At 70.2% G+C, this 57,671-nt stretch carries 42 protein-coding genes (2 of these 42 cut by a window edge); 15 read left to right on the top strand and 27 right to left on the bottom strand.

Going from position 1 to position 57,671, the window contains the following annotated elements:
* The 4 genes from AW270_RS22340 to AW270_RS22355 all read left to right on the top strand — a co-directional run.
* Window positions 1-741, top strand: the 3' portion of a protein-coding gene (locus tag AW270_RS22340; RefSeq protein ID WP_061297077.1) for a hypothetical protein. 153 nt of this gene lie to the left of the window's left edge; 741 of the gene's 894 nt are visible here — the last part of the coding sequence; its start codon lies beyond the left edge, outside the window; it ends in the stop codon at window positions 739-741.
* Between the two features lie 44 nt (window positions 742-785).
* The gene (locus tag AW270_RS22345; RefSeq protein ID WP_061297078.1) at window positions 786-2,111 is read left to right on the top strand and encodes an MFS transporter; all 1,326 of its coding nucleotides are present in this window, start codon (window positions 786-788) and stop codon (window positions 2,109-2,111) included.
* A gap of 162 nt (window positions 2,112-2,273) precedes the next feature.
* A complete protein-coding gene (locus AW270_RS22350) occupies window positions 2,274-3,155 on the top strand; it encodes a CAP domain-containing protein (RefSeq protein WP_061297079.1) in 882 nt (293 codons plus the stop codon).
* Between the two features lie 50 nt (window positions 3,156-3,205).
* Window positions 3,206-3,742, top strand: coding sequence for an FHA domain-containing protein (locus AW270_RS22355; RefSeq protein ID WP_061297080.1), 537 nt, complete (start codon window positions 3,206-3,208; stop codon window positions 3,740-3,742).
* 210 nt (window positions 3,743-3,952) lie between these two features.
* On the opposite strand, the gene ilvC is transcribed toward AW270_RS22355, so the two are convergent.
* Genes ilvC through AW270_RS22370 form a run of 3 tightly spaced genes read right to left on the bottom strand, consistent with a single transcriptional unit; the run spans window position 3,953 to window position 7,292 of the window.
* Window positions 3,953-4,942, bottom strand: a complete 990-nt coding sequence (gene ilvC / locus AW270_RS22360; protein WP_061297207.1) for a ketol-acid reductoisomerase — start codon at window positions 4,940-4,942, stop codon at window positions 3,953-3,955.
* Between the two features lie 32 nt (window positions 4,943-4,974).
* A complete protein-coding gene (gene ilvN, locus AW270_RS22365) occupies window positions 4,975-5,502 on the bottom strand; it encodes an acetolactate synthase small subunit (RefSeq protein WP_061297081.1) in 528 nt (175 codons plus the stop codon).
* Window positions 5,502-7,292, bottom strand: a complete 1,791-nt coding sequence (locus AW270_RS22370) for an acetolactate synthase large subunit (RefSeq protein ID WP_082801751.1) — start codon at window positions 7,290-7,292, stop codon at window positions 5,502-5,504. Before AW270_RS22370 ends, ilvN begins: the two co-directional genes overlap by 1 nt.
* A gap of 275 nt (window positions 7,293-7,567) precedes the next feature.
* Here AW270_RS22370 and AW270_RS22375 point away from each other — a divergent pair, with 275 nt between their 5' ends.
* Window positions 7,568-8,062 (top strand): RICIN domain-containing protein, encoded by a 495-nt coding sequence (locus tag AW270_RS22375; protein ID WP_082801752.1) that lies wholly within the window; start codon window positions 7,568-7,570, stop codon window positions 8,060-8,062.
* Window positions 8,063-8,098: 36 nt separating this feature from the next.
* On the opposite strand, the gene AW270_RS41845 is transcribed toward AW270_RS22375, so the two are convergent.
* On the bottom strand, window positions 8,099-10,780 hold the full coding sequence (locus tag AW270_RS41845; protein WP_275477767.1) for a putative bifunctional diguanylate cyclase/phosphodiesterase: 2,682 nt from the start codon (window positions 10,778-10,780) through the stop codon (window positions 8,099-8,101).
* Window positions 10,781-10,939: 159 nt separating this feature from the next.
* The gene (locus AW270_RS22385) at window positions 10,940-11,851 is read right to left on the bottom strand and encodes a 2-hydroxyacid dehydrogenase (RefSeq protein ID WP_061297084.1); all 912 of its coding nucleotides are present in this window, start codon (window positions 11,849-11,851) and stop codon (window positions 10,940-10,942) included.
* A 40-nt stretch (window positions 11,852-11,891) separates the two neighbouring features.
* On the opposite strand from AW270_RS22385, the gene AW270_RS22390 reads away from it, so the two are divergent.
* Window positions 11,892-12,995, top strand: a complete 1,104-nt coding sequence (locus AW270_RS22390) for a PQQ-dependent sugar dehydrogenase (RefSeq protein ID WP_061297209.1) — start codon at window positions 11,892-11,894, stop codon at window positions 12,993-12,995.
* On the opposite strand, the gene AW270_RS22395 is transcribed toward AW270_RS22390, so the two are convergent.
* The 7 genes from AW270_RS22395 to AW270_RS22425 form a co-directional block, all read right to left on the bottom strand.
* On the bottom strand, window positions 12,992-14,827 hold the full coding sequence (locus AW270_RS22395; RefSeq protein WP_061297085.1) for a VanW family protein: 1,836 nt from the start codon (window positions 14,825-14,827) through the stop codon (window positions 12,992-12,994). The two genes, AW270_RS22390 and AW270_RS22395, sit on opposite strands and share 4 nt — an antisense overlap.
* Before the next feature lie 737 nt (window positions 14,828-15,564).
* Window positions 15,565-17,073 carry an Asp-tRNA(Asn)/Glu-tRNA(Gln) amidotransferase subunit GatB gene (gene gatB / locus AW270_RS22400; protein WP_061297086.1) on the bottom strand — a complete coding sequence of 503 codons (1,509 nt, stop codon included), beginning with the start codon at window positions 17,071-17,073 and terminating at the stop codon, window positions 15,565-15,567.
* Window positions 17,066-17,704, bottom strand: a complete 639-nt coding sequence (locus tag AW270_RS22405; RefSeq protein ID WP_061297087.1) for a DUF4276 family protein — start codon at window positions 17,702-17,704, stop codon at window positions 17,066-17,068. The genes gatB and AW270_RS22405 overlap by 8 nt, the downstream gene beginning before the upstream one ends.
* Window positions 17,701-18,828, bottom strand: coding sequence for an AAA family ATPase (locus tag AW270_RS22410; protein WP_061297088.1), 1,128 nt, complete (start codon window positions 18,826-18,828; stop codon window positions 17,701-17,703). The genes AW270_RS22405 and AW270_RS22410 overlap by 4 nt, the downstream gene beginning before the upstream one ends.
* Before the next feature lie 32 nt (window positions 18,829-18,860).
* Complete coding sequence (gene gatA, locus AW270_RS22415; protein WP_061297089.1) at window positions 18,861-20,354, bottom strand: Asp-tRNA(Asn)/Glu-tRNA(Gln) amidotransferase subunit GatA; 1,494 nt, start codon at window positions 20,352-20,354, stop codon at window positions 18,861-18,863.
* On the bottom strand, window positions 20,351-20,650 hold the full coding sequence (gene gatC / locus AW270_RS22420) for an Asp-tRNA(Asn)/Glu-tRNA(Gln) amidotransferase subunit GatC (RefSeq protein WP_030456557.1): 300 nt from the start codon (window positions 20,648-20,650) through the stop codon (window positions 20,351-20,353). Before gatC ends, gatA begins: the two co-directional genes overlap by 4 nt.
* Before the next feature lie 96 nt (window positions 20,651-20,746).
* Window positions 20,747-22,840, bottom strand: a complete 2,094-nt coding sequence (locus AW270_RS22425) for a putative bifunctional diguanylate cyclase/phosphodiesterase (protein ID WP_061297090.1) — start codon at window positions 22,838-22,840, stop codon at window positions 20,747-20,749.
* 312 nt (window positions 22,841-23,152) lie between these two features.
* Here AW270_RS22425 and AW270_RS22430 point away from each other — a divergent pair, with 312 nt between their 5' ends.
* Window positions 23,153-24,532: a glycoside hydrolase family 6 protein gene (locus tag AW270_RS22430; RefSeq protein ID WP_061297091.1), complete on the top strand. Its 1,380-nt coding sequence runs from the start codon at window positions 23,153-23,155 to the stop codon at window positions 24,530-24,532.
* Window positions 24,533-24,630: 98 nt separating this feature from the next.
* On the opposite strand, the gene ligA is transcribed toward AW270_RS22430, so the two are convergent.
* The 3 genes from ligA to AW270_RS22445 form a co-directional block, all read right to left on the bottom strand.
* Window positions 24,631-26,820 carry an NAD-dependent DNA ligase LigA gene (ligA, locus tag AW270_RS22435; protein ID WP_061297092.1) on the bottom strand — a complete coding sequence of 730 codons (2,190 nt, stop codon included), beginning with the start codon at window positions 26,818-26,820 and terminating at the stop codon, window positions 24,631-24,633.
* A gap of 38 nt (window positions 26,821-26,858) precedes the next feature.
* Window positions 26,859-27,260 carry a hypothetical protein gene (locus tag AW270_RS22440; protein ID WP_061297093.1) on the bottom strand — a complete coding sequence of 134 codons (402 nt, stop codon included), beginning with the start codon at window positions 27,258-27,260 and terminating at the stop codon, window positions 26,859-26,861.
* 148 nt (window positions 27,261-27,408) lie between these two features.
* Entirely contained in the window at window positions 27,409-28,410 is a 1,002-nt protein-coding gene (locus tag AW270_RS22445) for a methionine synthase (protein ID WP_061297094.1), read from the bottom strand.
* A gap of 19 nt (window positions 28,411-28,429) precedes the next feature.
* Between AW270_RS22445 and AW270_RS22450 the strand changes: the two genes are divergently transcribed.
* Window positions 28,430-29,062 carry an MBL fold metallo-hydrolase gene (locus AW270_RS22450; protein ID WP_061297095.1) on the top strand — a complete coding sequence of 211 codons (633 nt, stop codon included), beginning with the start codon at window positions 28,430-28,432 and terminating at the stop codon, window positions 29,060-29,062.
* A 189-nt stretch (window positions 29,063-29,251) separates the two neighbouring features.
* Here AW270_RS22450 and mnmA read toward each other — a convergent pair whose 3' ends face one another.
* A complete protein-coding gene (gene mnmA / locus AW270_RS22455; RefSeq protein ID WP_275477768.1) occupies window positions 29,252-30,334 on the bottom strand; it encodes a tRNA 2-thiouridine(34) synthase MnmA in 1,083 nt (360 codons plus the stop codon).
* Between the two features lie 59 nt (window positions 30,335-30,393).
* On the opposite strand from mnmA, the gene AW270_RS22460 reads away from it, so the two are divergent.
* Window positions 30,394-31,401: a DUF695 domain-containing protein gene (locus AW270_RS22460; protein ID WP_061297096.1), complete on the top strand. Its 1,008-nt coding sequence runs from the start codon at window positions 30,394-30,396 to the stop codon at window positions 31,399-31,401.
* A gap of 605 nt (window positions 31,402-32,006) precedes the next feature.
* On the opposite strand, the gene AW270_RS22465 is transcribed toward AW270_RS22460, so the two are convergent.
* The 11 genes from AW270_RS22465 to glgP form a co-directional block, all read right to left on the bottom strand.
* On the bottom strand, window positions 32,007-33,152 hold the full coding sequence (locus AW270_RS22465; RefSeq protein ID WP_082801755.1) for a cysteine desulfurase family protein: 1,146 nt from the start codon (window positions 33,150-33,152) through the stop codon (window positions 32,007-32,009).
* A 435-nt stretch (window positions 33,153-33,587) separates the two neighbouring features.
* Window positions 33,588-34,535, bottom strand: a complete 948-nt coding sequence (locus AW270_RS22470; RefSeq protein ID WP_061297098.1) for an electron transfer flavoprotein subunit alpha/FixB family protein — start codon at window positions 34,533-34,535, stop codon at window positions 33,588-33,590.
* A gap of 12 nt (window positions 34,536-34,547) precedes the next feature.
* Window positions 34,548-35,330: an electron transfer flavoprotein subunit beta/FixA family protein gene (locus AW270_RS22475; RefSeq protein WP_061297099.1), complete on the bottom strand. Its 783-nt coding sequence runs from the start codon at window positions 35,328-35,330 to the stop codon at window positions 34,548-34,550.
* A gap of 156 nt (window positions 35,331-35,486) precedes the next feature.
* Complete coding sequence (locus tag AW270_RS22480; RefSeq protein WP_061297100.1) at window positions 35,487-36,692, bottom strand: serine/threonine-protein kinase; 1,206 nt, start codon at window positions 36,690-36,692, stop codon at window positions 35,487-35,489.
* Window positions 36,693-36,745: 53 nt separating this feature from the next.
* Complete coding sequence (locus AW270_RS22485) at window positions 36,746-38,719, bottom strand: protein kinase domain-containing protein (RefSeq protein ID WP_061297101.1); 1,974 nt, start codon at window positions 38,717-38,719, stop codon at window positions 36,746-36,748.
* Window positions 38,720-41,077 (bottom strand): serine/threonine protein kinase, encoded by a 2,358-nt coding sequence (locus AW270_RS22490; RefSeq protein ID WP_082801757.1) that lies wholly within the window; start codon window positions 41,075-41,077, stop codon window positions 38,720-38,722.
* Window positions 41,078-41,183: 106 nt separating this feature from the next.
* The gene (locus tag AW270_RS22495; RefSeq protein WP_061297103.1) at window positions 41,184-41,696 is read right to left on the bottom strand and encodes a YbaK/EbsC family protein; all 513 of its coding nucleotides are present in this window, start codon (window positions 41,694-41,696) and stop codon (window positions 41,184-41,186) included.
* Entirely contained in the window at window positions 41,696-43,198 is a 1,503-nt protein-coding gene (locus AW270_RS22500; protein WP_061297104.1) for a flavin monoamine oxidase family protein, read from the bottom strand. The genes AW270_RS22495 and AW270_RS22500 overlap by 1 nt, the downstream gene beginning before the upstream one ends.
* Window positions 43,195-44,037 carry a M55 family metallopeptidase gene (locus tag AW270_RS22505; RefSeq protein WP_061297105.1) on the bottom strand — a complete coding sequence of 281 codons (843 nt, stop codon included), beginning with the start codon at window positions 44,035-44,037 and terminating at the stop codon, window positions 43,195-43,197. Before AW270_RS22505 ends, AW270_RS22500 begins: the two co-directional genes overlap by 4 nt.
* On the bottom strand, window positions 44,037-44,237 hold the full coding sequence (locus AW270_RS22510; RefSeq protein ID WP_061297106.1) for a hypothetical protein: 201 nt from the start codon (window positions 44,235-44,237) through the stop codon (window positions 44,037-44,039). The genes AW270_RS22505 and AW270_RS22510 overlap by 1 nt, the downstream gene beginning before the upstream one ends.
* A 107-nt stretch (window positions 44,238-44,344) precedes the next feature.
* A complete protein-coding gene (glgP, locus tag AW270_RS22515) occupies window positions 44,345-46,948 on the bottom strand; it encodes an alpha-glucan family phosphorylase (RefSeq protein ID WP_061297107.1) in 2,604 nt (867 codons plus the stop codon).
* 358 nt (window positions 46,949-47,306) lie between these two features.
* Between glgP and AW270_RS22520 the strand changes: the two genes are divergently transcribed.
* The 6 genes from AW270_RS22520 to sppA all read left to right on the top strand — a co-directional run.
* Complete coding sequence (locus AW270_RS22520; protein ID WP_061297108.1) at window positions 47,307-49,412, top strand: alpha-1,4-glucan--maltose-1-phosphate maltosyltransferase; 2,106 nt, start codon at window positions 47,307-47,309, stop codon at window positions 49,410-49,412.
* A gap of 33 nt (window positions 49,413-49,445) precedes the next feature.
* Window positions 49,446-51,179 (top strand): maltose alpha-D-glucosyltransferase, encoded by a 1,734-nt coding sequence (gene treS / locus AW270_RS22525; RefSeq protein ID WP_061297109.1) that lies wholly within the window; start codon window positions 49,446-49,448, stop codon window positions 51,177-51,179.
* A 3-nt stretch (window positions 51,180-51,182) separates the two neighbouring features.
* On the top strand, window positions 51,183-52,532 hold the full coding sequence (locus AW270_RS22530) for a maltokinase N-terminal cap-like domain-containing protein (RefSeq protein ID WP_061297110.1): 1,350 nt from the start codon (window positions 51,183-51,185) through the stop codon (window positions 52,530-52,532).
* 10 nt (window positions 52,533-52,542) lie between these two features.
* Window positions 52,543-54,687: a 1,4-alpha-glucan branching protein GlgB gene (gene glgB / locus AW270_RS22535; protein ID WP_061297111.1), complete on the top strand. Its 2,145-nt coding sequence runs from the start codon at window positions 52,543-52,545 to the stop codon at window positions 54,685-54,687.
* Window positions 54,688-54,835: 148 nt separating this feature from the next.
* Window positions 54,836-56,440, top strand: a complete 1,605-nt coding sequence (locus tag AW270_RS22540; RefSeq protein ID WP_245674803.1) for a glycosyl hydrolase family 18 protein — start codon at window positions 54,836-54,838, stop codon at window positions 56,438-56,440.
* Between the two features lie 66 nt (window positions 56,441-56,506).
* Window positions 56,507-57,671 carry the 5' portion of a signal peptide peptidase SppA gene (gene sppA, locus AW270_RS22545; protein WP_061297113.1) on the top strand. Its footprint extends 524 nt past the window's final position, so only the first 1,165 of its 1,689 coding nucleotides appear in the window; the start codon lies at window positions 56,507-56,509; its stop codon lies beyond the right edge, outside the window.

Consider the following 57,671-nt stretch of genomic DNA (forward strand, 5'->3'; position numbering starts at 1 on the left):
CTGCTCGGATACACGGGTCCGGCGACCTACGCGCGCCACCGGGGCAGCCACTCGCTGTCGGTCTGCGACGTGGACACCATCCTGGACATCCAGCGCGTGACCGGGGTCCGCGAGATCGTCATCGACGCCGCCGGGCCCGCCGCCGCGGCCGTGCCGATCGACGACCTCCAGCGGCACCTCCAGCAGACCCGCAGCGGTCCGCACCCCGTCCTGTCGGGCGCGACGCCGAACGCGTACGCGACCGGCAGCATGGGCAGGATCCCCAAGCCGCCGGTCCGCAGCGCCGCGCCGATGCCGCTGGGCGCGCCGGTCCCCCCGGCCCCACCGGTCCCACCGGCCCAGCAGCAGGCCCCCGCGCCGTGGATCCCCCAGCCGCGCCAGCACCTGTCGGGCGCGATGCAGGTGGTCGACCCCGGATACCAGCGGACGAACCATCCGATCCTGCCCGCCCTGCGGGTGGCGATCGCGGAATTACTGCGCGACTACTCGGTGATACACCATGTGTGGATCTCCGCCGCGCGGACCGTCTCCGGCTCCAGCGGGATCATGCTGCACGTCAAGGTGCACACCGCCAACGCCGAGGATCTCGTGCGCGACCTCCATCGGGGGGTCCGCGCCCGGCTGCCGCAACTGGCCGCCAGCGAGGCCCCGGTCCTGATGGCGCGGGTCGCCGACGCCTTCACCGAGCGCCGCATGATCGAGCTGGGGGCTCACGTCGTCTGTGCCGACGTAACAGACTGATCGATTCCCTACCCCATTTACCGTGATTGGGCTTGAATGTCGCCATGGTCACGGTCCCCACCCGAGTGCGCCTCGGCTATGCCGTCGGCTCCTTCTGCACGGCCAACTTCTCCACCATCCCCGGCCTGCTGCTGCTCATCTACATGACCAACGTGCTGGCCGTCGACCCCCTGCTGGCGGGGGTCGTGGTGTTCCTGCCGAAGGCGTGGGACCTGGTCGCCAACACCCTGGTCGGGCAGTGGTCCGACCGGACCGTCTCGCGGTGGGGGCCCCGGCGTCCCTGGCTGCTGGGCGGCGCGGCGATCCTGCCCGTCGCGTTCGTGCTGATGTTCGTCGGGCCGCCGCTCACCGGGGTCCCGGCCGCGCTCTACGTCGGCGTCGTCTTCCTGATCGCGGCCAGCGGGTACGCCCTCTACGAGGTCCCCTACAAGGCGATGCCCGCCGAGATGACCCACGACTACCACGAGCGCACCTCGCTGCTGCAGTGGCGCATGATCTTCATCGCGATCGGCATCGCGATGAGCGGCATTCTGGCGCCGATCCTCGCCGGTGACACCGTCGAGGGCTACCGCCTCATGGGCCTCGTGTTCGGGGTCGTGCTGCTGGTGTCGATGCTGGCGTCGTTCTTCGGCACCGCCGACGCCCCCTTCACCGGCCAGGCGGAGCCCGAGGGCACCCTGCGGGCCCAGCTCAGGGCGGCGCGCACCTCCAGGCCGTTCATGTGGCTGCTCGGCCTGAGCAGCGCGCAGACCCTCGGCGCGTACGTCATGCTCGCCGGCGCCCCCTACTTCGCGGCGTACACCCTGGACAGCACCGGCGCGACGACGACCCTGTTCGCGGCGCTGGTCGGCCCGATGCTCGTGACGATGCCGCTGTGGGTGTGGCTGGCCAGGAGGCTCGACAAGCGCGGCGCGATGATCCTCGCGGGCCTGCTGTTCCTGTCAGGTGCGGTCCTGGCCGTGGCGACCCCGGTCTTCGGGCCGGTCTACGCCCACATCGTGATCGTCGTCGTGGGCGTCGGGTACGCCGGCCTCCAGCTCCTGCAGTTCTCGATGCTGGCCGACGTGATCGCCTACGACGGCCTGGTGAGCGGCAAGCGGCGCGGCGGGGTCTTCACCGGCCTGTGGACCGCGGTCGAGAGCGCCGTGGCCGCCTTCGGCGCGACGATCTACGGCGCGACCCTGGCGATCGGCGGCTTCCGCGAGTCGGACCCCGGCAACCCGGTCGTCCAGCCGGAGAGCGCGGAGCTCGCGGTGCTCGTCGGGATCACGCTGATCCCCGCCGCGATCATCCTCGTCGGGGTCCTGATGACCTTCAAATACGACCTCACGAGTGCCAAGATGTCACAGGTTTCACAGGATGTGACGTAAATCACATGAACCTCGGTTGGAACGTGGCCATCAGGGATTCCGTAACGGGATGATCTCGGCCAGGTCACCGAATATGACGGTTTTCCTCACAGGCCATCTCCCACCAGGCCATACTTCACTTCCATTCCAGAGCTTCGGAACCCCACCCCTGGAAGGAAGTTCATGAAGACTTCACTCCGCGCGCTCTTCTGCGCCGGTGTGCTGCTGGCCGCCACGCTCCCGGCGATCGGCTCGGCCTCAGCGGCGTCGGCGCAGGCACAGGCCGCCCGCTGCCGCATCATCGCCTCGAAGCCGGCCGTGAACCAGCTCGGCCAGCTGTCCGCCGTCGGCTCCCGCAGCGGCAACTGCTTCGGCAAGACCCGGGTCCGGGTGCGCATCAAGGAGGCCGTCGCCGGCCCGGACACCACGCTCAAGAGCGGCTCGAAGGTGGTCCGCACCGCGAAGCTCCGCGTCCGCGCGGCCTGCGAGCCCGGCGTGTACTACACCCAGGTGACCGGCCGCTTCGGCCAGGTCGTCAACTCGCGCAAGGTGCGCATCACCACCTGCACGCCGGCCCCCGCGCCGACCCCCAGCCCGTCTCCCTCGCCCTCGGCCTCGCCCTCCACGTCGCCGAGCGCCACCCCGACGGCCACGCCGACGCCCGCCCCCGGCGGCACCACCGTCGGGACGGCCGTCGAGAACGAGGTCGTGCGGCTGACCAACGCCGAGCGCGCCAAGGCCGGCTGTGGCGCCCTGACGCACGACGCCAAGCTGCGCACCGCCGCCTTCAACCACTCGGCCGACATGTCGGCCAAGAACTACTTCAGCCACGACTCGGCTGACGGCCGCAAGTTCTCCGACCGCATCAAGCAGGCCGGGTTCAGCTTCCGCGCCGCGGGCGAGAACATCGCCAAGGGCTACCAGACGGCCGCCCAGGTCGTTCAGGGCTGGATGGACAGCCCCGGCCACAAGGCGAACATCCTGAATTGCACCTATACGCACATTGGCGTGGGCCACGTGGCAGCGGGTGGGCCATACTGGACGCAAGACTTCGCCAAGCCCTGATCACAGGGGCTATCTGGACACCGGCCTGACCGAAAGCGGATACTCCAGACATGAGCTCCGAGCCTCACGTGCGCGCCTCAGACGAGGACCGCGAGCGTGCGCTCAACGAGCTCCGTGAGAGGGCGGCCGAAGGCCATCTCTCGATGGAGACGTTCGTCGGCAGGGTCGACCAGGCACTCAGGGCACGCAGTGCCGCAGAACTCGAACAGCTCGTCGCCGACCTGCCCCAACGGGGCAGGTTCCGGCGCCGGGCCACCGACATCGTCGGTTCGGTGTCCGACTTCAGCACCCGCATCCGGGCGGCCTGGCGCCGCCCCAAACTCCCCCGCCTCGCACTGCCGGCAGACACGCGGATCCGGTACGTCGTGGGGCGAGGCTCGGCCTGCGACCTGGTCCTGGCCGACCTGACCGTGTCGCGGATCCACGCGGAACTGCGACGAGAGGAAGACCACTGGCTGCTGGTCGACCTGGGCTCACTGAACGGCACCCGCCTGAACGGGTGGCGGCTGGTGGGCCCGGCCCGAGTCCGCAGCGGTGATGAGATCAGCTTCGGCGACTGCGCCTTCCTGGTGTCGGTCCCGCTCTGACCGAACGACGAAGCCCGGCTCCCCTGATCAAGGAGCCGGGCTTCTCGTCTTCCCGGCTCCGACTCCGCAGCATCGTGGCGGGGCACGATGATCGCGCCGTGGACAAACGACGAACCCGGCCCCTTGGTGAAAGGGACCGGGTTCGGTCGTCAGGCCCGTTCGTCCGGCTGAAAGCGGACGAACCCGCGCGTGCGGAGCACGCGCCATCGACTAAGCCTGGTTCTGGAGCCAGCTCATCATCGGGCGGAGCTTGGCGCCCGTCTTCTCGATGGGGTGCTCGGCCAGTTCGTCGCGGTACTGCTGGAAGCGCTTCTGGCCGCCGTCGAACTCGGCGACGAGCTCACGCGCGAACTCGCCCGACTGGACCTCGTCGAGGATGCGGCGCATCTCCTTCTTGGTCTCGTCGTTGATGAGGCGCGGGCCGCGCGAGTAGCCGCCGTACTCGGCGGTGTCGGAGACCGACCAGTACATCTTGTGGATGCCGCCCTCGTACATGAGGTCGACGATGAGCTTCATCTCGTGGAGGCACTCGAAGTAGGCGACCTCGGGCTGGTAGCCGGCCTCGATCAGGGTCTCGAAGCCCGCCTTGATGAGCTCGGACACGCCGCCGCAGAGCACGGCCTGCTCGCCGAACAGGTCGGTCTCGGTCTCCTCGGTGAAGGTGGTCTTCAGCGCGCCGGCGCGGGTGCCGCCGATGCCCTTGGCGTACGAGAGCGCGAGCGGCCAGGCGTTGCCCGTCGCGTCCTTCTCCACCGCCACGAGGCACGGCACGCCGCGGCCGGCGGCGTACTGGCGGCGGACCAGGTGGCCCGGGCCCTTCGGGGCGACCATGGCGACGTCGACGCCCGCGGGGGCCTCGATGAGGCCGTAGCGGATGTTGAGGCCGTGGCCGAAGAAGAGGGCGTCGCCCTCGACCAGGTTCGGCGCGACGTGCTCGGCGTAGAGGTGACGCTGGATGTGGTCGGGCGCCAGGATCATCGTCAGGTCGGCCTCTTCGACCGCCTGCGACGGGTTGAGCACCCGCAGGCCGTCGGCCTCGGCCTTCTCCCGGCTCTTGGAGCCCTCGGGGAGCCCGACGCGGACGTCGACGCCGGAGTCGCGCAGGCTGAGCGCGTGCGCGTGGCCCTGGCTGCCGTAGCCCAGGACGGCGACGTGGCGGCCCTGGATGATCGACAGGTCGGCGTCGTTGTCGTAGTAGATCTCAGTCACTTCGATAGACCTTTCAGGGTTTCTTAAGCGGTCCGGTCCAGGGCCCGGAGCGAGCGGTCGGTGATCGACCGGGCACCGCGGCCGATGGCCACCATGCCCGACTGCACGAGTTCCTTGATGCCAAACGGCTCAAGGACGCGCACGAACGCCTCCAGCTTGTCGACCGTACCGGTGACCTCGATGGTGACCGCGTCGGGGGCGACGTCAACACAGCGCGCCCGGAACAGGTTGACCAGTTCCAGGACGTGGCTGCGCGAGTCGGCGTCCGCCCGCACCTTGATCAGCATGAGTTCGCGCTGCACGGACTGGTTCGTGTCCAGCTCGACGATCTTGAGGACGTTCACCAGCTTGTTGAGCTGCTTGGTGACCTGCTCGAGCGGCAGTTCCTCGACGTTGACGACGATCGTCATGCGCGAGACGTCGGCGTGTTCCGTCGGGCCGACCGCGAGCGAGTCGATGTTGAACCCGCGGCGGCTGAACAGGGCCGAGACCCGGGCCAGCACGCCGGGCTTGTTCTCGACCAAGACGGAGAGGGTGTGCCTGGTGCTCATCAGTCCTCGTGCTCCCACTTCGGCGCCATGTCACGGGCGTACTTGATGTCGTCGTTGCTGGTGCCGGCGGCGACCATCGGCCAGACCATGGCGTCCTGGTGCACCACGAAGTCGATCACGACGGGCATGTCGGTGATCTCCCTCGCCTTCCGGATGGTGTCGTCGACGTCTTCGGGCCGCTCGCAGCGCAGGCCGACGCAGCCGTAGGCCTCGGCCAGTTTGACGAAGTCGGGGATGCGGCGGGCGGACTGGAGGTCGGTGTTGCTGTAGCGCTCCCCGTAGAAGAGGGTCTGCCACTGCCGGACCATGCCGAGGTTGCCGTTGTTGATGACCGCGATCTTGACCGGCACGCCTTCGAGCGCGCAGGTCGCGAGCTCCTGGTTGGTCATCTGGAAGCAGCCGTCGCCGTCGATGGCCCAGACTTCCTTGTCGGGACGGCCCATCTTGGCGCCCATCGCCGCCGGGACCGCGAAGCCCATCGTGCCGGCGCCGCCGGAGTTGATGAACGAGCCGGGGTTCTCGTAGCCGATGAACTGGGAGGCCCACATCTGGTGCTGGCCGACGCCCGCGACGTAGATCGCGTCGGGGCCGACCAGTTCGCTGATGCGCTCCATGATGTACTGCGGGGCCAGCGAGCCGTCCTCATAGGTGTCGTAGCCGAGGGCGTAGGTCTCGCGGTAGGCGTCGAGGTGGCGCCACCACTCGGCGTAGTCGCCCTTGCGGCCGTCGGCCTTGATCGCCGCGACCAGGTCGGAGATGACCTCCTTGCAGTCGCCCACGATCGGGACGTCGGCATGGCGGTTCTTGGAGATCTCGGCCGGGTCGATGTCGGCGTGGACGACCTTGGCGTGCGGCGCGAAGGTGTCGAGCCGGCCGGTGACGCGGTCGTCGAAGCGGGCGCCGAGCACGACCATCAGGTCGCTGCGCTGGAGCGCGCCGACCGCCGCGACCGTGCCGTGCATGCCGGGCATGCCGAGGTGCTGGCGGTGGCTGTCGGGGAAGGTGCCCCGGGCCATCAGGGTCGTGATGACCGGGATGCCGGTCAGCTCGGCCAGTTCGAGGAGCTCGGGCGACGCGGTCGCCTTGTGGACGCCGCCGCCGACGTACAGGACCGGGCGCTTGGCCTCGGCGATGAGCCGGGCCGCCTCCCTGATCTGCTTGGAGTGGGGACGGGTGACCGGACGGTAGCCCGGCAGCTGCATCTGGACCGGCCAGGTGAAGGTGGTGGTCGCCTGGAGCGCATCCTTGGCGATGTCGACGAGCACGGGGCCGGGACGGCCGCTCGCCGCGATGTGGAACGCCTCGACGATCGTGCGGGGGATGTCCGCAGGGTCGGTGACGAGGAAGTTGTGCTTGGTGATCGGCATGGTGATGCCGGAGATGTCCGCCTCCTGGAAGGCGTCGGTGCCGATGGCGGCCGAGGCGACCTGCCCAGTGATCGCGACGATCGGCACCGAGTCCATGTAGGCGTCGGCGATGGGGGTGACGAGGTTGGTGGCGCCCGGCCCGCTCGTGGCCATGCACACACCGACCCTGCCGGTGGCCTGCGCGTAGCCCTCGGCGGCGTGCCCGGCGCCCTGCTCGTGACGCACGAGCACGTGCCGGACCTTCTTGGAGTCGTAGAGGGGATCGTAGGCGGGGAGGATCGCACCGCCGGGGATCCCGAACACGGTGTCGACCCCGACCTGCTCCAGTGCCCGCACCAGGGCCTGAGCACCTGTCATCTGTTCGGTCATCGGCTCGTTCCTTGTGACTGAGCTGGGCGTGTTCCGGCATAAAAAATGCCCCATCCGCAGAGGCGGGACTGGGGCGGCGCGCGCAGGACTCTGGACTTCGTCAGGCGCGCCTGCGAAGTACTACGAGAAGGATCCCACCGCGATGCATGGACCCACCTTGTCCGATGAAACGGGCACTCGTCAAATCCGGTGGGACGGCCATCTCGCAGTGTGAGATCGCGGCTCGAATTGAGTAAAGGGCTACTCACGCGGAGCGAGCGGCGGCGGGGGACGCTGGTGGCCGTTCGTCAGACCACCAGCGAGAAGAAAGAGGAACCGTGAGATCAATCATGAGAGGTCGCCTCGCCGGCGCTCTCGCGGCGGGGACGTTGCTCCTCGGGCTCGGCGCCACCGCGGCGAACGCCGCCTCCCCCACCCTCGTCGTCAACTACAACAGCGGCCAGTGTCTCGAGGTCAACAACGCCAGCCTCGCGGCCGGCGCCGGGGTGCTCCAGTGGACGTGCCACGGCGGCAACCACCAGCGCTGGCGGGTGATCGACCTGGGGAACGGATACGTCCGGCTCCAGGTGGAGCACAGCGCACAGTGCCTGGAGGTCAACAACGCCAGCCTCGCCGCCGGCGCGGGGGTCCTGCAGTGGCCCTGCCACGGCGGCACCCACCAGCAGTGGCAGCGGATCAACACGGGCGGCGGCTACTACCTCTACAAGGCCCGGCACAGCAGCCAGTGCCTCGAGGTCAGCAACGGCAGCTTCTGGCTCGGCGCCGGCGTCCTGCAGTGGCCCTGCCACGGCGGCAACCACCAGCGCTGGACCCTGGTGCCCTGACCGCGTCAAGCCGGGGGGTGCGTGACTCCCGGCGTCTCAGGCGGAGGCGGTGAGGGTCGTCCGCATCAGGGTGTCGACGCCCTGGGCGGCCATCGGGCGGCCGACCAGGTAGCCCTGACCCCGGCTGCAGCCCATCTCCCTGAGCAGGTCGAGCTGCTCGGGACGCTCAATCCCCTCCGCCACCACGATCAGCCCCAGGTCGTGCCCGAGACGCACGATGGTGCGGGTGAGGAGGCTGAGCGTCTCGTCGCGGCCGAGGCCGCTGACGAAGGAGGGGTCGATCTTGATGATGTCGACCGGGAGCTGGCGGAGCAGGGCGAGGGACGCGTAACCCGTGCCGAAGTCGTCGATCGCCAGCCGGACGCCGAGCGCGCGCAGGTCCGACAGCTTGCCGATGGTGTCCTCGGCGTCCTCGACGAGCATCTCCTCGATCACCTCAAGGGTGAGGGCGCTCGGCGGCAGGCCGCTGTCGGACAGGGCCTCCGAGACGGTCTCGACGAAACCGGCGGCCATGATCTGGCGCTTGGACAGGTTGACCGACAGGCCGATGTCCCAGCTCGCCGCGCGCCACTCGGCGACCTCGCGGCAGGCCTCGCGCAGTATCCACTCGCTCAGCGGCACGATCAGGCCGGTGTCCTCGGCGGTGCCGAGGAACTGCTCGGGCGGGGTGAACACGCCGCTCCCCCGGCACCAGCGCACCAGCGCCTCGACGGCGGTGACGCGGGAGGTGGCCAGATCGACCACGGGCTGGTATTCGATCGCGAACTGCTGGTCGAGCAGGGCCCGCTGGAGGTCGGCGGCGGTCTCCAGGCGGCGTACGGCCTCGGCGTGCATGTGGGCCGCGAAGACCTCGACCCGGCGCCCGCCCAGGCCCTTGGCCCGCGCCATCGCCACGTCGGCGTTGCGCAGCAGGTCGGCGGCGGAGGTGCCGGGCTCGGTGAAGGCCACCCCGACCGAGGCGGTCAGCGCGATGTCGCGGTCGGCCACCCGGAACGGCTCCTGCGAGACGGCCCGGACCAGGCGCTCGGCCAGGTCGACGACCATCTGCGCGTCGGCCCCTGCCTCCAGCAGCACGGCGAACTCGTCGCCGCCCCACCGGGCCAGCGTGTCGTCGGCGCGCAGCGCCTGGCGCAGCCGCCGGGCGGCCTGCCCGAGGAGGTAGTCGCCGGAGGCGTGGCCCACGGAGTCGTTGACGCCGGTGAAGCCGTCGAGGTCGAGGAAGATCACGGCGGTGCCGGCCGAGCGGGCGAGCACCTCGCGGGTGCGCTCCTCGAAGTAGGCCCGGTTGGGCAGCCCGGTCACGCCGTCGTGGAAGGTCAGGTGGGTGACCTGGTTGCGGAGCGCCACCTGGTCGGAGACGTCGCGGGTGGTCACCAGGATCAGTTCTTCGCGGCGCACGTCGCGGGTGGCCACCGACTCGGTCGGCCGCCAGGTGCCGTCGGCGGCGCGGACCCGGCAGGCCAGCCGGCAGGTGCCGTAGCGCTCGATGTTGCCGTCGTCCTCGGCGACCTGGCGGAGCAGCCCCTGGATGGCGGGCACGTCCTCGGGGTGGACGTAGTCGACGATCGGCTTGCCGAGCAGGTGGGCGGGCGCGTAGCCGTAGGTGGTCTCGACGCCGTCGCTGATCTCCTGGACGACCCCTTCGAGGTCGACCATCAGCACGACGTCGCCGGTGTTCTCGGCGAGCTGGCGCAGCTGCCGCTCGCTCACGACCGCCTGCCGCCGCATGCCGTCGGCCGACAGCATCACCACGAGCAGCCGGGCCAGCAGCACGGCCACGGCCGAGACCGCGACGATCGGCATGAGCACGTCACCGGTGGCGGCGGCCGCCTTCACGGCCACCACGATCACGGCCGTGAGCACCAGAGCGTAGGGGGTGGCGGTGATCACCACGGGCGGGGTCGCGGCGCCCCGCTGGTCCGAGGGCACCCGGCGGCGTCCGGGCTCCTCGATCCACGGCGCCACGGCCAGCGCGACGAAACCCAGGGGCGCGACCACTCCGGCCGGGACCATGGGGTCGACGCCGTTGAGCCGGGCCACGGCCGTGGCCAGCTCGGCCACGGTGACCGCGAACAGCACCCCGAGCCCGGCCAGCCCGACCGACCGGTTGGCCGCCCGGGAGACCGCCACGAACGGCGCGGCCGCGCAGGTCGCCAGCAGGCACAGCACCGGCAGCGCGAGGGTGGTGTAGAAGGCGCCCGGCTCCTCGGCCTTGGCGAACATCGGCGCGAGCAGCAGCGCCCAGGTGATCGCGAACAGCGCGGCGGCCGACAGGTAGCCGTCGCTGATCTGCCGGAACAGCCCGCGGCTCTGCGGCGGGGGCAGCGAGGTCAGCCAGCAGCCGATCATCATCAGCAGCGCCCCGACCAGCAGCATGAGGTCGGCGAAGGTGAGCACGAAGGCGGTGCCCTCGGCGACCGGCCGCACGCCGATGCCGGCCAGCCAGGTCAGCGCGCCACCGGCCAGCCACCGCCAGCCGACGGCCTCTCTGCGGTCGCTCGCCGTGTCGCTCACCGTGTCGCCCGCGCCCCGGTCGCCCGAGATGATCCGGCCCGAGGCCACCACCAGGGAGGCAGCCGCGAGCAGACCCGTCACCAGGCCCGCCACCGCCGTCACCGCGGAGGCGGATCCCCCCGCTATCAGGGCAGCGGCGATGATCACCGCGCCGAGCCCGGCCGCGGCGATGAGCGAGACCCTGGGGTCACGCGTGCCGTTCACGCTCGTCGCCCTTTACTTCCGGTCACATCGTCAGTTTGCGCGCCGGTGCCGCCCCTGATGGGGACATCGGCCCAGTCGTCACCGATCTGATAAACAGGAATTCACGGTACGGACCCGAGGTCACGGCCTCGCTACGGTCCGGAACCAGATTGCGAAGGTTCAGTAGCCCGCGCTGATGATATTGGTCAGCGGCCGGCCGGCGTGCAGCCTCCGCAACTGCGCCTCGACATAGACAAGCGCGCGCCGGGTCGAGGCGGGGGTGCTGCCCGCGACGTGGGGGGTGATGAACAGGTGGGGCGCCTTCCAGAGGGGATGACCGTCGGGGAGCGGCTCGGGGTCGGTGACGTCGAGCGCCGCCCGCAGACGCCCCGACTCCAGCTCGGCCAGCAGCGCCCCGGTGTCGACGACGGGCCCCCGGGCGGCGTTGACGAGCAGCGCGCCGTCCTTCATCCGGGCCAGGAACGCCTTGTCGACCATGCCCTTGGTGGCGGGAGTGGCCGGGACCAGCAGCACCACGACGTCGGCCCGGGGCAGCAGGTCCGGCAGTTCCGTCTCGGCGTGGACGCCGTCACGGGCGCTGCGGGCCACCCTGACGACGTCGACCTCGAAACCGGCGAGGCGGCGTTCGAGGGCGGCGCCGATGGAGCCGTACCCGATGATCAGGACCGTGGAGTCGGCCAGGACGCCGGTGTGCTGGTAGGCCCAGCGGCCCTGCTCCTGGGAGCGGACGAAGGCGGGGAACTCGCGCTGCATCGCGATCATCGCGCCGACCGCCCATTCGGCGGTTCCCGCGTCGTGGACGCCCCTGGCGTTGCACAGCATCACACCATCGGGGACGTGGGGCAGGTAGGGTTCGACCCCGGCGGTAACCGTCTGGATGAGGCGCAAACGTGTCATCCGCGACAGCAGCCCCGAGATGTCCGGCACCGGGATGAGCGGGGGGACCCACACCTCGACGTCCTGCGCCCCGGGCGGTTCGGGGTGGTCTCGCCCGTCGAAAACGGTGTATTCGACGTCGGCCAGGTCAGTCGGGATCGCGGACTCGGCCTGCGGGGCCACCCAGATCTTCACAGAGACCAACCCTAATGACTGGCACAGAAGGGTGTTAATGATGGGCGTAGGCCGGACCGGGCTGCTCACGCTGGCGGCCGCACTGACGGTGAGCTGCACGGCCGCCTGCACGTCGGAGGTCGGGGTGGGCACGGGCGTGACCCCGACCCCCCTCGCGGCGACGGCGGCGACCTCCGCTCCCCCGTCGGACGGCCCGCGCACCCTGGTCGAGGGCCTCGAAGTGCCCTGGGCCATCGCGTTCCTGCCCAGCGGCGACGCCCTCGTGACCGAGCGCAACTCTGGGCAGATCGTCCAGGTGGCCGCGTCGGGCCGCAAGACCGAGATCGGCGCCGTCGACGGGGTGTCCGCGGCGGGCGAGGGCGGCCTCATGGGCATCGCGGTCTCTCCCTCGTACGAGGAGGACAAGCAGATCTTCGTCTATCTCACGTCGTCGTCGGACAACCGGATCGTCCGCTACACCTTCGACGGCGCGCTGTCCGACCCGAAGCCGATCGTGACCGGCATCCCGAAGGGCGGCATCCACAACGGCGGCCGCCTGGCCTTCGGCCCCGACGGTTTCCTGTACGCCTCCACCGGCGAGATCGGCGACCGGGGCCTGTCCCAGGACCGCGACTCCCTGGCCGGGAAGATCCTCCGCATGACGGCCGACGGCAAGCCCGCCCCCGAGAACCCCTTCGGCAGCCTGGTCTGGAGCATGGGCCACCGCAACGTCCAGGGCCTGGCCTGGGACGAGAGCGGCAACATGTACGCCACCGAGTTCGGCCAGAACACCTTCGACGAGGTCAACCTGATCCGTGCGGGCGGCAACTACGGCTGGCCCGAGGTCGAGGGCGTCGCCGCCGACGACCGCTACGTGAACCCGCTGGTGACCTGGTCGACCGACGAGGCGTCGCCCTCCGGCCTGGCCTACGCCGGTCACGCGGTGTGGGCGGCGGCCCTGCGCGGCGAGCGGCTGTGGAAGGTCCCGGTCACCCAGGACGGCGTGGCGGGCCGCCCCGAGGCGCTCTACGAGGGCGAGTTCGGCCGGCTGCGCTCGATCGCGACGGCCCCCGACGGCTCGCTGTGGGTGGGCACCAGCAACCGCGACGGGCGCGGCGACCCGAAGGACGGCGACGACCGCATCCTGGTGATCCCGGTGCGCTAGTCGGCCGAGGGGCAGGTGACCTCGGGGCGGGGCTTGTAGACCGTCTTGATGGACTCGGGCCGCTCGGCCGTGCCGTCGGGGCGGATCCGCTCGCGGAGGGTCACGATGGTGAAGCCGGTGACGCCCGGCACGGGCACGCAGCCCGCCGGGCGGACGTCCGCCGGGGCGGTGGTGAACTGGGTGCGGTCGCTCTGGGTGAGCTTCACCGTGTACGTCTTGGTGCCCCACAGCGACACCACCATGACGGTGTCGGAGGCCGAGGCCTGGATGAGCACGCCGTGGTCGGTGTTGTTGCGCCAGACCAGGTCGGGCCCCGGGTAGGAGACGACGACCTCGCGCCCGGCCGGGTAGGGCGGCAGGAACGACTCGTGCGGCGTCGCCTCGACGATGTCCAGGCCGCTTTCGAGGGCGGCGTTGTAGAGGACCGTCCCGGCGACCGAGACCCCCGGCACGTCCTGGGTGCGCCGGCCGTCGGTCTCGATCGGCTCGCCGAGGCCGACGTAGCCGGGCTGGCCCACGCGGCGACCGGTGGCCTGGTTGAGGGAGAAGGTCTCGCCGGGCCGGACGATCAGGCCGTTGATCCGCCGCGCGGTCTCCTTGATGTTCTCCACGCGCGGCTGGCAGCAGGTGTAGCTCATGTCGACCCGGACCAGCTGGGTCTCGATGCCGAGCCCGGCGGCCTCCTTGTCGTCGAGGCCGGGTCTGAGCGGGGTCATCGGCACGGCCACCGTCCGGGCGCTCGCCCGGCCCAGGACGGCGATGATCTGCGCGCCCAGCTTGGAGGTGTCGATGTCGATCCCGGCCCGTCCGGGCACGAGTTGGGGCCGTCCGCCGCTGATGACGAAGGTCGCGTCGCGGGGGGCGTCTCCGGCGGGCACGAATCGCATGCCCCGGGTCGCGGCGGCCGCGTCGAACCGGGGTTGCAGCCCGCCGCCCTGACCCGGCACGAAGGTCAGTGCTGCCGCGATGTCGGGCTGGGTGAGCTGCAGCGAGATGCCTCCGTGGGTCAGCGTGACCGGCGCCGCGACCGCCTTGCGCGCCCACGCGACCGCCCGGTTGACGCCGTCGCGCGTGACGCGGGGAACGGCTCTGGCCGGTTTGACGTCGACGATGATGTCGGGGTTCAGGAAGGCGCCGCGCACCTCCGCCGCCACTCTCGGCACGTCGAGCGCGGTCCCCTCCTTCGGGTAGACCGGCACGGGCCGCAGCCCGTCGAAGGTGACCCCGCCCTCCACCACCGGCCGCTCCAGCGCCCGCACCACCTGGGTGGAGATGACCTCGCCCAGCCGGTTGCTGTCGACCTGGACGACCGGCGCGACCTCCCGCCCGCCGGTGACCGACCGCCAGACGTCGACCGGGCTGGGGAACCCCCTGGGCAGCGCCCGGACGGTGGCCGGGATGTCGATGGTCAGGCCGCTCTGCTCCGGCGCGATCCGCTCGCTCTTGGTCCCGTCGCGCACCACGATGGCGTTGGCGGCCGGCCCGACCAGCCCCGTGGTCAGCCGGGCGGCGGCCTCGGTCGCGGTCATCCCGCCCACGTCGACGCCGAGCACGCTGGTCCCGGCGTAGACGGTCCCGGCCATCAGGAAGGCGGGGACGGCGTACAGGACCGCCAGCACGATCCCCACCGAGAGAAGACAGGGCCGCACCCAGCGGGTCTTCGGCTCGTCGTCGGGCAGATCGTCGAGCGGGAGCGGCTGGGGCGGCGGGGACTTCCTGGCCTTGCGCGGCGTCGCGACCGGCCAGACCTCGACCTTGGCGGGCGGCGGTAACGACGTCTCGGGCGGAGCGGTCTTGACGAGGGGCGCGCTGCCGAAGATGTCCGATGTCACGCCCGGGGGCAGCGAGCCGTTGGCTCGAACGGGGTGCTTACGTGCGGAAACCGCCTCGGAAGCCGCTGCGAACGGATCCGTCGGCGGGTCGATGGACGCTTCGGCGTTCCGCACGCCTCGCTCTCCTCCGGCTCAGGGGAAACTCCCTTCAGTTAACCCTAAAGCACCCTCTTCTGGATATGTCGCGAAAACATGAGGTTCAGCCAGTCAGGGGTCATGTCAAGGGACTGTAGCCGACTGATTCCCGGCCAGACATCGGACTTCTCATAGCGAAGCCAGCAACGGGAGGGCCACGTCTGTCAGGGAACTGTCATGTCTCATTCGCCTCAGTCATGACAGCGGATGAAACAGATCTTCGATTAGCGACAGCACCATTCCGGCGCCATATGACATGCCGGGGTTGGGATCCATGTCAAAGGCAAGCATTACGGTGCGAGACGGGCACGGACGGATGACACCGGACGCCCGGAAAGCCCCAGGATGTCAAAGGCGGCGGATGCCTCGTGGACCAGCGACAGCCGCTCGACCGCTGGAGAACCTGACCGTCGCGGCGGACACGGCCAAGCGCGGCCCTCCGCCAAACCTCGTCCGTTGCGGCGTGGAGCCGGAGCGGGTGGTTGGCGCCGGACACGGCGGAGAGCCGGGGCGGCGGGCGGGGCCGGCCCGGCGGAGCCGTAACGGAGAAGAAGGCTTGTGAATGGGTGGCCGGGGTCAAAGGGCCGGCCACCCATTTGGGGCTATTCGCTCGCGCCGAGCTTTTCGAGGATGAGGGCGCGGGCGCGGCCGGCGTCGGCCTTGCCGCGGCTGGCCTTCATGACACCGCCGACCAGGGCGCCGACGGCGGCGATCTTGCCGCCGCGGATCTTGTCGGCCGCGTCGGCGTTGTCGGCGATGACCTGGTCGATGATGGCCGAGAGCTCGCCCTCGTCGTTGACGATCTTCAGGCCGCGGGCCTCGACGACCTCGTCGGGCGAGCCCTCACCGGCGAGCACGCCTTCGAGGACCTGGCGGGCCAGCTTGTCGTTGAGCGCGCCCGACTTCACCAGCTCGGTCACCCGCGCGATCTGCGCCGGGCTGATCGGCAGCTCGGCCAGGGAGACGCCGTTCTCGTTGGCGCGGCGGGCCAGCTCGCCCATCCACCACTTGCGCGCGTCGGCCGCCGGGGCCCCGGCCTCGACCGTGGCCTCGACCAGGCCGAACGCGTCGGCGTTGTGCATGGCGGCCATGTCGAGGTCGCTGACCCCCCACTCGGCCTGCAGCCGCGCGCGGCGGACCGACGGCAGCTCGGGCAGCTCGGCCTTGAGCTGCGCGACCCACGCCGGGTCGGGCGCGATCGGGACCAGGTCGGGCTCGGGGAAGTAGCGGTAGTCCTGCGCCTCCTCCTTCGAGCGGCCGGAGGTGGTCAGGCCGGTGTCCTCGTGGAAGTGGCGGGTCTCCTGGATGATCCGGCCGCCCCCGGCCAGGATCGCGGCCTGCCGCTCGATCTCCCCGCGCACCGACCGCTCGACGCTGCGGAAGGAGTTGACGTTCTTGGTCTCGGTACGGGTGCCCCACTCGGTGGAGCCGCGCGGCATCAGCGAGACGTTGACGTCGCAGCGCATCGAACCCTGGTCCATCCGGACATCCGAGACACCGAGGGCGCGCATGACCTCGCGCAGCTCGGTCGCGTAGGCGCGGGCGACCTCGGGGGCCAGCCGGTCGGTGCCCTCGATGGGCTTGGTGACGATCTCGACGAGCGGGATGCCGGCCCGGTTGTAGTCGACGATCGAGTGGTCGGCGCCCTGGATGCGCCCGGTCGCGCCACCGACGTGGGTCGACTTGCCGGTGTCCTCCTCCAGGTGGACGCGCTCGATCTCGATCCGCACGGTCTTGCCCTCGACGGTGATGTCGAGGTAGCCGTCGAAGCAGAGAGGCTCGTCGTACTGGCTGATCTGGTAGTTCTTCGGCATGTCCGGATAGAAGTAGTTCTTCCGGGCGAACCTGCACCACTCGGCGATCGAGCAGTTGAGCGCGAGACCGATGCGGATGGTCGACTCGATCGCCGCCGCGTTGGCGACGGGGAGCGCGCCGGGGAAGGCCAGGCAGGTCGGGCAGACGTGGGTGTTCGGCGGAGCGCCGAAGGTCGTCGGGCAGCCGCAGAACATCTTCGAGTGGGTGCCGAGTTCGACGTGGGTCTCCAGGCCGAGCACCGGCTCGAACCTCTCCAACGCCTCGTCGTACGGCATGAGTGTCGGCGTGTCAGCCATGCTGGTAACCCAGTCCTTCCAGAGCTTTGATCATGTCGGCCCACCACTGCCGGAAGGACGGCACCTTCTTCAGCACGGCGATATCAGCCGCTTCGGCCATATTGATGTAGAAATCCCGCATAACGCCGGTCTTGCCAGGGTTCATCCCAGCGTCGTTCTTGAGCAGAGCCGCCAGGAGAGCCTTGGGGTCGGCACACCGCTCCACACCCTCCCCCACCGGGATGTCGGTCTTCGGTCTGCGCAGGCACAGGACCGTCGACAGCGCGGCGACATCGGCGAGAATCCACGCCTCCGTCTCCCGGATCGGGACCACCGTGACCATCGGCTCGGGTGTGCCGATCGCCTCCCAGGCCTCCCGCATTCGCCGGATCACCTCGTCGGACTTCGACGCCGGGGCGCCGTCGTGGTGATAGAGGACCACGTCGTAGGTGCCGCGCTCAGCCTCGAGTGCCTTGATCACACTGTCGGGGTGCTGGTTGCCCGCCCGGGTCAGGCTGCGGATGTCCTGGACCTCTCGGCACGCCGGGAAGTTCTCGATGACCAGGATCTCCAGAGCCCGGCGCAGCAGGATCGGGAGAAACCAATCATCGGTGGGACCCTCACGGACGGGGACACAACTGACGCTTCTCACCCGACCGGCTCCTCGATTCCGGCCCGGAACCGATCGAGCTCGGAGTCGGTGACACGAGCCCATCGCTCGTTTTCGACAGCGGCCGGACCGCCCTCGTCACGTAGTCGCCGCACCCTGGTGACCCTGCTCGGAACACCGTTTTCGATGATCGTGGTCATGTCGAAATAGGCGATGTTCCGAGGCGGCACGACGTCGAGGACCACTGGCGAATGACTGGTGAAGATCACCTGCCGGTCCCCGTCGAGTTCCTGCGCGATGCCGAGCAGTTGGCGCAGCCGGTCGGGAAACACCCCGTTCTCCGGCTCCTCGATGGCCACCAGGCCGGTGTCGTGCAGAGCGGCGAGTACCGCGAGCATGCGGAGAGTGCCGTCTGAGGCCAGTTCAGCGCCAATCCGGGCGTGGTATTGGCTGGAGAACTCGATGCGCACGTCACGCCGGGCTTCATCGACGACGACGTCGAAACCGGTCACCTCACGGACCAGCCCCACGAGCCGCATGCTGATCTCTTGGAGCCCAGCCCCCCGGGGGAACTTGACGCCCGACTCGATCGCCAATCTTCGGAGGAAGTTGGGGAGGTTCCGGCCGCTCTGTTCGAGTAGCGACCCGCCCCCGACCTGGCTCGGCAGACGCAAGGCGCCAGCTTCGAGATGCAAGATGGTGATATTGCGAAGTTCGCGCCAGATCATCCGCGCGAAAGCGAAGCGCGTCTTGGGTTCCCTGGGACCGAACATCGTGAAATCCATCTCGATGTCCGCCCAACGTCCTCCGTGGTCGGAGCCTTCGACTCGTTCGCTCTCGACGACGATGCCTTCCAGCCCGTCGTCCTGCAGACCCCACGCGAACACGACTTCATAGCGGGCGCTCTGGTGGAACCTGACCGAGAACCTCATTCGGTCGACGACTCCGCCGTCACCGGTCTGCCGGAACAGACCACGCGCGTCACCACGTGTGAGTGCGACCGCGCTTTCCATGCCCCTGGTCACCGCAGCGGAGAGAAACGACAGAGCGTCCAGAAGATTGGATTTGCCGCTCGCGTTGGTGCCGATGAGGACGAGGAAGGGCGGCACGTCGAGCGCGAAGTTCTCGAACGACTTGAAGCCGTCGATCTCGATGCGAGTGATCATGCCGCCCTCCTTCCCTGTTTCTCCAGGGTCGCCTACAGGGCCGGGGCCTTGGACAGCAGCGGCCCGCCCCACCGGGACTCGAACGCGCGCTCCACCGCGGCGCCGACGCGGTAACACCGGTCGTCACCAAGAACGGGCGCCATGATCTGCAGACCGACCGGCAGCCCGTCTTCGTCAGCCAGACCACACGGCACCGACAGCGCCGCGTTCCCCGCCAGGTTCGACGGAATGGTGCACAGGTCGGCCAGGTACATGGCCATCGGGTCGTCGGCCCGCTCTCCGATCGGGAACGCCGTCGTCGGCGTCGTCGGCGAGATCAGCACGTCCACGTGCTGGAACGCGGCGTCGAAGTCACGGGAGATCAGCGTGCGGACCTTCTGCGCCGACCCGTAGTAGGCGTCGTAGTAGCCGGAGGAGAGCGCGTAGGTCCCGAGCATGATGCGCCGCTTGACCTCGGGCCCGAACCCGGCCGCCCGGGTCAGCGCCATGACCTCTTCGGCCGAGCGCGTGCCGTCGTCGCCCACCCGCAGCCCGTAGCGCATCGCGTCGAACCGGGCGAGGTTCGACGAGCACTCCGACGGGGCGATCAGGTAGTAGGCGGGCAGCGCGTAGGTGAACGAGGGACACGACACCTCGACGACCTTGGCCCCCAGCGATTCGAGCAGCTCGACGGCCTCCTGGAACCGGGCGAGAACGCCGGGCTGGTAGCCGTCGCCGCCGAACTCCTTGACCACGCCGACGGTCAGCCCGGCGACGTCGCCCTGCCGGGCCGCCTCGACCACAGACGGAACCGGCTGGTCGATCGAGGTCGAGTCCATCGGGTCGTGGCCGGAGAAGGCCTCGTGGAGAAGGGCCGCGTCCATGACGTTGCGGGCGAAGGGCCCGGGGGTGTCGAGCGAGGACGCGAACGCGATCAGCCCGTAGCGGGACGAACCGCCATAGGTCGGCTTCATGCCGACGATGCCGGTCACCGCGGCGGGCTGGCGGATGGATCCGCCGGTGTCCGTGCCGGTGGAGAGGGGTGCCTCGTAGGCGGCCACGGAAGCCGAGGCGCCGCCCGAGGAGCCGCCGGGGATCCGGGTCAGGTCCCAGGGGTTGTGGGTGGGGCCGTAGGCCGAGTTCTCGGTGGACGAGCCCATCGCGAACTCGTCGAGGTTGGTCTTGCCCAGGATGACCAGCCCGGCCTCGCGCAGCCGGCGCGTCACCGTCGCGTCGTAGGGCGGACGCCAGCCTTCGAGGATCTTCGACCCGGCCGTGGTCGGCATGTCCTTCGTGGTGAAGACGTCCTTGTGGGCGATCGGCACTCCGGCCAGCGGGCCCAGCTCCTCGCCGGCGGCCCGGCGGGCGTCGACAGCGGCGGCCTGGGCGAGCGCGGCTTCGGCCCCGACGTGCAGGAACGCGTGGACCCGGTCCTCCACGGCGGCGATCCGGTCGAGGTGGGCCTGCGCCACCTCGACGGCGGAGACCTCGCCGGAGGCGATCAGGGAACCCAGCTCGGCGGCGGTCTTCTTGATCAGCTCGCTCACGCCTCCTCCCCGAGGATGCGGGGCACCCGGAAGCGGTCGTCCTCGACGGCGGGAGCGCCGGAAAGGGCCTGCTCCGGAGTGAGGCTGGGGGCGACGACGTCAGGCCGGAACACGTTGGTCAGCGGCAGCGCGTGGGAGGACGGCGGGATGTCGGCGGTGGCGACCTCCGCGACGCGGGCGACCGCGCCGACGATCTGGTCGAGCTGGGCGGCGAAGTGGTCGAGTTCCTCGTCGGCCAGCGCCAGCCGGGACAGCCGGGCCAGGTGAGCGACCTCTTCGCGGGTTATGGCAGACATAAGTCGTTTAACCCGATTCCTGGGTGGAGTGTGGACACCTCATCCTAGGGCGCTGCGCCCACCCTCCTCGACGCGATCAGATGCGATCAGACGTGATCAGTCGACGGTGGAGGTGGCCATCGGCAACCGCATCCGCGACCGCAGCCACACGACGGCCTCCTCGGCCGGCATGGGCTCGGCGAGCCACCAGCCTTGCCCGGCGTGGCAGCCCATGCCGCGCAATTGCGCGGCGATGTCGGCCGATTCGACCCCTTCGGCCACGGCCCGCAATCCGAGCGAGCGCACCAGGTCGATGATCGAGCGCACGATCCGCTCGTCGTCGGCAGACTCGCCCAGTTTCCGGACGAACGAGGCGTCGATCTTGACCTCGTCGACCTGCAGGCGCTGCAGCCGTACGAGGGTCGAGTAACCGGTGCCGAAATCGTCCAGCGCAAGGGGGACGCCCAGTTCCGCCAGCGTGCGGATGGTGTCGGCCGAGTAGGCCTGGTCGGTCATCAGGATGCGCTCGGTGACCTCCAGGTGGATGGCCTTGGCGGGCAGCGAATACCGGGCCAGACCGGCCGAGAGCTGATCGGGGAGACCGGAGTCGAGCAGGTCGCGGGCCGAGACGTTGACCGAGATCGGGACCTCCAGGCCGGCGTGCCACCAGCGGGCGGCCTGGGCGAGCGCCTTGGCGATCACGTACTGGGTGAGCTCGCGCATCAGATACGACTGCTCGGCCAGCGGGATGAACTCGGCGGGCGAGACGGGGCCGCGTACCGGATGCCACCAGCGCAGGAGCGCCTCGACGCCCTCGACGCGGCCGTCCAGGAGGGCCACCTTGGGCTGGTAGTGCAGGTCGAGTTCGGCGCCGTCGATGGCCCGGCGCAGGTCGCCGAGGAGGCTGAGGCGTTCCGGGGAGTTGCGGTCGCGTTCGGCGACGTAGAACTCGACGCCGGAGCGGGCCTCCTTGGCCATGTACATCGCCACGTCGGAGCGCTGGAGCAGCAGCTCGAAGTCGGGCGCGTGGTCGGGGTAGAGGGCGATGCCGATGGAGGCGTCGAGGTCGAAGGTCATCCCTTCGAGCCGCACCGGTTCGGTCAGCGCCACCCGCAGCCGCGAGGCCACCTCCTTGGCCGCCTGGGCGTCCCTGATCTGCGGCAGCAGCACGGCGAACTCGTCGCCGCCCAGCCGCGCCACGACGTCACCGGGCCGCACGGAATGGGTCAGCCGGTGGGCCACGATCTGGAGCAGCAGGTCGCCGACCGGGTGTCCCAGGGTGTCGTTGACCTCTTTGAACCGGTCGAGGTCGAGCAGGAACAGGCCCACCCGTTCATCTTCACGGGCCTCGGCAAGCGCTTCCTCCGTACGGAGAATGAGCAGTTTCCTGTTCGGGAGCCCGGTCAGGCCGTCGTGCATGGCCTGGTGGTCGCGCCGCATCGACAGCGTGGCGGTGAAGTAGACGGCCGCGAGCGGCGCGACGAACAGCGGGACCAGCCCGGCGGAGTGCTCCATGACCACCACGACCAGCGGCGCGAGCCCGAGCAGCGCGCCGTAGACGAGCCCCTGGGGCAGCAGCGAGGTCTTCAGCACCCGGATGACGCTCTTGCGCTCGTGCAGCGCCACCGCGCCACACACCAGCAGGCCTCTGACCAGGAAGTACGCCAGCCCGGCGAGCAGGATGGCCGGGATGTCGGCGCCGCTGGGCGTCCAGGTGCTCATGGGCCGGGGGTGCACGCCGAACATGCCGAACGTCACGGCGGCGGCCAGGCAGGCGAGCGTCACCTGGGCGATGTTGAACGCGATCCGGTGCCAGGCCCGCTTGTGCACCAGCCCGCTGACCAGCATCGCGACGGCCTGCATGATCGCGGCGGCGGACAGCCCGTAATGCATCAGCACGGCGAACGTGAACATCGTCGAGGTGGGGGTGCCTCCGACGAGCGCGGACGAACTCACCATCACCGGCCGCAGCTCGCCCAGGAAGACGAGCGCGACCAGCACCCAGAAGAGCGGTTCGCCGGCGAGGAGCGCCAGCTCCGGGCCGCCGAGCCGGACACTGGCGACCATGAGGGCGGTCAGCCCGATCGTGATGATCGCCGCGAAGTAGGTCCACAGGGGCGAACCGAGCCTTGGTCCGGCGTCCCGTGTGTCGGGCGGCGCGGAGGCACGGCCGGTCGGCCCGGTCGAATCGCCAATCTCAGGACATGGCATGAGATGGCGCGCAATTGCAGTCATCGTTGAGAAACCCCCCAAGAGGTCACTATGGGAGGGTACGGCCTACGGGCCACTTCGCGAAACCGCTTGGGCACGTTCCGTTACGGGATATTTCATGCGATGAGTTGATCTAGCGCCTTCGCATTGAAAGTTTCAGATGCCCGGATAGCCGTTTCTGCCGTGTTGCCTGGGTGTTTCGTGTTGGACACCCGGCCTAATCGGGTCTGGGCCTTCAAGTGGCCCCCACATCGATGGTTAGATCGCCGCAACCTGGTGGGAGCGCTCCCACATTCTGGGACGGAGTATCTCATGTTACGAAGAAGATCCTGGACGGCCGCAATCACCGCCGCCGTCGCCGCCCTGGGAATGGGCGCCGCGATGCTCACCACGTCAGCCGCCAACGCGGCCGACTCGGTGTTCTACGTCGACCCGGACACGAGCGCCGCCCGGTGGGTGGCCGCCAACCCGAACGACTCCAAGACGGCCGTCATCCGCGACCGCATCGCCGCCGTCCCCCAGGGGCGCTGGTTCACCACCACGAACACCTCGACGGTCCGCTCGCAGGTGAGCACCTACGTGGGCGCCGCCGCGGCCCAGGGCAAGATCCCGATCATGGTCGTGTACAACATCCCCAACCGTGACTGCTCCGGCGCCTCGACGGGCGGCGCCCCCAACCACACGGCCTACCGCGCCTGGGTCGACGAGGTCGCGGCCGGCCTCCAGGGCCGCCCGGCCTACATCATCCTCGAGCCCGACGTCCTGCCGATCATGACCAGCTGCATGAGCAGCCAGCAGCAGAGCGACGTGCGCGCGTCGATGGCCTACGCCGGCAAGAAGCTCAAGTCGGGATCGTCGCAGGCCAAGGTCTACTTCGACATCGGCCACTCGGCGTGGCTGGGCGCCCAGGAGGCGGCCAACCGGCTCCTCCAGTCGGACATCGCCAACTCGGCCGACGGCATCTCCCTGAACGTGTCCAACTACCGGACCACGTCGGAGTCGGTCGCGTACGCCAAGAACGTCATCGCCGCGACGGGCATCTCCCGCCTGAAGGCCGTCATCGACACCAGCCGCAACGGCAACGGCCCGCAGGGCAGCGAGTGGTGCGACCCGCCCGGCCGCGCGACCGGGACCTGGAGCACGACCGCCACCAACGACTCGGCGATCGCCGCCTTCCTGTGGATCAAGCTCCCCGGCGAGGCCGACGGCTGCATCGCGGCCGCGGGCCAGTTCGTCCCGCAGCGCGCCTACGACCTGGCGATCGCGGCTCCCTACACCCCGCAGCCGACCCCGACCCCGACTCCGACGCCCACTCCCACCCCGACGCCGACCCCCACGCCGACACCGACCCCGACTCCGACGCCCACCCCGACCCCCAACCCTGGTGGCAAGGCGTGCACGGCGACCTACACGCTGATCAACCCGTGGGGCGGCGGCTTCCAGGCTGAGGTCACGGTCCGCAACAGCGGCAGCGTCGGCCTCACCGGCTGGCGCGTGAACTGGACGTTCGCCAACGGCCAGACCATCACCCAACTGTGGAGCGGCTCCCACACCCAGTCGGGCGGCAACGTCCAGGTGACCAACCTCAACTGGAACGGCAACCTCGCCCCGAACGCCAGCACCAACTTCGGCTTCACCGCCAACACCGGCAGCACCAACACCAACCCGTCGGTGACCTGCACGGCGCTCTAACCCAAGAACGCTGCGGGCCGCACCGAACCACACCGAGGCCCCCGCAGACCGAGGCCACCCTTCCCGGCCCAGAAGCCCGGGACGGGTGGCCTCTTCCATTAGCCCTCGACGACCGCCATCCCGCGCGCCGCCTCGACCCCCTGCGTCAGCAGCACCCGGAACCCCTCCTCCGTCAGGATCGGCACCTTCAGCGTCACCGCCTTGTCGTACTTCGACCCCGCGTTCTCCCCCACCACCACGAAATCAGTCTTCTTCGACACCGAGGACGTCACCTTCCCGCCCCGGGACGTGATCGCCTGCGAGGCCTCGTCCCGGCTGAACTCGGCCAGGGTCCCCGTCACCACGAAGGTCAGCCCGGCCAGGGTCTGCGGCGCCCGGTCGACCGGTTCGGGGTCCTCCATCACGACCCCGGCCGCCTTCCACCTGTCCACGATCTCGCGGTGCCAGTCGACCTCGAACCACTCCTTGATCGTCTCGGCCACCCGCCCGCCGATCCCCTCGACGGCGGCCAGTTCCTCGAGAGAGGCGTCGGCCACCGCCTGCACCGAGCGGAACTCCCCGGCCAGCGCCCGCGCGGTCGGCGGCCCGATGTGCCGGATCGAGAGCGCCACCAGGACCCGCCACACCGGCGCGGCCTTGGCCTTCTCCAGGTTCTCCAGCATGGTCAGCGCGTTCTTGCTCGGCGCGCCCGACTTGGTGGCGAAGAAGGTCACCACCTTCTCCTCGCCGGTGGCGGGGTCGATCTTGGCCAGGCCGGAGTCCTGGTCGCGGACGTAGGACTCGATCGGCAGCAGCTGCTCGATGGTCAGATTGAAGAGGTCGGCCTCGGTGCGGACGACCGGCTCCTGTGGCGGCAGCGGCTGCGTGAGGGCGGTGGCCGCGACGTATCCGAGCCCCTCGACGTCGAAGGCGTCACGACCGGCCGCGAAGAAGATCCGCTCACGGAGCTGCGCGGGGCACGCGCGGGCGTTGGGGCAGCGCAGATCGGCGTCGCCCTCACGCTCGTAGGCCAGCTCGGTGCCGCACTCGGGACAGTGGGTCGGCATCACGAACGCCCGCTCGCCGCCGTCGCGGAGATCGGCCACCGGCGCCACGATCTCGGGGATCACGTCGCCGGCCTTGCGCAGCACGACGGTGTCCCCGATCAGCACGCCCTTGCGCACCACCTCGGAGGCGTTGTGGAGGGTCGCCCGCTCGACCGTGGACCCGGCCACGACGACGGGCTTCATCAGCCCGAACGGCGTCACCCGGCCCGTGCGGCCGATGTTGACCTTGATGTCGAGCAGCTTGGTCGTGACCTCTTCCGGCGGGTATTTGTAGGCGATCGCCCACCGGGGCGCCTTGCTCGTCGAACCGAGCTGCCGCTGCACGTCGACGCGGTCGAGCTTCACCACCACGCCGTCGATCTCGTATTCGGTGTCGTGGCGGTGTTCGGCGTAGTGGTCGACGAACTCCTGCACCTCCTCCATCGTCGCGACGACCCGGTAGCGGTCGCTGACCGGCAGGCCGAACGACTTCAGCCGGTCGTACATCTCCGACTGGGCCTTGGGCGCCGCGGCGCCCTCCCACTTGCCGACCCCGTGGACGATCATCCGCAGCGCCCGCTGCGCGGTGATCCGCGGGTCTTTCTGCCGCAGCGACCCGGCGGCGGAGTTGCGCGGATTGGCGAAGGGGGGCTTGCCCGCCTCCATGAGCTGCTCGTTGAGCTTCTCGAAGCCCCAGACGGGCAGGTAGACCTCGCCCCGGACCTCCATCAGGTCGGGCACGTCGTCGCCGGTGAGCCGTTGGGGCACGTCGGAGATGGTCCGGACGTTGGGGGTCACGTCTTCGCCGACCGTGCCGTCGCCACGGGTGGCGGCCCGGATCAGCCGCCCCTTCTCGTAGACCAGCGCGACCGCCAGCCCGTCGATCTTCAGCTCGCACAGGTAGGGCGCGGGATCGCGCTCGGCGAGCCGGGCCGCCCGCGCCTGCCAGTCGGCCAGATCGGTCGCGTTGAAGGCGTTGTCGAGGCTCTCCAGCTTCTGGAGGTGCTCCACGGCGGTGAAATCGGTGGAGATCGGCGCGCCGACCCGCTGCGTCGGCGAGTCGGGCGTGCGCAGCTCGGGCCGCCGCTCCTCGATCGCGAGGATCTCGCGCATCCAGGAGTCGTATTCGGCGTCGCTGACCGTCGGGGAATCGCGCACGTAGTAGCGGAAGCTCGCCTGTTCGATCAGCTCCGCGAGCTCCGAGTGCCGCCTGCTGAGCTCGGCCTCTTCCGGAGTCGGCTCCGGCGCGATTCCCTCGGTCATGGACAGCAATCTAGCGCCGCCCACCGACTTTTCCGTGCTCAGCCGCCCTGTGCCCAGACCCCCTCATAGGCGGAGCAATGTCCGCCAACCCCCTTGGAGGTCCCCCGGCAGACCTGCGCCTCGACGCTGAGGACATGTCCGGTTCTGAGGGCGACCGTGCGCCATCCGGCCTTGCAGTTCTTGTATGACTTCCGCACCGTCTTGCCCTGATCCGTCAGGTACCGGAATCGCACCCATGAGCACGAACCGCCCGCCGTGGCGTCGTACAGCCGGCCCGTGATCTTCAATCCGGCCGACGTGCCGACGATTTTGCCGTTCGTGACCTTGCCCTTGCCGTCGGCCGACTTCACCGGCCCCCAGTGCCACGTGTCCGCGGCGGCCGGGGAAGCGGTGAGGAGGAGGGCGGCGACGACCGCGCCCGTGGTGAGAAATATCCGCATAGAGGAAGAGATATCGGTTCGCACTTGCAATCGAATGGAAGAACTTCTTCTCCGTTACGGCTCCGCCTGCCCCGGCCCCGACCGCCGCCGTGACCACGGCCCGCACCCGGCGCCGACCGGCCGCGCACTCGTCCCGCCGCGACGGCGATCACTCCTCCTCCGGGTCCTCCCGCAGCACCCGGGCCGCCTCGCGGCACTTGGCCAGCGCCGCCCGCGCGTAGGAGGGCGAGCCCCCCGCCAGCCCGCAGGCGGGCGTCAGCACGACCTGGTGCGCCAGCCCTTCGGGCCCGAAGCCCAGCCGCCGCCACAGCTCCAGCGCCGGTTTGGCCACCACCCCGACATCGGGCAGCCGGCTGTCGGTCCCGGGGACGACGCCGAGGAAGAACGCGATCCCGGCCTCGATGGCCGTCCCGATGAGGTCCTCGTCGCGCCGCCGCATGAGCCCGGCGTCGATCGAGATCCCCTTGGCCCCGGCCGTCTGGATCACCTTGAACGGCACCGAGGGCGCGCAGCAGTGCACGATGGGGAACTCGGCGACAGAGAGCACCTGCCCGAGCCCGGCGGCGGCGATCGACCCGTCGACCGCCGCGAGACGCCCGAACCCCGACGCGGTCGGCACCGTCCCGGTCAGCACGCCGGGCAGCCCCGGCTCGTCGACCTGCACCACGAGAGTGGCCCCCGGAACCCGTTTCCGCACGTCGGCGATGTGCTCCGTCAGCCCCTCGGCCAGCGACTCGGTCACATCCCTGACCGCCCCGGAGTCGGCGAGGATCTTGTCGCCGTAGCGCAGCTCGACGGCCCCGGCGAGCGTCCACGGCCCGCAGACCTGGATCTTCAGCGGCCCGCTGTACCCCTGGGCGACCTCCTCCAGCGCGTCGAGATCCCGGAGCAGATGATCACGCGCCCGCTTGTGGTCGCGGCCCGGCCGGTCGGCCATCCGCCAGCCCGAGGGCTGGACCTCGGCGGGAAGGTCGACCAGCAGCGCGGCGGTACGCCCGATCATGTCCGCCCCCACCCCGCGCGCCGGCAACTCGGGCAGATAGGGCATCGGCAGCTCACCGAACACGGTCCGGAGCGCCTCGAAATGATCTTCGCCGGGATGGGAGCCGACCCCGGTCGCGGCGGCCTGGTCCCATGGGTACGCATGCACGGGGTCTAGCTTAGGAACTATGAAGCTCACCAAACTCGGCCATGCCTGCTGGCGCTTCGAGAAGGACGGCCGCACGTTCGTCCTCGACCCGGGCAGCTTCAGCGGGACCGGCCTCCTCGACGACGCCGAAGCCGTCCTCATCACCCACGAGCACGCCGACCACGTCGACCAGAACCTGATCAAGTCGGCAGGCGCCGACCTGGAGGTCTGGACCTGCAACGGCGTCACGACCGCCCTGGGCGAGGTCCCCGTCAAGATCCAGACCGTCCGCGAGGGCGACGTCTTCGACGTGGCCGGCTTCTCGGTCCGCGTCATCGGCGAATGGCACGCCCCGACGGTCCCCGACGCCCCGATCATCCAGAACATCGGCTTCCTGATCGACGACCGCGTCTTCTACCCGGGCGACGCCCTGACCGTGCCGAACGTGGCCGTGGAGACTCTCCTGGTCCCGTCGAACGCGCCGTGGCTCCGGGTGTGGGACTTCGTCGAATACCTGCGGGCGGTCCATCCGGACCACGCGTTCTCCACCCACGACGGCCTGGTCAACGAGATCGGCTCAGGCATGATCGACAACTTCCTGGCCATGGAGGGCAAGAGCCAGAAGTCCGACATGCGCCGCCTCAAGCCCGGCGAGTCGATCGAGTTCGCCTGACCTGCCCCTGATCAGACGTCGCGGCGCGCGGCGGAAGCGGCTGCCCGGCGCCGGACGCGGTGCGCTCCGGGGCCGGCGGGCGGGGCCGGGGTAGGCGGAGCCGTAACGGAGAAGGCTTTGAAACCGGGCGCGACCCCGCCCCAGCCCGAAGAGAACACCCCAGCCCGGCGCGAGCAGAGAAACCGCAGATCAGGCTGCCGAGGCGATCGTCGCCGAGCCGATCACCGTGTCGCCGTGGTAGAGCACCGCGCCCTGACCAGGCGCGACGCCGCTCGCGGGGGCGTCGAGGGTGATGCGGACGTCGCCGTCACCCACCCGGACCCGGGCAGGGTAGACCTCGCCGTGGGCCCGCAGCTGCACCAGGCACCCCAGCTCGCCGTCGGGCGCGTCGATCGGGCCGTTCCAGACGGGCTTGGTCCCGACGATCGAGGTCACCTCGAGCGCCGCGCGGGGCCCCACGGTCACCGTGTTGGACACCGGCTCGATCGACAGCACGTAACGCGGCCGCCCGTCGGCGGCCGGCCGGTCGATGCTCAGGCCCTTGCGCTGCCCGATCGTGTAACCGAACGCGCCGCCGTGGGTCCCGACGACCTGGCCCGACAGCGCGTCGACGATCGGCCCCTCGGAGGCTCCGAGCCGGTCGGCGAGGAACGCGCGGGTGTCGCCGTCGGCGATGAAGCAGATGTCGTGGGAGTCGGGCTTGTCGGCCACGGTCAGCCCCCGGCGGGCGGCCTCGTCGCGCACCTGGGCCTTGGTCGAGTCGCCGAGCGGGAAGATCGCGTGGGAGAGCTGCTCGCGGGTCAGCACCCCGAGCACATAGGACTGGTCCTTGCCCTCGTCGGGCGAGCGCCGTAGCACCCCGCCCTCCAGCCGGGCGTGGTGCCCCGTCGCGACGGCGTCGAAGCCGAGCGCCAGCGCCCGGTCGAGCACCGCCTCGAACTTGATCTTCTCGTTGCAGCGCAGGCACGGGTTGGGCGTCCGCCCGGCGGCGTATTCGGCCACGAAGTCCTCCACCACGTCGCGGTGGAAGCGCTCGGCCATGTCCCAGATGTAGAAGGGGATGCCGATCACGTCGGCGGCGCGGCGGGCGTCGCGGGAGTCCTCGACCGTGCAGCAGCCCCGCGCGCCGGTGCGGTAGGACTGCGGGTTGGACGACAGCGCGAGGTGCACACCCGTCACGTCGTGGCCCGCCTCGGCGATGCGGGCGGCGGCCACGGCCGAGTCGACGCCGCCGGACATCGCGGCGAGCACGCGCAGAGGCTTGAATTCCATAACCCTTCGAGCGTACCCGCGTTGGCGTCCTGCCCGTCCTGCTGGTTGGATTGCGGGCCATGCGGTTGTTCGGGCGCAAGAGCGAGCCGGTTGACCCGGCGGTGGCGATCTCCGAGTTCTGGGCGTGGTGGGCCGAGGCCCGCCCGCGGGTGGAGGCAGCCGACGACAAGGCGGAACTCATGGCCCCCGCCGTGGCGGCCGTCGACCCCGGCCTCGTCTGGGAGATCGGCAACGGCCGCGGCAGCCTCTTCTCCCTCGTGGTGAGCTCGGCCGCCAACCCGGAACTGCGCTCCCTGGCCCACCGCTGGGCCAAGGCCGCCCCCGAACCCGACGCGATGTGGGAATACCACCCCTCCCGCCAGGCCGCGTCCATCCCGGCGGACGTACGCTTCCCCGCCGGCCCCCACGAGTTCGACATGGCCAGATTCGTCGTGGCGCTGCGCGTGCCCCCGGGCAGCCCCCGGGTCGACATCTCCGCCTACCACCCGATCTTCGAGGACATCGACGACGACACCCGCATGGAGACCGCCATGCTGGCCCTCGACCGCCTCCTCGGCGAAGACGACGTCGCCCGCTGGGTCGGCGACATCACCGCCGCCCAGATCGAGCCCATCGACGCCCTCCCCGCCATCCACCTCCCCGCCGTCGTGGCCGACGTGGCCGAAGGCTTCCAGGACGAACAGTGGGCCCTCCTCGAAGGCACCACGGCCCGCGGCAAGAAACTCACCGCCACCGCCAGATATCCGCTGCGCCCCGTCGACTATCCCCTCTACGACCACCACATCGCCATCACCCTCCCCTACCGCAAGAGCGACCCCGACGGCCTCCCCGCGGGCGACTCCCTCGACGCCCTCAACGCCTTCCACCAGACCCTCACCGCGGCGCTCGGCCCGGGAGTGGTGGCCGCCCACGTCAGCTCGGAGGGCGTCCGAACCTTCCACGTGTACGCCGACCCGACGGGCACCACGGAACGCGCGGTCCGCGACCTGGTCTGGAAAGAGGGCCGTCCGGCGATCGTGGCCTCCATGGACCCGGAATGGTCGGCTGTGGCGCATTTCCTCACGTAGTTGGATGGCGCGTGGTGTGACGCGCGTGCTCCGCACGCGCGGCTTTCGCGTGGTTGACAGCGCGTGCTTCGCACGCGCGGCCTGAGCGCTTGGATCCGGTGTCTTCCCTCGTCGCTCCGGTTCGCTTCGCTCTCCTGCGCTCCTCAGTCCAGACACCGGCGCGCTCAGGCAGAGCATGTCTAGACCTGGATATTTCGCGTCCAGCCCAAACGGGGCAGACTGCCCGGCTGGCTTCCCTGAAATCCGGCTCGTCAGAGTGGCCAGCTTGGATACTTGAAGGTGGCTCACCGGTGGGCCGGCCTGGCCTACGAAAGGCCTGGCTCGGGGGCGGGCTGACGTGGATTCACGACAGGCTCAGGTCGTCGGCGGCCAGGCCTGGCTTACGAGGACCTGGCTCGTCAGACGGGCTGGCTTGGCCAACGAAAGCCTGGCTCGGCGGGCAGGCTGGATTGAATTTACGAGAGGCTTAGTTCGTCGGCGGGCCGGCTTGGCCTTCGTAAGTCTGGCTCGGTGGGCGGGCTGGATTGAATTCACGAACGGCTTAGTTCGTCGGTAGGCCGGCTTTGCTGAGGAAGGCTTGGCTTGTCGGGCGGGTCGGCGTGGATTCACGAGAGGCCGGCTCGGCGGGCGCGTTCTACCACTCCGCCGATCACTTCGCCGACTCGTTCGACGTCTTCGAGGGTTGAGGTGTGGCCGAGGGAGAAGCGCAGTGAGCCTCGGGCCCTTGCGCCGTCCTGGCCCATGGCCAGGAGCACGTGGGAGGGCTGGGCGACGCCCGCTGAGCAGGCCGAGCCGGTTGAGCACTCCACGCCCTTGGCGTCGAGGAGCATCAGGAGCGCGTCGCCCTCGCAGCCGGGGAAGGTGAAGTGGGCGTTGCCGGGGAGGCGGTCGTTCAGGTCGCCGTTGACGACCACGTCGGGGACCGCCGCGCGGACCTTGGAGATCAGCAGGTCCCGTAGTTCGGTGAGGCGGGTGGCCAGGGCGGCGCGCCGTTCGACGGCGAGCCGCACCGCCGTGGCGAATCCGGCGATGGCGGGGGCGTCGAGGGTGCCGGACCGCACGTCTCGCTCCTGTCCTCCGCCGTGGAGGACGGGCACCGGGTCGACGCCGCGCGCCAGCAGCAGCGCGCCGACGCCCATCGGGCCGCCGACCTTGTGGCCGGAGATGGTCATCGCGTCGACCCCGGAGGCGGTGAAGTCGACGTCGAGCTGCGCGACCGCCTGGACGGCGTCGGTGTGGAAGGGGACTCCGGCCTCGTGGGCGATCGCCGCCAGTTCGTGGATCGGCTGGACGGTCCCGACCTCGTTGTTGGCCCACATGACGCTCACCAGCGCCACGTCGTCGCCGATCGCGGCCCGCAGCGTCTCGGGGCGCACCCGGCCGTCGCCGTCGACGGGCAGCAGTTCGACCTGCGCCGACTGGTGGTCGGCCAGCCAGTGGGCCGGGTCGAGCGCGGCGTGGTGTTCGACCGCGCTCAGCAGCACGCGGGGACGCTGCCTCGCCCAGAACAGCCCCTTGATCGCCAGATTGTCGGCCTCGGTGCCCCCGGCCGTGAAGACGACCTCGCTCGGCCGGGCGCCGAGAGCGCAGGCGATGGTCTCGCGCGACTCCTCGACTATGCGGCGGGTGCGGCGACCGGCGGCATGCAGTGACGAGGCGTTTCCGACCCGGGAGAGTTCCGCCACCATCGCCTCAACCGCCTCGGGCACCATCGGCGTGGTCGCGGCGTGATCCAGGTAGGCAGTTCGCACCGAACAAGCGTATCCGCAGTGAAAGCCGACTCCATCGCGGGGAATTGGTGGTCGCCCACTACGGCCCGGGCCGTAAGGGCGACCTGAATCGGTCTGCCCGCCCGACAGCGGGCGGAAACCCTCCGTTCACGTAGCGGACAGTGACCAAAGGGCCAGGATCGACTCCCACCACCCCGCGACCTGCACCACCACCGATGCCGCCGACATGAACGACACAATCCCCATCCCGCCCGACGACCACCGCCAGTGACACTCCCACCGCCCCCGACCATCACCGCGCAGGCCGCGCGGCCTCCACCGCCGATGAGGCCAACTCACCCCTCAGGCCACCGGTTTGCACCGCTCCCGCCACTACGAGCCCGCCCTCGGGACATCCACTCACGTCAGAAAGGGCGTCGGGCCCTTGGCCCGACGCCCTTTCTCCAAACACCTGTTCTACTTGCGCTTGGTGATCTCGTCGATCAGTTGCGGCAGGACCTTGTGAAGGTCGCCCACCACGCCGAAGTCGGCGATCTCCCAGATCGGGGCCTGGCCGTCCTTGTTGATGACCACGATGGTCTTGGCCGTCTGCATGCCCGCCCGGTGCTGGATCGCTCCGGAGATGCCCGCCGCGATGTACAGCTGCGGGGCCACGGTCTTGCCGGTCTGCCCGACCTGGAACTCGTGCGGATACCAGCCCGAGTCGGTCACCGCACGGGACGCGCCGACGGCCGCGCCCAGCGAGTCGGCCAGCTGCTCGATGATCGAGAAGTCGGCGCCGACGCCGCGTCCGCCGGAGACCACGATGGCGGCCTCGGTGAGTTCGGGGCGGGAGCTCGACTTCTCCTTGACACGTTCGACCACGCGCGCCGCGCGGGCGGCGTCGGTGAGGGCGACGTCGACCTTCTCCTCGGTCCCGGCCCCGGCGGTGGCCACCGGCTGGGTCGAGTTGGGGCGCAGGGCGATGATCGGGGTGCCCTTGGCGACCTTGCTGTGGACGACCACGCCGCCGCCGAAGACGGGCTGCTCGGCCACGAAGCCCTCGGCCACGCCGACCGCGTCGGTGATGACGCCGCTGTCGGTCTTGATGGCCAGGCGGCCCGCGACCTCCTTGCCCTCGGTCGTCGAGGCGACCAGGACGGCCGCCGGCGACCGGCTGCCGACCAGCGAAGCGAGCAGTTCGGCCTTGGGGGCCACCAGGTAGTCGGCGATGTCGGCCGAGTCGGCGACGTAGATCTTCTCCGCGCCGTATTCCGACAGGCGGGCCTTGGCGACGTCGGTGTAGCCGGGACCGGCCCACACGGCCGACGGCTCGCCGAGCGTGCGGGCCAGGGTGAGGAGTTCGAGGGTGACCTTCTTGATCTCGCCGTCGATCTGTTCGACGAGCACCAGGATCTCTGCCATGTCAGCCCTCCCTTAGATGAATTTCTTCGACACGAGGAACTCGGCCGCCTGGGTGCCGCCGTCGCCCTCGTCGTTGACCACGACGCCCTTGCCGCGCGGGGGCGCGGCGGTGAAGTCGGACACCACGCTCCAGGCGGCGGCGAGGCCGATCTGGGCGGGGTCGATCTCCGCGTCGGCGATGCCGATCTTCTCGATCGGCTTCTTCTTCGCCGCCATGATGCCCTTGAACGACGGGTAGCGCGGCTTGAAGGGGTCGGGCTTCTCGACCACGGACACGACGGCGGGCAGCGTGGCCTCGACCTTGTCGTAGCCGTAGTCGGTCTGCCGGTGGATGGAGATCGCGGAGCCGTCGACCTCGATCTTGCTGGCGAGCGTCAGCTGGGGCACGCCCAGGCGCTCGGCGAGCATCGCGGCCAGCATGCCGGTCCGGGCGTCGGTCGACTCGGAGCCCAGGATGACGACGTCGAACCCGATCTTCTTCAGCGCCTGGGACAGCGCGTAGGAGGTCGAGAGGGCGTCGGAGCCGTGGAGCGCCTCGTCGGAGAGGTGGACGGCCTTGTCGGCGCCCATGGCGAGGGCCTTGCGGATGGCGTCGGTGGCCTGGTCGGGCCCCATGGTGAGGACCGTCACCTCGCCGCCGTAGGCCTCTTTCAGCTTCAGCGCATCCTCGACCGCGTATTCGCAGAGCTCGTTGATGACCCCGTTGGCGCTGCGGTCGAGCGTGCTGTCATCGGACCTGAGCTTGCGCTCGGTCGCGGTGTCGGGAACCTGCTTCACGCAGACGACGATGTTCATGGCCGGTGGCCGACCTCCCGTACTCAGACGGCTCGCGCCGCAAGCGGACGACTACTCAATTTGTTACCCGCGAGTAGCTTACCTGCAAACCCCGCGTACGGGGCACTTGCCATCACCATACCGAATTATGTTCTGGAGGTGTCGGGCGGGGGTGGGTCAGCCGGCCAGGGCGAGCAGGCCCAGCGCGAAGAACAGCGCGCCCACGGCCAGCAGCAGGATGAACGTGCTGAAGAAGGTGCTCAGCACCCACCAGAGCACGATCGAGCCCGCGATCGCCGACAGGTCGAGGACGACCCTGCCCCTGGCCTTCGCGGCCAGGCCGAACATGGCGTCGATGAGGAGCGCCAGACCGTACACGACGAGAAGGAGGAGGGAGGCCTCGGGAAGGTGTTCGCGGCCGGTGGCGGCGAGCAGGCCGACGACGGCGCAGGTGCCGATCACCCAGCGGCGGCGGACCACGTCGGCGCGGCGGGCGCGGGCGATCTCCGACGGGGAGCGGGTCTCGGGCGGTGGCGGGGCCGCCTTCAGTTCGACCGTCTCCTCCTCCCGGTGGACGCTCCGGGCCGGGACCGGACGCTGGGCGCCCAGGCGGGTGAGGAGCTGGGCGGCCGTCGGGCGGGCCGCCGGGTCGGTCGCGAGGGCGTCGCGCAGGATCGGGACCAGCCACGACGGCACCCCCGACAGGTCGGGCTCATGGTGGACCACCCGGTAGGCGACCGCGGGGGCCGGGCCGAGACCGTAGATCGGACGGCCGGTCGCGGCGTAGGCGACCGTCGCGGCGAAGGCGAACACGTCGGCGGGCGGGCCCGCGTCCTTGCCTTCGAGGACCTCGGGGGCCAGGTAGCCGGGGGTGCCGACGACCGCGCCGGTGTCGGTCACCGAGACCAGGTCGAGCGCGGAGGCGATGCCGAAGTCGATGAGGAACGGCTCGCCATCGGCCAGCATCACGTTGGCCGGTTTCAGGTCGCGGTGGACGATGCCCGCGTCGTGGATCGCGACCAGCGCCTCGGCCAGGCCGCGGGCCAGCCGCAGCAGGTCGGCGTCGTCGTCGACAGGGCCCTCGGCGACGATCGTCGACAGGGCCCGGCCGGGGACGTAGCGGGTGACGATGTAGGGCCGCTCGCCCTCCAGCGACGCGTCGAGGACCTCGGCGATGTGCGGCCCGCGGACCCGCAGCATCGTCTCGACCTCGCGCGCCAGCCGCGTGATGGCCGAGCCGTCGGCGGCTATGTGGGGGTGGAGCACCTTCACCGCGACGGTACGGCCCTCGGCGTCGAGCGCCAGGTGGACCTCGCCGAAGCCGCCCTTGCCCAGAGGGGACAGCAGCCGATAGGGACCGGCGTTTGAGACGCTCGACTCCACCAGCTGCTCCCTTCAGGATTCACGAGTGATCGTGCCCCGTGGCGGGCTGTGGCTCACTTCCCGACGAGGAATCCCAGTCCGATCTGGCTCATCAGGTCTTCGAACAGGCCGGTGATCAGGTTGACCGCCGTGTCCTGTCCCTTGCCGAGACCGGCGACGAGGTCGTCGATCACGGCCGACGGGGGCCGCCAGGGCGTCCAGACCGCTTCGGCCGACAGCGCGGTCATCACGATGAAGAACGCCAGCGTGCCGAAGACCAGGGTGACCACCATGCCCGCGCCGGGGCTGCGGATGACGCCCGCGAGGGCCCGCTGCACCGCCTGGCGCGGCTTGCGCCCGCCCGGCAGCAGGAACAGCCCGCCGACGAACGCCGCCGCCGCGTAGGCCGCCGCGCCGTCGGTCGTCAGGCCACCCCCGTAGCGGAGCACGCCCCACACGCAGATGCCGAACAGGATGCCCAGCGGCACGTGGATCACGGTCGCGAGCACCGCCTTGACCAGCGCCCACGGGGTGCCCAGGACGGCGCGCATCGGGTCGGAGCCACTGGCGCCCCGGATCGAGCGGCGCTCACTCATGTCGCCGACCAGCGAGTTGCCCACCCGCAGGCAGAGCACCAGCACGATCGCGAACAGGCTCACCATCACCGGCAGCAGGCACGCCGCGCCGACCAGCACCGCCAGCATCAGCGCCGCCATCACGGGGTGGCTGGTCTTGTAGCGCGGCCGGTCGGGCTGGGCCTGCGGTTCCGGGTAGGGCGGCCTGGCCTGCGGCGGAGGCGCGGACCGCTGCTGGGGCGCCGGGAATCCGGCCACCCGCTGGTCGGGGTAGGGCGGCGGCGCGAACTGCGGCGGCGGCTGGTAGGGCGGCACGGACGCCGGGACGTAGGGCGGCGGCTGCGAGGAGGAACCCGACCGGCGCTGCTTCGGCGGCCGGGGGTCCCGCTCGGGCGCGACGTAGTTGACCGGCGGCAGCAGGTCGGAGAACGTCTCGCCGCCGCGGGGCCGGGGCGCGTCGTCGAGCACGCGCGTGCCGTCGCTCAGCACGTGAGTGCCGTCACCCAGGACGCGGGTACCGTCGGTGAGCACCCTGGTTCCGTCGTTGAGGACCCGGGTGCCGTCGGCCAGCACCCGCGTCCCGTCGGAGAGCACGCGGGTGCCGTCGGGCTGCTGGTTGCGCTGGACGGCGGTGCCGCCCTCCTTGAAGATCGTCACCGACGGGTCGAGGGCGCGCGAGAGCTTCAGCAGCGACCCGGCCGTGGGCCGGGCGGCCGAGTCGGTCGCCAGCGCCAGGCGCAGCCAGCCGCGCAGGAACGCGGGCGCGGCCTCGACCTGGGCCTTGCCCTCCAGGATGTTGTAACAGACCGCTTCGAACGTTCCCTGGCCGAACGGCGGCTTGCCCGTCGCGGCGAAGAACACGGTCGCGGCCAGCGCGTGGACGTCGGCCGCCTGGGTGATCTCGCTGTCGCGGATGATCTCCGGGGCGAGGTAGCCGGGCGTGCCGACGAACATGCCCGTCTGGGTCAGCCGGGTGGCGTTGACCAGGTGGGCGATGCCGAAGTCGATGACCAGCGGCTCGAACGTGCCCGAGCCGTCGTCGACGAGCATCACGTTGGCCGGCTTGAGGTCGCGGTGGATGACGTCGGCGTGGTGGATCGCCACCAGCGCCTCGCAGAGCCCCCGCGCCAGCCGGCACAGGTCGTCGCCCTTCAGCGGGCCGTCTTCGAGCACCCGCTGCTCCAGCGTGCGCCCCGGGGCGAAGCGGGTGACGATGTAGGGCGTCGCGCCCGTCAGGTCGGCGTCGAGCACCGCGGCGACGCGGTTGCTGCGCACCCGGCGCATCGTCTCGACCTCGCGGGTGAGACGGTCGCGCGCCTTCAGGTCGGAGGCGACGTGTGGGTGGAGGACTTTGACGGCTACCTGGCGGTCATCGGAGTCGAGTCCCAGATGGACGACGCCCATCCCGCCCTCGCCCAGTCGCCGGAGCAATCGGTATGGACCGATCCGCTCCGGGGCTTCCGTTGCGGCCACCTATGACCCCCCTGGTCCTGATTTCCTTAACTCCGTCAGCCGGTCCACCAGCGTGGGCAGATCGAAACCCCAGATCAGGCCTGCCGTGTGGTTGTCGGGACTGAGTGACAACAGCGCCACTCCCCCGAGGACGACCGCCACCACCCCCACTATGGCGGCGATCCCGATCGCCATCCCCCTGGTCGGGAACAGCGATGCCAGCGTACGTCGTACCTGGCGGGTGGGCGCCTCGACGGCGGGACCGGCGCAGATCGTCCAGAGGGCGACCGCGACGCCCCAGCCGAGCGTGGCGTTGATGTCCATCTTGGTGAGCACCGTCAGCAGGAGCGTGACGGGAATGCCGAGGATGAGCCCGTAGAAGATGAGCCCGATCGTCGCGCCGGCCGACTTGACGAGCGCGGCGGGCTCGCTGAGCACCCGGAACACGTCGCCCGCCGCCGCGCTCACCTGCCGCTTGCCGTTGAGCTGCGGCTGCGCGATGTCGGCGGCCCGGAAGAGGATGACGCTCGGGATGATCAGCAGCGCCGCCAGCGTCGGCGCGATGGCCGCGCCCCCCAGGAGCGCGATCTGCATGAGCACGCCGGCCACGCCGTAGGCCCTGGACCGCTGGAGCATCGCGCCCGGACGCGCGCCCGGGTTGTGCAGCGGCGGGGGCGGCGGGACGCGCAGCGTCTCCAGGAACGGGGCCGGCTTGGGCTGGTGGACCTGGGGCGTGCGCTCGTAGTGCTCCGCGGCCTGGTTGAAGAACGCCTGCTGCGCGTTCGGGTGGGACTGGCGCAGTTCCTCGGGCGAGACCCGCCGGGTCGGCAGGTCGCCGTCGCGTGGCTGGTTCCAGCCGCCCTCGCCCGCGCGGCGGGTCGGCAGGTCGCCGTCGTTCCAGCCGCTCTGCCCGCCCGGCAGCCGGGTCGGGATGTCGCTCTCCCCGGACAGACCGGCCCGGCGCAGGTCCTCACCGGTGACCCGGACCGTCGGGAACGGATCGCCGCCGCCCCGGCCGGGCACGTGCCCGGGGCCGGAGGGGTTGACGGCCTGCCGCGGCGCGGTCGGCTCGGCGACGCCGGGGTTCTGGCCCAGGTTCTGACCGGTGTTCGGAGGCGGGTTCTGGCCTGGACGAGGCTGTCCGGCATATCCGGAGGGCCCGGTGCCGGGACCCGGCTGGTTCGACGGGCCGGTGCGAGGGCCCTGCTGGTGAGCGGGGCCCGTGCCGGGGCCGGGCTGGTGCATGCCCGTGCTCGGGTAGGACGGGTTGTTCGGCCGGTTCGGGGGGCCGGGCATGGTCGGCCGGACGTCGCTCGTCGGGAGCGGCTCGGCCGGGCCCGGGTGGCCCGCGAACGGGGTGTCGTTGAGGAGGGAGACGTACTCCTCCTGGGACGGCTGGCGCCGTACGACCGGGGTGATCAGCGGGTTGGCCTTCTGACCGGCCACCGGCTGGTTGACCTGGTCGGTCGACGGGGGCCGCGGCGCGGGCGGCGGGCCGTCGAGGCCGAGCACCGCGATCGGCTGCCCGGTCTGGTCGTCGATGTTGGGCACCGTCGTGATCTCGTCGGGCACCCGGGGCCGGCGGGCCTGCGGCATCAGCCGGGCCACCTGCTCCCGCAGCTCGACGGCGCGGGGCCGCCGGGAGGGGTCGCGGTGGAAGGCCGCGCGCAGCACCGGCTGGACCACGGCGGGGGCGGCGTCGATGTTCGCCTTGCCCGACGTGATGTTGAAGAAGATCATCTCCAGGGTGCCCTTGCCGAACGGCGGCAGGCCGGTGGCGGCGTAGAGCAGGGTCCCGGCCCAGGCGTGCACGTCGACCTCGGGACCCGCCTCGTGGCCCTCGATGATCTCGGGGGCCAGGTAGCCGGGCGTGCCGATGAACATGCCGGTCTGGGTGAGCCGCGTGGAGTCGACGGCCTGGGCGATGCCGAAGTCGATCAGCACCGGCTCGCCGTCGAGCATCAGCACGTTGCCCGGCTTGAGGTCGCGGTGGATGACCCCGGCCGCGTGGACGGCGGCCAGCGCGTCGGCCACGCCGTAGGCGACCTTGAGGATCCCTTCGACGGTCAGCGGACCGTCGTGCTTGATGAGGTCGTCGAGGGGCTTGCCGGGGACGTAACGCGTCACGATGTAGGGCCGGTGGCCCGTCACGTCGGCGTCGAGGACCTCCGCGATGTACGGGTTGCGCACCCGCCGCATCGTCTCGACCTCACGGGAGAGCCGGCGCCGCGCGGTGTCGTCACCGGCGACCTCCGGGCGCAGCACCTTGACGGCCACCTGCCTGCCGTGAGGATCGAGGGCCAGGTGGACCACGCCCATGCCGCCTTCACCGAGCCGCCGGAGCAGCCGGTAGGGGCCAAGTCGGTCGTCCTGATTCATGCCTTAAGCACCATACCGACTAAAACACCGCCCATGAGTGAACCATCAGGCCACATTCCTGCCCTGTACAACGGCAGGATTGGTCCAACGGTTTCCCACCCTACGGTCACAAAGTGAGCAACAGCACCTCGCCACGAGTGGCGGTGACGAGATCACTACCGGAAAGCGCCAGCTTGGACCGGCGAAGCCCGCTGCCGATGACGACGAAGTCGCGGCGGGTCACGTTTTCGTCAACGAGCACCGGCCAGCCCTCCGGAAGGCCGATCGGGGTGATCCCGCCGTATTCCATCCCGGTCCGTGAGACGGCGTCGTCCATCGGGGCGAAGGAGATCTTCCGGGCGTCGAGGTGGCGGCGGACGATCCCGTTGATGTCGGCCCGGTGGGTGGCCAGGACCATGACGGCGGCGTAGCGGGTCTCGCCGCCGCGCTTGGCCGCCACGACGACGCAGTTGGCCGAGTCGTCGAGGGAGACGCCGTACTTCTCGCAGAAGGCGGCGGTGTCGGCCAGGTCCGGGTCGATGGGCGCGACCTTCAGGTCGACCTTCAGGCCGGGCACGGCCTCGGCGACCGGCCCGGCCAGCAGATCGAGGTGGTCGGCGGCGGGGACCCAGCTCAGCATCAGTTCTCCTTCAGCGCCCTTTCGTGGATCAAGAGCACTGCCTTGCGTGCGGACTCGAAGGCCCCAGCCTGCCAGGCCGCCAGGTCGGTGAGCCAGTCGCCGGCCAGGTAGACGCGCCCGTGGGCCGGTTCGACGAGGCCGCCCTGGAGCCCGGCCGTGAACATGCCCTCGATGTGCGGCCTCTTCCGCCACGACATCGAGACGCTCGACAGCAGGTCCTTGCGGTAGGCCGGGCCGTGCACCTTCTCGCCCTCGCGCAGCGCGCGCTCCAGGCGGGCGGCGGGCGGCAGGGCGTCGTAGGAGTCGGCGTTCTCGAGCAGGTGGTAGTAGCCGACGACCAGGCCGCGGCGTTCGTGGAAGCCGTGGGAGGGATACCAGATGGTGCGGATGTCGAGGTCGGTCTCGGTGGTGCCGCCGTAGATGTTCTCGTCCAGCTCCCACCAGCGGCGGCCGTACTCCAGGCCGAGTTTGGAGCCGGAGAAGTTGAAGCCCGAGGTCAGCTTCCGGACGAGGTCGGGCGGGAGGGTGCCGGGGATGCGGGCCAGCAGGTGCGGGGGCAGGGTGGCGACGCAGAAGTCGGCCTTGATCGAGCCGTTCCGGTGTTCGACGACGACCTCCCGGCCCTCGTCGGTGATCCGCGTGGCGGGGGTGCCGGTCCTGATCCGGTGGCGGCCGACGTTGGCGGCCAGGGCCTCGACGATGCGGTCCATGCCGCCGACCGGCTGGAACATGGGCATGGCCTGGTCGTGGGCGAGGTCCCAGAACAGGGCCTGCGGGATGCGGTAGCCGAGCACCTCGGCGACCGGCGGGATCGGGCCGGTGTCGGCGCGGCGTTCGCCGCCCTCGTAGGTGAGCTGCTCGCCGAGCTGGCCGAACTCGCGCAGCAGGTCGAGCAGGTCGGTCTTGTCGGCCGCCGTCAGGTCGGCGTCCAGCGCGCCCTGGTTGGTCGCCTTGGCCAGCAGTTCGCCCAGGTAGCCGTAGGTGTCGGCGCGGGCGGTGCGGTAGCGGACGGTCTTGCCACCGGTGTACACGTAGGCGTCGGCGTTGGAGTTGACGAAGACCTCCAGCGGAACGCCCAGCTCGCGGCAGTAGTCCATGGTGATCATCCACTGGGCGATGCGGGCCGGGCCGGCGTTGAAGTAGGTGCCGTCGCGGAAGCCCGCCCTCTGGGTGACGCCGTCTATCTCGGTGATCTCGTCGCCGCCGCGCAGCGTCAGGTTCCGGCCGCCGATCCTCTTCGCGGCCTCCAGGATGGTGACGTCGTACCCGGCCTTGCGCAGTTCGTAGGCGACCGCGAGGCCCGCGACGCCGGCGCCGAGGACCACGACGCGCTTGGGAGAGCGGCCGGTCAGCGAGAAGTCGCCGGCTTGCGGGGCCCGGAACGCGTGGGCCTGGCTGTTGGGGACCAGGCCCAGGGCCCCCATCGCGGCCAGCATGGTGCCGGCGCCGCCGACGGCGCCCAGTCCGGCGAGCAGGGCCCGGCGGCTTAACTCACCCGTCATCCATACACACCGCTTCCACAGGCGACCTGACCGGCGATCATGGCGTATATCCCGAACAGGGCCATGATCTCCCGATAGTCGGTCGTTGTGAACTCGGTGTGCCTTGCCCCGTTGCGCCGGGTTCCCGGGATGATCCCGCAGGCGGAGGCGATGGCGGTGCTGTTCCACTCCACTTCGAGCGTGTACGGCGGCTCGACGACGTAGGGCCGGAAGTCCGGCAGGCGGTTCAGGGCCCTGGCCGCCCCCTCCTCGATCTTCCGCTGCGCCACCTCGATCGGCAGCAGTTCGGCGGCGAACATGTCGATGCCCGTCTTCACCGCGACGGTCTCGACGTCGCCGAGCAACTCGCGGGCCTCGTCGCAGACCGCCTCGTCACCGGTGACCAGCGCGACCGGCACCCCGACGAACCCGGCGTAGGCGGCCACCAGCCGGGTCTCGCCGCAGATCTCGCCGTTCAGCGAGACGTTCTGGATCTCCTTGCCCATCCACGTGTGGTTGAGCACGCCGTGGGAGACCCCGGCGCGCGCGTGGTAGCCCGCGAAGACCGCCGCGTCGAAGCCCTCGACGAGGCCCTGGGCCATGCGGTGGGGCTTGCCGGAGCCGCGGATCAGGGTGGCGCGGGTGTCGAGCCGGTCGACGCGGAGGTTCCTGGTCGAGCCGTGGGCGTCGTTGACCAGCACCTGCGTCGCCCCGGCCGCGAACGCGCCCCGGACGACGGCGTTGGCGTCGCCGGTCATGAACTCACAGCCGCGTTCGTAGCCCCGGCCGCCGTGGTGCATCTCCTCGGGATCGGTGAGCCCGGTGACGCCCTCCATGTCGACGGACAGGTAAACCCGCATCAGTAGCTCCGCAATCGATCGACCTCACGGCGCAGCGCCAGCACTTCCCGGCGCAGCATCTGGATCTCCCACAGGGCCTCCTTGATGTCCTGGCGGTGGTCGGCCCGGGTGACGTACCGGGCGTCCACTCGGACGCGGACGGCCCGGCGGAGCCGGGGCGGGGCGAGCACACGCAGGACGAGGCGGAGGACGGGCCGCATGACGGGAAACCCTATCCGGAGTGGACGGGAACGTTCCGCCCTAATGGTCACGATAACCGCACGAACCGGCCCTCCCACCAGGGAAGACCGGTCCGTGAGGTAGATCCTTAGCGAAGGGTGCCGTTGGTCATCCCGGCGGGCTCCTCCGGAACCGCGATCAGGCCGAGCTCGGCGGGCGAGGCCATCAGCGGGTGGAAGGGCACCACCCGGACCGAGTAGCCGAACGCGCCGGTCCGGTCGAGCGGGATCACGCCGGTGAAGATGGCGTGGCCGTCGTCGTCGAGCGAGCCGACGGTCAGCTTCACGTGGTTGGGCTCGATCAGCTCGTCGTGCTGGCCGACCCGGCCGTAGGCGGCCTGGACCTCGACGTCGTCGGGTGACAGCTCGCCCAGCGCGATCGTGGCGTTGACCTCCATGGCGGCCCCCAGCTCCGGGGTGTCGCCGATGCCGGCCGTCTCGACGTGCTCGACCCGGACGGCGGGCCAGGCCTGCGAGACCCGCAGCTTCCAGGCCGCGAACGCCTTGGCCTGGGCGTAGCCGTCGCCCGACAGGGCGCGCGCGGCCCCGGCCGCCGGGCTGTAGAGGTCGACGACGTAGTCGCGCAGCATCCGGCCGGCCAGGACCTTGGGCCCGAGCGAGCTGAGGGTGTGCTTGACCATCTCCAGCCACCGGCGCGGCAGGCCGTCGGCGGCCCGGTCGTAGAACCGGTCGGCGACCTCGCGCTCGATCAGGTCGTAGAGGGCCGAGGCCTCCAGTTCGTCACGCCGGTCGGGGTCGTCGACGCCGTCGGCGGTCGGGATGGCCCAGCCGTTGTTGCCGTCGTACCACTCGTCCCACCAGCCGTCGCGGATGGAGAGGTTCAGGCCGCCGTTGAGCGCGGCCTTCATGCCGGAGGTGCCGCACGCCTCCAGCGGGCGCAGCGGGTTGTTCATCCAGACGTCGACGCCCTGGACGAGGAGCTGGCCGACGGTCATGTCGTAGTCGGGCAGGAAGACGATGCGGTGCCGCACGTCCTCCATGTCGGCGAACTTGATGATCTGCTGGATGAGCTTCTTGCCGCCCTCGTCGGCGGGGTGGGCCTTGCCGGCGATCACGATCTGGACCGGCTTGTCCGGGTCGAGCAGCAGCGAGCGCAGCCGCTCGGGGTCGCGCAGCATCAGGGTGAGCCGCTTGTAGGACGGCACCCGGCGGGCGAAGCCGATGGTCAGCACGTCGGTCGACAGGGCCTCGTCGGTCCAGGTCAGCTCGGCGTCGGAGGCGCCGCGCTGCCGCCACGACCTCCGCAGGCGCTTGCGGGCGTCGTTGACCAGGTTGGCGCGCAGCTGCCCCCGGATGGTCCACAGGTCGGCGTCGGAGAGCTTCTGCACGCCCTCCCAGCCCTGGGCGCGCTCGACGATGGTCGGCAGCTCCTTGCCGGCCAGCTCCATGACCTCGCGGCCGACCCACGTCGGGGCGTGGACGCCGTTGGTGATCGAGCCGATCGGGATCTCCGACAGGTCGAAGCCCGGCCACAGGCCCTGGAACATCCCCCGGCTGACCTCGCCGTGCAGGACCGAGACGCCGTTGACCCGCTGGGCCAGGCGCATGCCCATGACGGCCATGTTGAAGACGGCCTTCTCGCCGTCGCCGCCGTGGGACTCGGGCTCGGCGCCGAGGGCGAGGACGCGGTCGACCGGCACGGTCGGCCAGGCGTTGTCGCCGCCGAACTGGCGGGCGATCATGTCGGCCGGGAAGCGGTCGATGCCGGCCGGGACCGGGGTGTGGGTGGTGAAGACCGTGCCGGCGCGGACCGCTTCGAGCGCCTCGTCGAAGGACAGGCGGGCCTCGGTGAGCTCGCGGATGCGCTCCAGGCCGAGGAAGCCGGCGTGGCCCTCGTTGGTGTGGAAGACCTCCGGCTCGGCGTGTCCGGTGATGCGGCAGTAGGCGCGGATGGCGCGCACGCCGCCGATGCCCAGCAGGAGCTCCTGGAGCAGGCGGTGGTCGCCGCCGCCGCCGTAGAGGCGGTCGGTGACGTCGCGGGCGGCGGCGTCGTTGTCGGCCACGTCGGAGTCGAGCAGCAGCAGCGGGATGCGGCCGACCTGGGCGACCCAGATCTGGGCGTGCAGGCCGGTGCCGCCGGGGAGGCTGATGCGGATGCGCGCGGGGGTGCCGTCGTCCTCCTTGAGGAGGGTCAGCGGGAGGCCGCCCGGGTCGAGCGACGGGTAGTGCTCCAGCTGCCAGCCCTCGGGCGACAGCGACTGGGTGAAGTAGCCGTGGCGGTAGAGGAGCCCGACGCCCAGGATCGGCACGCCGAGGTCGGAGGCGGCCTTCAGGTGGTCGCCGGCCAGGATGCCGAGACCGCCCGAATACTGGGGAAGGGCGGCGGCGATGCCGTATTCGGGAGAGAAGTAGCCGACGGCGGCGGGCGCGTTCTCCAGCGTCTGGTACCACCGCGGCGCCGTCATGTACTCACGGAGGTCGTCGGCGGCGTCGGCCACCCGGCGCAGGAACCGCCGGTCCTGGGCCAGAGCGCGGAGCCTCTCGGCCGAGACGGCGCCGAGCAGGGCCACGGGGTCGTGTTCGACCCGTTCCCACACCTCGGGGTCGACCTCGGCGAACAGGTCCATCGTCTCCGGGTGCCACGACCAGCGGAGATTCTGGACCAGCTCGCCAAGCGGGGCGAGCTCGGCCGGAAGGACGGTACGGACGGTGAACCTGCGTATAGCTCTCACGTGGCCAGACCCTAGGGGATCGGAGGGAGTGGATGTGGACGGAACGCCGCCTGACCGGCGACGGCACCGGGACATCTCACCATTGGCATACCTGCTCAAACATCACCGTCAGCCGCGGCGGGCAGTGATACGTGTACGCCACACGAACCTCCGGGGACCCGTGGATGACACACGTGTTTGACCGGCCGGACTGACTTTCCTTCTGGCGGGTAAAGGGGGAGCATTAGGGCAACTCCAGTATGAGCGAGTGGCCCGGTCAGCGGGCCGTGGTTCGTGCTGCCCCAAGACAGAGCAAAGATCGACAATTGCCCCGTGGACTCCGGCGGTACCGGGCGTGCCGTCGCTACGTTGAGAAACGATGATCGGAAGAATCCCAATCCAGGACATCCATCCCGTCGTCGACTGCGGGAAGCGACCCGCCAAGGCCGCCGCCGGGGAATCCTTCGAGATCACCGCCGTCGTGTTCCGTGAGGGGCACGACGCGGTGGCCGCAGGGGTCGTGCTCTTCGACCCCGACGGCGTGCCCGGTCGCCTGAGACCGATGCGGGAACTGGCGCCCGGCACCGACCGGTGGGGCGTCGACGTCACGCTGCCCTCGGAGGGATTGTGGTCCTACCGCGTCGAGGCCTGGAGCGACCCGATCGCCACCTGGCTCCACGACGCCGGGATCAAGATCCCGAGGGGCCTCGACTCCGATCTGATGTGCGAGGAGGGCGCGCGGCTGTTCGACCGCGCCGCCAAGGCGGTCCGCGCCGCCGACTGCCCGGACGCCCCGGCCAAGCCTCGCAGGACCGTGGCCAAGACGCCGGCGAAGGCGCCCGCCAGGGCGCGTAAGGCCGATCCGGTCTGCGGCCACCGGGCCGCGCTCCAGGCGATGGCCGCCCGGCTCCGCGACGACGACGTCGACCCGCGGGCCCGCTTCGCCGCCGCCCAGCTCCCGGAGACCCAGGCGCTGATCGCCGCCCACCCGCTGCGTGAACTGGTGACCCGGACCGTCCGCCACAAGGTCATGGTCGACCGCAGGCGGGCGCTGTTCGGCTCCTGGTACGAGTTCTTCCCGCGCTCCGAGGGCGCGATCATCGAAGAGGGCGTCGCCCCCAAGTCGGGCACGTTCAAGACGGCCGAGAAGCGTCTCCCGGCGGTCGCCCAGATGGGCTTCGACGTGGTCTACCTGCCGCCGATCCACCCGATCGGGGTGGCCTACCGCAAGGGCCCGAACAACACCCTGACGCCGGAGGTCTACGACCCGGGCAGCCCGTGGGCGATCGGCGCGGAGGAGGGCGGTCACGACGCGATCCACCCGGATCTGGGCACGATCGAGGACTTCGACTCCTTCGTGGCGCGGGCCCGCGAGCTGGGCATGGAGGTCGCGCTCGACTTCGCGCTCCAGTGTTCGCCCGACCACCCCTGGGTGAAGGAACACCCCGAGTGGTTCAACATCCGGGCCGACGGGACGATCGCCTACGCCGAGAACCCGCCGAAGAAGTACCAGGACATCTATCCCCTGAACTTCGACAAGGACCCCGAGGGCATCTACCTCAAGATCCGCGAGGTGCTGCGCTACTGGATGGACCACGGGGTGCGCATCTTCCGCGTGGACAACCCGCACACCAAGCCGGTGTCGTTCTGGGAGCGGCTGCTGCGCGACATCCGCACCACCGACCCCGACGTGCTGTTCCTGGCGGAGGCCTTCACCCGGCCGGCGATGATGAAGACGCTCGGGCGGATCGGCTTCCACCAGTCGTACACCTACTACACGTGGCGCAACACCAAGCCGGAGCTGGAGGAGTACCTCTCCGAGCTGTCCCACGAGACGGCCCACTTCATGCGGCCGAACCTGTTCGTCAACACGCCCGACATCCTGCACGAGTACCTTCAGCACGGTGGCCTGCCCGCGTTCCGGATCCGGGCCGTGCTCGCCGCCATGCTGTCGCCGACCTGGGGCGTCTACTCGGGGTACGAGCTGGGCGAGAACGTCCCGGTGCGCCCGGGCAGTGAGGAATATCTCGACAGCGAGAAATACCAGTACCGTCCACGGGACTGGCAGGCGGCGGAGCGTGAGGGCCGGAGCCTGGCACCGTTGATCACGCAGCTGAATTTGTTCAGAAGAGCCCACCCGGCGCTGCAGGAATTGCGTAATCTACGGTTTCACAGCGTCGACCAGCCGGCCGTGATCTGCTTCTCAAAGCGGCTGCCGGGCGCCTACGACACGGCCACACGAAGGCACGCCATAGGCGACGTCGTGCTGACTGTCGTGAATCTTGACCCACACAACACCCATGAGGGCACCGTCTTTCTGGACATGCCGGCCCTGGGTCTCGACTGGCATGCCGAGTTCGTCGTCGACGACGAGCTGTCCGGCGAGTCGTACCGCTGGCGGCAGTCCAACTACGTGCGCCTCGATCCGCATGTCAATCCCGCACACATCTTCACGCTGCGTCACGGGTCAGCGCACCGCCCTTAATCCGCAGCCCTGCACCAACCGGGGAGTCCACAGGTGAGCGTTACGACACCTCAGCCGAGTCCGCAGAATCAGCCGAACCAGCCGATTCCGAACACCTTCACGCACGAGAAGCCGCGCGACGCGTTCTGGTACAAGCGCGCCGTCTTCTACGAGGTGCTCATCCGCGGTTTCGCCGACTCCAACGGTGACGGCACGGGCGACATCAGGGGCCTGATCGACAAGCTCGACTACCTCGAGTGGCTCGGCGTCGACTGCCTCTGGCTGCTGCCGCTCTACGAGTCGCCGCTGCGTGACGGCGGTTACGACATCGCCGACTTCATGAAGATCCTGCCCGACTTCGGTGACCTGGGTGACTTCATCAAGCTGGTCGACGAGGCGCACAAGCGCGGCATCCGGGTCATCGCCGACCTGGTCATGAACCACACGAGCGACCAGCACCCGTGGTTCCAGGCCAGCCGGCACGACCCGACCGGCCCGTTCGGCGACTTCTACGTCTGGAACGACGACGACGAGCTGTACAAGGACGCCCGGATCATCTTCATCGACACCGAGTCGTCCAACTGGACCTACGACCCGGTCCGGCAGCAGTACTACTGGCACCGGTTCTTCCACCACCAGCCCGACCTGAACTACGAGAACCCCGACGTGCAGGAGGCGATGCTGGAGGTCCTGCGCTTCTGGCTGGACCTGGGCATCGACGGCTTCCGCATGGACGCCATCCCCTACCTGTTCGAGGTCGACGGCACCAACTGCGAGAACCTGCCGGCCACCCACGCCTACCTGAAGCGGGTCCGGGCCGAGATCGACCGGCTCTACCCCGACCGGGTGCTGCTGGCCGAGGCCAACCAGTGGCCGAGCGACGTGGTCGAGTACTTCGGCGACCCGGTCACCGGCGGCGACGAGTGCCACATGGCGTTCCACTTCCCGCTGATGCCGCGCATCTTCATGGCGGTCCGCCGGGAGTCGCGCTACCCGATCTCCGAGATCCTGGCCCAGACGCCGAAGATCCCGGAGAACTGCCAGTGGGGCATCTTCCTGCGCAACCACGACGAGCTGACGCTCGAGATGGTGACCGACGAAGAGCGCGACTACATGTACTCCGAGTACGCCAAGGACCCGCGCATGCGGGCCAACGTCGGCATCCGCCGGCGGCTGGCCCCGCTGCTCGACAACGACCGCAACCAGATCGAGCTGTTCACCGCGCTGCTCATGTCGCTGCCGGGCTCCCCGGTGCTCTACTACGGCGACGAGATCGGCATGGGCGACAACATCTGGCTGGGCGACCGCGACGGCGTCCGCACGCCGATGCAGTGGACGCCCGACCGGAACGCCGGGTTCTCGGACTGCGACCCGGGCCGCCTCTACCTGCCGGTGATCATGGACCCGATCTACGGCTACCAGGCGATCAACGTCGAGGCGCAGCAGAAGCACTCCGGTTCGCTGCTCCACTTCACCAAGCGGATGATCGAGATCCGCAAGCGTCACCCCGTCTTCGGGCTGGGCGACTTCACCGAGCTCAACTCCTCGAACCCGAGCGTGCTGGCGTTCGTCCGCGAACTGGGCGACGACCGCGTGCTCTGCGTCAACAACCTGTCGCGGTTCCCGCAGCCGGTCGAGCTGGATCTGCGTCGATTCGAGGGGGTTTCACCCATCGAGGCCACGGGTAACGTCCCGTTCCCCCCGATTGGCGAACTTCCGTATCTTTTGACGCTTCCGGGGCATGGGTTCTATTGGTTCACCATCCCGCCGTCGTCCCGGGAGGAATAGAAAGTGCTTGCCGAGCTCCTTACCGGATGGATCGCCGATCAACGATGGTTCGCCGGTAAGGGGCGTCCGATCGACGATCTGTCGATCGAGCAGACCGTCCCGCTCGTGGACGGCGACCCCGCCCTGGCCCACCTGATCGTCTCGGTGCGCCAGGGTGATCGCACCACCCGGTACCAGCTTTTGCTGGGCCTGCGCGACTCGCTGCAGAGCAGGTTGCGCCACGTCTACATCGGCCGCTGCGAGTGGGGCGGCCGCGAACGCGACATATACGACGCCGCCCACGACGCCGAGCTCATGGGCCGGCTGCTCCACGGCATCGCCGACGACGCGACCGTCGGCCCGCTGACCTTCCACCGCGCGCCCGGCGTGGAGATCGACACCGCCCAGCGCAGCCTGGTGATGACCGCCGAGCAGTCGAACACCTCGATCGTCTTCGGGGACCAGTACATTCTCAAGCAGTTCCGCGTGGTCATCCCCGGGATGAACCCGGAGCTGGAGATCGTCCGCGCGCTGGCCGACGAGGAGTCGCACCATGTGGCCCGGCCCTACGGCTGGATCGAGGGAAAGGTCGACGGGGAGCCCACCACCCTGGCGATCATGCAGGCGTTCCTCGGGGGCGCCAGCGAGGGCTGGGCGATGGCGCTGACCAGCGTCCGCGACCTCTACGCCTCCCCGCGCGAGGTGACCGCGGCCGACGCCGGGGGCGACTTCGCCGGCGAGGCCGAGCGGCTCGGCGTCGCCACCGCCGAGGTCCACCGCGAGCTGCGCGAGGCCTTCGGCCACGACGTCCTGCGCCCCGACGAGATCCACCGGATGGCCGAGGGGTTCCGGGCCGCGCTGGAGCGGGCGGTCGAGGAGGTCCCGTCGCTGGCCGACCACGCCGACGTCGCGCGCGAGGCCTACGACCTGCTGGCCGCCGTCGACGAGGCGGTGCCCGTGCAGCGGGTGCACGGCGACTACCACCTGGGTCAGGTCATGCGGAGCATGACCGACTGGATCGTGCTGGACTTCGAGGGTGAACCGGGGCAGCCGCTGGCCGAGCGCCGCGCGCTCCACTCGCCGCTGCGGGACGTCGCGGGCATGCTGCGCTCGTTCGAGTACGCCGCCCGCCACCTGCTGGCCGACCATCCCGACGCCGAGACGCTGGAAGACCGGGCCGAGGAGTGGGCGGTCCGCAACCGGGCCGCGTTCCTGTCCGGTTACACGAAGTCGGGCGGCGACCTGCGCCCCGCCGACGTCGTGATGATGCGCGCCCTGGAGCTCGCCAAGGCCGTCTACGAAGTGGTCTACGAGGCGCGCAACCGGCCGTCCTGGCTGCCGATCCCCCTGGCGGCGTTCACCACGAAACATTGAGAGTTGGAATATGAGGAACGACTTGGACCGTCTCGCCGGCGGCGCCCACCACGATCCCCATTCGATCCTCGGGGCCCACATGACGGGCGAGGGCGTGGTCATCAGGGTGCTGCGGCCGTTCGCGGAGAGGGTCGAGGCGCTGGTCGACGGGGAGGTCCATCCCCTGGAGCACGTCGAGTTCGGGATCTTCGAGACCCTGCTCGAAGGCCTGGACAAGATCCCCGCCTACCGGCTGCGGGTCAAGTACGAGGGCTCCGACCCGGTGGAGGCCGGTGACCCCTACCGCCACTGGCCGACCCTGGGCGAGGTCGACCTCCACCTGATCGGCGAGGGCCGCCACGAGCGTCTGTGGGAGGTGCTCGGCGCGCGGCCGCTGACCCACGAGGACGAGGAGGGCACCGCGTTCGCCGTCTGGGCGCCCAACGCCCTGGGCGTGCGGATGATCGGTGACTTCAACCACTGGAACGGCGGCGGCCACCCGATGCGGTCGCTGGGCTCGTCCGGGGTGTGGGAGCTGTTCATCCCCGGGGTGGGGGCCGGGACGCGGTACAAGTTCGAGATCCTCGGCGTCGACGGGGTGTGGCGGGGCAAGGCCGACCCGATGGCGCGGCGCACCGAGGTGCCGCCGCTGACCGCCTCGGTCGTCGACGAGTCGTCCTACACCTGGAACGACGAGGAGTGGATGGCCTCCCGCCCGACCCGGGACGCGCTCAAGGAGCCGATGTCGACCTACGAGGTGCACCTGGGCTCCTGGCGCCCGGGGCTGTCCTACCTCGAACTGGCCGACCAGCTCACCTCGTACGTGACGGAGATGGGGTTCACCCACGTCGAGTTCATGCCGGTCGCCGAGCACCCCTTCGGCGGCTCGTGGGGCTACCAGGTGACCTCCTACTACGCGCCGACCTCCCGGTTCGGCACGCCCGACGAGTTCCGGGCGCTGGTCGACGCGCTCCACCAGGCCGGCGTCGGGGTCATCGTCGACTGGGTGCCCGCCCACTTCCCGATGGACGAGTGGGCCCTGGCCCGCTTCGACGGCACCCCCCTGTACGAGCACGCCGACCCCCACCGCGGCGAACACCCCGACTGGGGCACCTACGTGTTCGACTTCGGCCGCCGGGAGGTGCGCAACTTCCTGGTCGCCAACGCGGTCTACTGGCTGCGCGAGTTCCACATCGACGGCCTGCGCGTCGACGCGGTGGCCTCGATGCTCTACCTCGACTACTCCCGCCGCGACGGCGAGTGGACGCCCAACCAGTTCGGCGGGCGCGAGAACCTCGACGCGATCGAGTTCCTCAAGGAGATGAACGCCGTCGCCTACCGCGAGGCCCCCGGCATCGTCACGATCGCCGAGGAGTCGACCGCGTGGCCGGGCGTCTCCCGGCCCGTGCACCTGGGCGGTCTCGGCTTCGGCTTCAAGTGGAACATGGGCTGGATGCACGACACCCTGTCCTACCTCGCCCACGAGCCGATCTACCGCCAGTACCACCACCACCAGCTCACGTTCTCGCTGATGTACGCCTACTCAGAGAACTTCGTGCTGCCGCTGTCGCACGACGAGGTCGTCCACCTGAAGGGCTCGCTGCTGGGCAAGATGCCCGGCGACGAGTGGCAGCGCTTCGCCAACCTGCGCGCCCTCTACGCCTTCATGTGGGCCCACCCCGGCAAGCAGCTGCTGTTCATGGGCGGGGAGTTCGGCCAGGGCGGCGAGTGGTCGGAGTCCAAGGGCCTCGACTGGTGGGTGCTCGACTTCGACTTCCACCGGGGCGTCCAGAAGCTGGTGCGCGACCTGAACGCGCGCTACAAGGAGACCCCGGCGCTCTACACCCAGGACGGCAACCCCGAGGGGTTCCGCTGGATCGACGCCGACGACTTCTCGGGGAACGTGTTCTCCTTCGTCCGCTACGGCGCCGACGGCTCGGCGCTGGCCTGCGTGACGAACTTCTCCGGCGGCCCCCACGAGGACTACCACCTGGGTCTTCCCGAGGGCGGGACCTGGACGGAGGTGCTCAACACCGACGCCTACGAGTACGCCGGCAGCGGCGTCGGCAACCTCGGCGAGGTGATGGCGAGCGAGGTCGAGCACCACGGGCTGCCCTACTCGGCGCGGCTGCGGGTGCCGCCCCTCGGCACGATCTGGCTGAAGAAGCAGGCTTGACAGGGGCCCCTTCGGGGGCCCTTTCTTATGTGAACCTTAAGTGCAGATTAATCCCCTTACCGGGACGTTGACCGGCGTCAGAACATGGCCTTAGCCTCAGGAGTACTAATAGGAAACTTTCCTAAGAATTACCCCCCGGGAGCGTTCCTTGCGACGTATCACCATCGGCTCGCTGATCGCCGCGGCGGCGCTGCTCGTGCCGTTCGGCTTCGGCCAGGCCGCCGCCGCCACTCCTGCCACCGCCACGTACGCCGTCGACCAGGACTGGGGCACCGGCTTCCAGGGCAAGGTCACCGTGAAGGCGGGCGACACGGCCCTGTCCACGTGGACGGTCGAGTTCGATGTGCCGAGCACCACGACCATCAGCTCCGCGTGGGACGCCGACATGGTCAGGTCGGGCAACCACTACACGTTCACCAAGAAGGGCTGGGCCGGCCCGCTCGCCGCCGGGACCTCCGCGAGCTTCGGCTTCATCGGCGCCCCGGGCGGCCTCGCGGCGGTCCAGAACTGCAAGCTCAACGGCGCCCCCTGCACCGGCGGCCCGGTGAACCCGTCGCCGACGCCCACGGTCACCCCGACCGTCACGCCGACGCCGACCCCCACGCCGACGCCCACGCCCACCGTCACCCCGCAGCCGGGCGGCAAGAAGGTCATCGGCTACTTCACCAACTGGGGCGTCTACGGCCGCCAGTTCTACGTGAAGAACCTGCACACCAGCGGCTCCGCCGCGAAGCTGACTCACATCCTGTACGCGTTCGGCAACGTCCAGAACGGCCAGTGCACGATCTCCGACAGCTACGCCGACTACGAGATGGCCTACACCACGGCCAACTCGGTCGACGGCGTCGCCGACACGTGGGACCAGCCGCTGCGCGGCAACTTCAACCAGCTCCGCAAGCTCAAGGCGATGTACCCGGGCCTGAAGGTGATCTTCAGCATCGGCGGCTGGACCTACTCGGGCGGCTTCACCCAGGCCGCCGCGAACCCGACCGCGTTCGCCAACTCCTGCTACAACATGGTCGAGGACCCGCGCTGGGCCGACGTCTTCGACGGCATCGACATCGACTGGGAGTACCCGAACGCCTGCGGCCTCAGCTGTGACGCCAGCGGCTTCTCCTCGTTCAAGAACGTCATGCAGGCCCTGCGCGCCCGCTTCGGCAGCAGCGCCCTGATCACCGCCGCCATCACCGCCGACGGCACCAACGGCGGCAAGATCGACGCCGCCGACTACGCCGGAGCCGCGCAGTACCTCGACTGGTACATGCCGATGACCTACGACTACTTCGGCGCGTTCGCCGCCCAGGGCCCGACCGCCCCGCACTCGCCGCTGACCAGCTACACCGGCATCCCGACCCAGGGCTTCCACAGCGACGCGGCGATCCAGAAGCTCAAGTCGAAGGGCATCCCGGCGAGCAAGCTGCTGCTCGGCATCGGCTTCTACGGCCGGGGCTGGACCGGCGTCACCCAGTCGGCCCCCGGCGGCACCGCCACCGGCGCGGCTCCCGGCACCTACGAGGCCGGCATCGAGGACTACAAGGTCCTCAAGACCCGCTGCCCGGCCACCGGCACGGTCGGCGGCACGGCCTACGCCCACTGCGGCAACCAGTGGTGGAGCTACGACACCCCGTCGACCATCGCCGGCAAGATGACCTACGCCAAGAACCAGGGCCTCGGCGGCGCGTTCTTCTGGGAGACCAGCGGCGACACCGCCAACGGCGAACTGATCACCGCGATCAGCAACGGCCTGAAGTAGACCTCCTCTCACGGCTGAACGGCTCCGCGCCCTGTGCGCGGGGCCGTTTCGCTTAGTGTGGGCCTCATGGACGCGACCAAGACGATCATCGAGGCCGTCGGCAAGATGCGGCAGCGCCGGACCTCCCCGCTGATGCTGGAGCTCGACCTGACCGAGGGTCTGACCGACGCTCCTCCCGCCGACCCCGTGTCGGCTCTGCTGTCGATGCGCCGGGCCCGGCTGAGCGACGTCATCGGCGGCCTGCGGCGGGCCCGCCGCGACCCCCGGGTGAAGGGCCTGATCGTCAAGATCGGCGGCCAGCCGCTCGGCCTGGCCATGGTCCAGGAGATCCGCAACGCGGTCGTCCACTTCCGGGCCGCCGGGAAGCTCACCGTGGCCTGGGCCGACAGCTACGGCGAGGTCGCCAACGGCACGGTCCCCTACTACCTGGCCAGCGCCTTCGAGAAGGTCTACCTCCAGCCGTCGGGCGACGTCGGGCTGACCGGCGTGGCGATCGAGCAGCGCTTCCTCAAGGGCGCGCTCGGCAAGCTCGACATCGACTACCAGGTGGGCCAGCGGCACCAGTACAAGACCGCCGCCAACACCTTCACCCAAGACCACATGACCGACGCCCACAAGGAGATGACCGGGCGGCTGGCCGAGTCGCTGACCGAGCAGCTCGTGGCCGGCATCGCCGAGGGCCGCGGCCTCGAACCCAAGCGGGTGCGCGAACTCATCGACCAGGGCCCGTTCTACGGCCAGGAGGCCGTCGCGGCCGGCCTGGTCGACGGCCTGAAATACCGCGACGAGGTCTACGCCGACCACGTCCCGCAGGACGCCCTGCTCCTGTACGTCGCCCGCTACGTCAAGGCGCAGCTCCCCAAGATGCCCCACCCGGGCGAGCAGGTGGTCGCGCTCGTCCACGGCCACGGCGCGATCCGGCTGGGCCGCAGCGGCCGCTCGCCGCTGGGCGGCGGCAGCGCGATGGGCTCCGACACGATCAGCGCGGCGATCCGGGCGGCCCGCCGCGACGACAAGGTCCGGGCGATCGTGTTCCGGGTCGACAGCCCCGGCGGCTCCTACACCGCCTCCGACTCCATCTGGCGCGAGGTGATCCTGGCCAGGCGGGCGGGCAAGCCGGTCGTCGTGTCGATGGGCGACGTCGCCGCCTCGGGCGGCTACTTCGTCTCGATGGCCGCCGACGTCATCTTCGCCCAGCCCGGCACCCTCACCGGCTCGATCGGCGTCTTCG

Source organism: Herbidospora cretacea (assembly GCF_001570605.1).
GTDB lineage: Bacteria > Actinomycetota > Actinomycetes > Streptosporangiales > Streptosporangiaceae > Herbidospora > Herbidospora cretacea.

What these genes read in the sequence shown, in the direction of transcription:
- AW270_RS22345 (WP_061297078.1), top strand. Translation starts at nt 786, where the DNA reads ATGGTCACGGTCCCCACCCGAGTGCGCCTCGGCTATGCCGTCGGCTCC.
- AW270_RS22350 (WP_061297079.1), top strand. Translation starts at nt 2,274, where the DNA reads ATGAAGACTTCACTCCGCGCGCTCTTCTGCGCCGGTGTGCTGCTGGCC.
- AW270_RS22355 (WP_061297080.1), top strand. Translation starts at nt 3,206, where the DNA reads ATGAGCTCCGAGCCTCACGTGCGCGCCTCAGACGAGGACCGCGAGCGT.
- ilvN (WP_061297081.1), bottom strand. Translation starts at nt 5,502, where the DNA reads ATGAGCACCAGGCACACCCTCTCCGTCTTGGTCGAGAACAAGCCCGGC.
- AW270_RS22370 (WP_082801751.1), bottom strand. Translation starts at nt 7,292, where the DNA reads ATGGGGCATTTTTTATGCCGGAACACGCCCAGCTCAGTCACAAGGAAC.
- AW270_RS22375 (WP_082801752.1), top strand. Translation starts at nt 7,568, where the DNA reads ATGAGAGGTCGCCTCGCCGGCGCTCTCGCGGCGGGGACGTTGCTCCTC.
- AW270_RS22390 (WP_061297209.1), top strand. Translation starts at nt 11,892, where the DNA reads ATGGGCGTAGGCCGGACCGGGCTGCTCACGCTGGCGGCCGCACTGACG.
- gatB (WP_061297086.1), bottom strand. Translation starts at nt 17,073, where the DNA reads ATGGCTGACACGCCGACACTCATGCCGTACGACGAGGCGTTGGAGAGG.
- AW270_RS22410 (WP_061297088.1), bottom strand. Translation starts at nt 18,828, where the DNA reads ATGATCACTCGCATCGAGATCGACGGCTTCAAGTCGTTCGAGAACTTC.
- gatC (WP_030456557.1), bottom strand. Translation starts at nt 20,650, where the DNA reads ATGTCTGCCATAACCCGCGAAGAGGTCGCTCACCTGGCCCGGCTGTCC.
- AW270_RS22425 (WP_061297090.1), bottom strand. Translation starts at nt 22,840, where the DNA reads ATGCCATGTCCTGAGATTGGCGATTCGACCGGGCCGACCGGCCGTGCC.
- AW270_RS22430 (WP_061297091.1), top strand. Translation starts at nt 23,153, where the DNA reads ATGTTACGAAGAAGATCCTGGACGGCCGCAATCACCGCCGCCGTCGCC.
- ligA (WP_061297092.1), bottom strand. Translation starts at nt 26,820, where the DNA reads ATGACCGAGGGAATCGCGCCGGAGCCGACTCCGGAAGAGGCCGAGCTC.
- AW270_RS22440 (WP_061297093.1), bottom strand. Translation starts at nt 27,260, where the DNA reads ATGCGGATATTTCTCACCACGGGCGCGGTCGTCGCCGCCCTCCTCCTC.
- AW270_RS22450 (WP_061297095.1), top strand. Translation starts at nt 28,430, where the DNA reads ATGAAGCTCACCAAACTCGGCCATGCCTGCTGGCGCTTCGAGAAGGAC.
- mnmA (WP_275477768.1), bottom strand. Translation starts at nt 30,334, where the DNA reads ATGGAATTCAAGCCTCTGCGCGTGCTCGCCGCGATGTCCGGCGGCGTC.
- AW270_RS22460 (WP_061297096.1), top strand. Translation starts at nt 30,394, where the DNA reads ATGCGGTTGTTCGGGCGCAAGAGCGAGCCGGTTGACCCGGCGGTGGCG.
- AW270_RS22470 (WP_061297098.1), bottom strand. Translation starts at nt 34,535, where the DNA reads ATGGCAGAGATCCTGGTGCTCGTCGAACAGATCGACGGCGAGATCAAG.
- AW270_RS22475 (WP_061297099.1), bottom strand. Translation starts at nt 35,330, where the DNA reads ATGAACATCGTCGTCTGCGTGAAGCAGGTTCCCGACACCGCGACCGAG.
- AW270_RS22490 (WP_082801757.1), bottom strand. Translation starts at nt 41,077, where the DNA reads ATGAATCAGGACGACCGACTTGGCCCCTACCGGCTGCTCCGGCGGCTC.
- AW270_RS22495 (WP_061297103.1), bottom strand. Translation starts at nt 41,696, where the DNA reads ATGCTGAGCTGGGTCCCCGCCGCCGACCACCTCGATCTGCTGGCCGGG.
- AW270_RS22500 (WP_061297104.1), bottom strand. Translation starts at nt 43,198, where the DNA reads ATGACGGGTGAGTTAAGCCGCCGGGCCCTGCTCGCCGGACTGGGCGCC.
- AW270_RS22505 (WP_061297105.1), bottom strand. Translation starts at nt 44,037, where the DNA reads ATGCGGGTTTACCTGTCCGTCGACATGGAGGGCGTCACCGGGCTCACC.
- AW270_RS22510 (WP_061297106.1), bottom strand. Translation starts at nt 44,237, where the DNA reads ATGCGGCCCGTCCTCCGCCTCGTCCTGCGTGTGCTCGCCCCGCCCCGG.
- AW270_RS22520 (WP_061297108.1), top strand. Translation starts at nt 47,307, where the DNA reads ATGATCGGAAGAATCCCAATCCAGGACATCCATCCCGTCGTCGACTGC.
- glgB (WP_061297111.1), top strand. Translation starts at nt 52,543, where the DNA reads ATGAGGAACGACTTGGACCGTCTCGCCGGCGGCGCCCACCACGATCCC.